Genomic DNA, 57671 nt, shown 5'->3' with positions numbered 1-57671 from the left:
GCCTCCTTCGTCCGGTGGGTCAGGGTGAGGAACGCGTCCTCCAGGCTGGGTTCGGTGACCGTCACTCCCGACACCGACGGGTCCCGACACAGCAGTTCGCGCAGCACCCGTTCCGGTTCGCTGACCAGGAGCACCAGCCGGCTGCCGTCCCGCTGGGCCTGGTGCACCCCGGGCCAGCCGGACGCCTGCTCTGCCCCGATGCCGGACTCGGCGGTGATTCGCCGCCCTGGCACGAGCGACTTGATCTGCGTCGGAGTGCCCTCGGCGACCACCCGTCCCTGATTCAGCACGACCACCCGATCGGCCAGCGCATCGGCCTCGTCCAAGTAGTGGGTCGTCAGCACCACACCACGACCCGTCGCGGCCAGATCTCGCAGCGTCGCCCACAGGACGCGTCGTACCTCGGTGTCCAGTCCGGTGGTCGGCTCGTCCACGAACACCAGCCGCGGGTTCCCGCACGACGCGATTCCGAACAGCACCCGACGCTGCTGGCCGCCGGACAAGGAGCCGAAGAGCCGATCCTCCAGACCGTGCAGCCCGGCCGCCTCCACCACCGACGCGAACGGCAGTGGGGTGCGGTAGTAGCCGCGGAACGCTGTCAGCAGCTCCCGCACACGCAGCGTGTCCGGAACCCCCGAGGACTGCAGCATCACACCCATCTGCTGGCGTGCCACCAGATCCCGCGGATCGCGTCCGAACAGCCGGGCGGTTCCACGGGTGGGGGTAGTCAGCCCGGTCAGCATGCCCAGCGCCGTGGTCTTGCCAGCACCGTTGGGGCCGAGCACTGCCAGCAGCTCCCCCGCCCGCACGGTCAGGTCGACATCCGTGACGGCGTGCACCGCCGTCCCACCGGTCAGGTACGTCTTCGAGGCGCCGAGAAGCTCGGCCAGGGCGGCACCCGGCGCCTCCTCGTCTGTCGGTCGCTTCGTCATGCCTCCACGCTCCCGCGCGGCTCACGCACCGCGTAGTGACCCCGAACACCGGATCCCCATGACAAAGGTCAGACCTGCTGGTCCGCCCTCGACGCGCCGGGCCATCTGCGGCGCGCGGGCGGCCCGGCCATCCCGGTCGGCGCAGGCGCGGATCAGTGGGCCACAAGCCAGTCGCCCGGTCCTCGCGCGGGGCGACCCCGAACGTCCGGAGGTACTTCCGACTGAATTGGGTCGAGCTCCGGTAGCCGACGTCGAACGCGGACTCGGTCACTGACCGACCCTCGTCCCTGATGCGGCGACGGGCCTCGAGCAGGCGCAGGCTCTCGTGGTACTGCAGCGGAGTGGTCGCCGTCACCTCCTTGAAGTGCTGGTGGAAGCTCGACGTGCTCGTCGCGGCGACCCGAGCCAGCTCGGAGATCTCATCCGCGAGGCTCCGAATCGTCCCGACGTCGAGGCGGACGACGGCGACAAGGTAGGGGCGCTCGGACGACGCCTCACCGAGCGTCCCGCCCTGGACGAGATGCTCGCCCAGCTGCGGCCCGGAGACACCGTGGTGATCTGGCGGCTGGACCGGTTGGGCCGCTCACTTCGGCACCTGCTCTACGTGTTGCCGACCTCAATGCCCGCGGCGTCGCAGTGAGGTCGCTGACGGAGTCGATCAACACCTCCACCCCGGTGGGCGGCTGGCGTTCCACGTGTTCGGGGCGCTGGCCGAGTTCGAGCGCGACCTCATCCGCGAGCGCACCATGGCGGACCTGGCAGCGGCGCGTGCCCGTGGCCGCAAGGGAGGCATGCCGACCGTATGGACAGCGGAGAAGCTGGCGACCGCGACGGCGATGCACAACTCAGGCGGGCACGACGTGTCCGCGATCGCCCGGGTGCTGGGCGTCAACCGGGCATCGGTCTACCAGGGTTTCTCGCACAGGACCGCAGCCAGGCCCAAGGAGGTGGACTGACCCGGGTGCTGTTCGCCATCCCGGCACAAGCGAGCCTCGGCGCGCTACGGCTTCAGTTCCCCGCGATGCGGCCCCGGTCCGGCCGGCCCCCAGTTGTCGGCTCCGGGGCCGCGTGACTTGTTGCTGCGCATACCCCAGGCACCGCCGAAGCCGTACCACGGCTGGGTCATGGCGTTGCGGATGGGCTCCTTCCAGGCCTGCCAGGTCTTGCCGCGCCCGGTGTAGTCGATGAAGCCCTTCCTCTCGGTGATACAGGAGTTGTGCATGTCCTGCCCATGGGAGTCCGACTGCGGGTAGCTCGCGTGCCCGCCGAGCGCAGTGAAGACCATGAAATGGCCCGCCTCAGCGTCCAGCGTCGTACCGCTGCCGGCGTCCATCTCCAGCCCGGAGAAGGCCCGGGTGTCCGGGGTGCAGTAGTGCTGGAAGTAGTCGACCTTCACCGCGGCGAGGTCGGAGCCGCGCAGGTGCACCGCCACCCGCTCCCAGTCACCCTCGTGGATCTCGCGCAGTGGTCCGTACTTCCAGTCGTTGTGCGGGTAGAACAGCCAATACACGATGTACGGGGTGCTCCCGCCGTGGAACTCCGCGTACATGGGCGCGGTGGTGCTGCCTCTGCGGGCCTTGGTCGAGTTGCTGTGGTCCAGCACGTACCCGTACGGCCGCTTAGACGTGATCTGCACCTTCGACGGGGCCTGGTTGACCGGCCCGAAGGTGCACGGCAACCCCAGTGGCGTCCTTGCGGGATGCGCCACGGTGTAGGCCCGCTTCCCCGCCGCCGTCCCCAGCCGCGACGCCTGGGGCTTGGACTCCATCAGCGTGGGGGTGCACTCGGCCGCCAGCCGCCCCGGAGAACCCTTGCGGGGCACCGCGTAGGTGCCCTCGAACCGCAACTTGGACTCGGAGATGAACTTCCCCGGATCACCCGCGAACAGCTTCTCCTTCGGGTGGAACCGTACGGTCGGGGCGTAGAAGTCCACCGGATCCACCAAGACCCGGTCGGGGCTGTCCGCACCGATGGAGCCACACTCCGGATGCCCGGGAACCGTCACGGCGACAGCGCCGCGCTGCCACCCAGGAGGGCCGCCATACGTCAACGTGGCCGAGTGGACCGCGCCCGACCCGGTCACCGCCTTCTGCGGCCCACCAGACCGACCGAACACCACCCGCACCGGCCACCCGGCACCATCCAACTTCGCGGTCCACCGCACATCACGCGCGAACTGATTCCCCGTCCCCGGCAGCCACTCACCCGACAACGTCACGGACTTCGGGCACTGGCCGACGGGCTCTCGGCGCAGGTCGTAGGTGACGGTGAACTCGTAGGCCGTGTAGGTGTACGGGGGGGAGGCGGTGGGGAAGTTTGCCAGGCCCCAACTGGTGGTCCCGACCAGGTGGGCTGGGTCCGGGTCGGTGTCAATGAGCGGGTCGATCGCCTGGCCCCCGAACCCGACGTAGAACGACAGTGTGTCGTTGCCCGCCGTCAGTTCCTGGGAGGAGAACGGGGGGCACGGCTGGTAGTGATCCGTCGTGTTGAACTGAACGAACTCCGGGGTCAGGTAGACCTGGTCGGCCTCGCGGTCCTCCAACCGGACCACGTAGCCGCCGATGTAGCCCGCGCCCCCGTCAGCTGAGTCCACGGCGCCCTCCGAAGAACCGCTGTACGTCCAGGAACTCGTGTCCGTCGCCGCACCACCGCCGTTCTCGCACGGCACGGTCACCTTGTCCGACATCTCCACGGTCACGTCGGCCCGGTACGTGTTGTCCCCTCCGGGCGAGTACGCGCCCGCAGCAGCCAGGTTGGAGTAAGTGCCCTTCCCCGTTCGTGTCGTGGTCGAGTTCGCGCGAGCGATCGTCTCCACGGAGGCGATCGACATCGACCCGTGCCACGGTCCCCACTGGGTCGCCGCCCGCGTCGTCGGCAGATCAGCGACCGCCGCAGTCGCCTGCGGCACCACCGCGACCACGGGCACCAGCGCCGCCGCCAACACCACCGCCAGCACGCGGGCCCCGACCATGCGCCGCTGAATCCCAGTCGACCGCATTACTCCCCCAGCCGTCCCCAGACTCTCCTCAGCGTCACACCGTAACGAGGAGACGTGGCCCGAAGGTGCCAGTCGGCATGGTCCGAACGACCGAATCTCCAGCCTGTGGGCAGAGGATTCCGGCGAGCCGGTGAAATGAATGCCCTGCCGTTTGCGGCCGTCCGAATGTGCGTGGTAGTTGTTCTGCCACAACGACTTATGGGACAATGGGAGGGCCAGGGAGCAGTAGTACCCCGGCATGGTGGTCCCAGGACCCGCCCCGTGGTGGCGGCGAGGGCCACCGTGGCACATCGAGGCGTCCCGATCCGGACTCGATCCGGGCGGGACGGTTCTCGCGTTCTGAACGACCGATTTCCCCGCTTCACCCTTCTGCACTTCGGCCCGTCGACCCCCTACTCCCCCGCGAGGGGCGCCACCGCGGCGAGCGTGCGCACCGTCGCCGGCAAGACCCACGCCGACGGGTTCGTACTCGTGATCCACACCGACGCCCCCGGCCACCTGCCACGTCGCGACGAGGTCGCCCGCTTGGTCGACGACCTCCGCAGCACCGACATGGTTGTGGCGGACACACTGCTGGTCCCGGGACGGCCGCTGGTGGTCCTACCTGTGTGACCTTGAGCCCGCCCGACCACCGGCACTCCCCGTCTGGCCGGAAGGACGACTGTGGAGGCGCAGCGGGTCCGCACGGGCGGGCCCGCCGGGGCGGGCAGCGGTCAGGCCCTAGTGCAGGAGTACCGGCCACGGCGCGACCTGGCGCCCTCGCCCGACGCGGTCGCCGCCGCCCAAGGCGTCCTGGCGCTGCCAGCGGCGGACCGGGCGCGGACCGCACTCGACGCCGTGACGGCACTGACCCACTGAAAAGGGGATCAGGCATGTGACCTACGAGAACACTGGCGCGCCCGAAGGGACTCGAACCCCTAACCTTCTGATCCGTAGTCAGATGCTCTATCCGTTGAGCTACGGGCGCAGGTCGTGTGACCGCTGGCGAGCATACCGTGGCCGCGAGCCCCCGGGAAAACCGCGCGCGCGTCGAACCCTGGCCAGATCCCGGCGCCGCACGCACACTGGACCGCATGTCCGGCGAGGACCCGGTCCCCACCCACGACGCCACGCTCAGCCGGCGAGCCCTCCTGGGCGGCGCAGCCGGCGCCTGTGCACTGCTGGCCGTGGGGCTGGGGGAGGCGCTCCTCGCCGACGATGCCGAGGCCGCCACCGGGGTCACCCGACTGCCCGACGGCCGGGTGCAGGTGCAGGTCGGCAAGGTCCGGGCGCTGCGCAAGGTCGGCGGCTCGGTGCTGCTCGGCACCGTGAAGGGCGTCCCCACCGCTGTCGTCCGGACCGCGAAGTTCCGCTATGCCGTCCTCGACCTGCGGTGCACGCACCAGGGGACGACGGTACGGCGCACCAGCAGCACCTGGACCTGCCCCAACCACGGGTCCCAGTTCGCCCTCAACGGCACCCTGCGCCGGGGACCGGCGGAGTCGGCACTGCGCAAGGTCCGGGCCCGCCTGGCCAACGGCGTCCTGACGGTCGGCTGATCCCCGCGAGACACCACAAGGGGCCCTCCGGAAGCCGCGGAACCCGACCCTTTCTGGAGTCTCGCGGCGATCATGAGGCGGGCCGTGGGGATCGCACCCGGACGCGCCGCGGCCCCGGGGCGGCCGGAGCCGTCCACCGGGGCCGGGGATCGGGGCGGAGGCGGCGGGATTTGAACCCGCGAGGGGATTTGAGTCCCCAACCCGCTTAGCAGGCGGGCGCCATAGACCGGACTAGGCGACGCCTCCCCGCCGGCCCCGGGATCGCCGGGACCGGCGGCGCAAGGGTACCCGGATCCGACCGCCGGCCCGAATCCGGCACCGGGCTAGGACGAGGGCATCCCGAACCACACGTACGCGGCCAGGGCCGTGCACAGGATGGCCAGCACCAGCGCCACCCACGGCACCCCGGCGCCGAAGACGACCGAGATCACCACCGAGGCCCAGAGCAGGACCATCGCGACGAGCGACATCCACTTGGACACGACGATCCGCGAGTCGTTCATGCGTGGCATCCTGCCCCGGCGCACGGCCGGGGGACCTCACCACCCCCCGACCGGGGCGAGCAGCCGCGGGAAGACGTCGAAGTTCGGCGCCCCCAGCCCCGAGGCCAGGTCGTACCCGGTCTTCGCCTTGCAGCAGCCCACGTCGTACACGTCGTTGGACGTCTTCACGATGTCGTACGCGGCGCCGCGGTCGCGCGCCACCACGTCGTACATGGCCGGCGCGATGTGCCCGTACGCGGGCCGGCCGGCCAGGCGCTCCATCGCCACCCAGGTCGCCAGCGCGGACGCGAACAGCGGCGTCGCGGCCGAGGTCCCGGCCACCGGCTGGAACCCGCCCTGTGCGTACACCGGCCAGCCCGGTCCGAACGAGGCGTGCATCGCCACGTCCGGCAGCGTGCGGGTCTGCTGGCGGATGCCGAAGCGGGCCTGCCACCACGGCTGCTCGTACAGCACGGAACGACCGCCGCCCCCACCTGCGTACACCGCCTGCGCAGGCTCCCCGGGAGGGGCGCCGTTCACATTCACCTGCCGCCAGGTGACCTCACGGGCCCGGGAGTTGTCCTTGTTCAGCACGATCCGAGAGCCCCCGATGGACGTCACGTAGGGGCTGGCGGAGGGGTAGTCCACGGTCGGCGCCCGCACCGTCCCGCGGGTGGCCTCCACGCAGTCAGAGGAGCCGTCGTCCCCGGAGGAGATGGCTACAGTCGAGCCGACCAGACCGAGACGCACCAGCACCGAGTCGAGCAGCGCGCGCCTCACCGCGGTCAGCCCCTGCTCCGCGAGCAGCGGCTCACACAACCCGTACGAGACGGAGACGACGTCGGGCTGCTCCGCAAGCCCGAACACGCTGGCGAACGTGAGGAACCAGGTGCTCGGTGACTCCGGTCCCTCCACCACGCTGACCTGGCTGCCCGGCGGCAGGATCGCCTGGGCGAGCTGGGTGTCGAGGTTCCCCTCCAACCCGGCGGTGAGTGCGCCCTTCATGCCGTCGGTCAGCACGTTCACGAAGCGACGTCCCTGCGCGTCGAAGCACTCCGCGGAGGCAGCCAGCGCCGACGGGGACCAGCCGACCCCGAGCTCCACGATGGCCAGCCTCGTGGCCCGGCCCACCGTCGCCGACCGGGAGAGCGCGTCGATGCCGTAGGCGGTCATGAGCTGCTGGTACGAGTAGGAGTTCGTGGCCTCGGCCGCGTCGCAGCCGTCGACCCAGGTGCCCTGGTTCGTCGGCAGCGGCCCAGGCAGCGGCGCGGCCCGGTCGGCCGACTTCCGGATCGTGATCCACTTGACGTACTCGCCGAGGAAGGTGCCGTTGGACGCCTTCATGACCCGGGCCGGAGGCTGACCGAAGGTCCGGTACAGCCGGACCTCCAGGGCGGTCTGATCGGTCAGGTTGCGCTCGAGCACCCTCATCAGGACGTCCTTGCCGGTCCAGCGCTTCCACTGCCGCGCGGTGCCGGTGATGCGCATGAACAGGCCGGTCTTGTCGAGGGTCGCCTTCATCCCCGCCGCGGCTGCCTGCCGCTGCACCGTCGCGACGTGCTGCGCCTTGGCGCCGTACGTCTGGACCACCTCCGCCCGACTGGGGAACCTCCGGTACTGGGACGACGTCGGGTCGCTGACCCGCTGGAACGCGGCGCGCGCAGCCTTCTCGTTGCGGCTCATCACCAGGTAGAAGGTGACCCGCGCATCCCGGGGGGCGGGTCCCCATCGCGACTCGAGGGCCCGGTCCTCCGCGGGCACCGACGACGCCGCGGTCGCCGGGGTCCCCGCGACCGCAGTACCGGACACGGGTGCGGCGGACTGGCCGGGGAGCGAAGCCCCGGCCGACGCCGGCATCGTCCCCAGCAGCGCTACGGACAGCGCTCCGGCGGTGACGGCGATCAGGGCCCTGCTCGATGTCGTGGTCCTCATGCGGGCCAGGCTGCACCCGTCAGCGGCCGTGATGCGCGCTGAACACCCGGGCCCCGCCGCTACTCGGCGGGACCCGGATGCTCGTGGCGCCGGTCGGCCCTCAGCCGATCAGCCCCCCGAAGGCGGTGACGAAGGGGGTTCCCCCGAAGTAGGAGCCACTCACCACGTACATCGTCTCGTCGATCAGCACCGGCTGGGTGGGGTAGTCCAGCCAGCCGTTCTGCGTCCGCGTGACGTGCACCGTGCCGCCGTCGACGACGGCGAGGGTGCCGCGGCCGGCGTTGACCGCCACCCAGATGCGTCCGGCCGGGTCGAGCGTGATGCCGTCCGCCTCCCGCAGCTTCGGGTCGGTCACGACCAGCTCGAGGGCGCCGTGATCACCGTTCGACTGGATCGGGATCCGGTAGATCGATCCGGTGTTCCAGTTCGTCACCAGCAGCCCGCCAGCGGAGACCACGATCCCGTTCGCTCCGATGGTCGGGTACCGCTTGTGCGGCGGCGCCGGTGCGAGCTCGTCGGCCATGAACCACAGCTCCGCGTCCGTTGTGAGTCCGGTCGTGGAGCCCTTCCAGACCGCCCCCCACAGGCTGTCGGTGGCGTAGATGTCGGTGCCGTCGACGACGAGCCCGTTGGGGAAGGCGTAGGCGGGCAGCGTCATGACGGGCACCGCAGTCCCGTGCTCCGGCACCCGGTACACGGCCGCCTGGTCCCCGCCATCGCCGGTGAAGGCCGCCGCCACGTAGACGCGGCCATCAGCGGCGACCGTGACGCCGCTCTGCATCCCGTACTTGCCGACGTCGATGTCTCCGAAGGGCTCGGTCTGCCCGGTCACCGGGTCGACCGCGACCAGGCGCCCCAGATTGGCGGTGCCTTCTCCGGCCATGTTGGTGTTCCAGTCCGTGACGCTGACCAGCAGCCTGCCGTCCGGCAACGCCGCCATGCTCTCGGCGAAGGCCCCGTATGTGCCGCTGCCGAGATCGGCCGTGACGATCGCGGCCGACGTCGGGTGCGGCCCGGAGGCCGGGTTGGGCTCTCCCACGGCCGAACCGACCGGGACGACCAGCGCGAGCGCTGCCGCGGCGGAGACAGCCACCAGGCGCCGCAGAATCCTCTGTGCGTGCATCTCGCATCCCCTCTCGTGTGCTCAGATCGACGGCGACTGGGACGCGATCAGCCGGTGACCGTGTCCTCCGGCCGGTTCTCCCAGCCGTTGGTCGGCAGCCGCAGCGAGCTGTACGCCGCGATCCCGGCCTCGCGCACGGCCGCCAGCGCGGCCTTGTCCGTGGCGATGGCGGTCGCGTCCGCGCCGGGCACGGTCTGCTCCAGCAGGTCGGCGACGGCGGTGGCCAGCGCGGCCACCGGCTCGACGGCCTGGGGCGCGCAGTCCGTGGCCAGCTGGGTCAGCTGGGCCATGGCCTCCTCGATGGCCGGGTAGTAGGTCGACGAGTCGTTGCTGGTCCCGACGTTGAGCGCGACGTAGTGGATCTTCGTCGTGAGCGTCGTGGACACCTTCGCCATGTCGTCGCAGGTCACCGGGGCGACGGGGGCCGCCGACTCAGCAGGCGACGACGGTGCCGACGACGGTGCCGACGACGACGGTGACGCGGGCGTCGACGAGGACGGGGCACTCGACGTGGACGAGCCGCACGCGGTCAGTAGGGCCACGAGTGCCACGGCCGCGGCGAGCCGGGTGGTACGCATCTCACACCTCTCCTCTGAGCGGTCGGTCACGCGGACTGACGCGGCAGGAAGAACTCCAGCGGGATCCCGTCGGGGTCCCGGAAGTTCAGGTGCCAGCCGAAGGGGGACTCGGCGATCTCGGACCGCTCGACCCCCTCCTGGACCAGCAGCTGCTCCCAGGCGTCGAGCTCGGCCCGGTCGGCGACGACGAAGCCGACGTGGTCGAGCCCGGCGTAGGTCTGGGTGAAGCGGTCCGGACCCACGTCGGGGTCCTCCCGCAGGTCGATGGCCTGCCCCTGCGGGGACATCAGCACCACCATCGGTGCCGGCTCCGTCATCTCGGCGACGACGGTCAGCCCGAACAGGCGCACGTACCAGTCGGTGCTCGTCTCGATGTCGCGGACGCTGAGGCCGACGTGGTGGATCACGGGACTGGGCATCGGGTCCTCCGATCGGTTGCTTCCTTCACCTCGAGCGTCGTCCGCCGCCGCCGTGCCCGGATCCGGGGGACCACCCAACTTCGGACCCCGGGCCCACCCCAGCGACCGGGACCTTCGGCCCTGTGCGGATCGGTGGGTGACGACGGACCGTCGAGCGTGTTGCTCGGTCGGGCGGGGGAGATCGGGCGCCTCGACGACCTCCTCGACGGGGCGACCCACGGCCACGGGGGCACCCTGCTGGTGGTGGGCGTACCCGGCATCGGCAAGACCGCGCTGCTGGACGCCGCAGCGCGCCGCGCCTCCCGCCGCCACGTCCGGGTGCTTCGCGCCCGAGCGGTCGAGGGTTCCGTGGACCTGCCCTTCTCACTCGTGGAGGACCTCCACGTCGCCGCGGGGCAACAGCGGCCCGCGGTGTCCGGAGTCGCCCAGCACGCCGACGCCCTGACCGACCTGCTGGCGTCCCTGTCCCGGTCCGGACCGCTGCTGGTGGCGGTCGACGACGCGCACAACGCCGATCGCGGATCGCTGGCGGTGCTGGCCCGGGCGCTGGGCCGGGTGTCGTCGCTCGGGGTGGCGGGCGTCGTCGCGGCGCGACCGCAGCCCGGCGTCGGGGACACCGTGGCCGCGTGGCCCCGGGTGGAGCTCCACCCGCTGTCCGACGATGCCGCGACCGCCGTCCTGCGCTCGGTCCTCGGCGCGGACATCGACCCCGGGGTCGCGCAGTCGCTTGCCGTTGCGCTGCAGGGGCTCCCGCTCGCGCTGCACGAGGCGACCCGGCTCCTGACCGCCGACCAGCTCGCCGGCCGGGCGCCGCTGCCGGACCCGCTGCCGATCGCCCCGGCGCTGATGTCCGCCTGGCTCGGAGTCGTGGAAAGGCTGCCCGACGCGAGCCGGCTGAGCCTGGTGGACCTCGCCGTCGCCGGTCCCCGACCGGACCTGGTCGCGGCACTGGCCGACCGGGGCGGCTGGGGCCCCGATGACCTGGACGCCGCGGTATCCGCCGCCCTCGTCACGCCGGGGACACCGCCCGAGTTCGTCCACCCCCTGGTGCGTGACGTGGTCCTCCGCGGCGCTCCGGCTGCGCTGCTGCGCGACCGCTACGCCGTCGCCGCCGAACAGGCCCGCGCGTTGGACATGCCGCCCGCACTCGTCGTCGGCTTCCTCGCGCGCAGCGTGGTGCTGGCCGACGGGCTGGTGGCGGACGCGGTCGCGGAGCAGGCGGAACGAGCCGAGTCGCTGGGGTACCTGGACGCGGCGTGCCGGGCCTGGGCGATCGCGGCGCGGCTGTCGGTGACGTCGGAGGAGCGGGTGGACCGGGCCCTGCGGGGGGTGCGGCTGGCCGCGCGCTTCGATCTCGGGGTCGAGGGCATGGTGCCGCTGCTGGACCTGCTGGCCGGGGTGCGGCTGGACCCCGAGGCGGCCGGGTGGGTCTCGTGGCTGCGGGCGGTGCAGCGGGCCGACGTCGACCCGGGCGCCTCACTCACGGCCCAGTGGGCCGCCATCGACGAGGCACGGCGCACGGCACCCGCCGTGCTTCCGGTCCTGTTCTGGGACGCCGCGATGGCGGCGTGGACGCTGGGGCGGCCTGATCTCGGCCTGCGCGCCGCCCGGGAGGCGGCCGAGCTCGATCCCGACCCCGGTCCGGCGGGCAGTGGCCGGCCGTCGCCACCGTGGACCGGACGGGCGCTGCTGGCCGCGGCGCTCATCCAGGCGGGTGAGGTCGCCGACGGCGTCGCGTTGCGCACCGCCGTGCTGGCCGAGGCCGCCGCCGTCGACCCCCAGGGGATGGACCGCGGCGCGCTGCTCGACGCCGTGTTCCTCGACGACCTGCTGCTCGACGACGGGGCTGCCGGCGCACACCGACTGGCGGTGGCGGAGGACCGGCTGGCGAACGCCCCCGAGCCGCTGTCCTGCCTGTGGGGGATCGAGGCCTGGCGGGCCCGCGCCGACGGGGAGTGGGAGGCGGCGAGGGCGCTGCTCGCCCGGGCCCGACCGCTCGCCGACTCCTCCGGTGCCTCCGGCGCCTCGCGGGGGTTGGCCGCGCTCGCCACCGAGCTCGCCGCGGCCTGCGCCGACACCGAGACTCTCCAGCGGGAGGCACAGGCCTTGCGCGTGCTCACCGACCGCTGGTGCGACCGGCGACGCCGCGCGACCCACGACCGTGCCCTCGGCCTGCGGGCGCTGCTGGACGGCCGGCTCGACGAGGCTGCGTCCCGGCTGACCGAGGCCGCCGACGTCGGGTTCCTGGGCCGGGGGCTGCGCGACGGCGTCATCCCGGCCCGGGTCGACCTGGTGGAAGCCCACGTCCGGCGCGGCGACCCCGGCCGCGCGGGCGAATGGCACGACCGGGTCCGGCCGCTGCTGCAGGCCTTCGGGGGGCCGCTCGCGACCGGCCTCGCATACCGGATCGACGCACTGGTCGCGCCGACCGTCGAGGACGCCGACGCGGCCTACCGCACCGCCCTCGCCGCGCACGCCGAGTCCCCCGAGGCCTTCGAGCACGCGCGGACCCTGCTGCTGCACGGCGAGCACCTACGTCGGACCCGTCGGCGGGGCGAGGCGCGTGCCGCCCTGGCGCAGTCCGCGCAGCTGTTCGCCCGGCTGGGTGCGTCCCCGTGGCGGGCGCGGGCGGAGGACGAGCGACGGGCCTGCGGAGGCGATCCGGGCACCACGTCCGCGGGCTCCCTCGACGACCTCACGCCGCAGGAGCGCGCGGTGGCGCTGGCTGTGTGCGCGGGCCGGACCAACCAGGAGGCGGCGGACTACCTGTCGCTGTCCCCACGGACCGTCGAGCACCACCTCAGCAACGCCTACCGCAAGCTCGGCGTACGGGGCCGGGCGAACCTCGCGCGGGCGCTGGGCCGGCAGGAGGCGCCCACCGCCTGACGCCGACGGGTGCGCTCCCGGTCCGGGCCCGCGTCTACTCGGTGCGGTCCGAGCCGAGCAGGACGAGCAGCCGGGTGGGGTCGTGCCGGAACGACCGGTCCGCCCAGCTCAGCCCGGCGACGGCGATCGCGAGGCTGACCGCCAGGCCCACGACGACCCCCAGCCAGTCCTGGCCGGTCAGGCTGCCCAGTGCCTCCCCCAGCACGCCGACCACCACCAGCACCACCACGATCGTGACGAACTGGGCCAGCGTGGCCATCAGGATCGCCGATCCCGAACGCTGCCGGCCCGCACCCAGTCGTACCGGGAACCGCACCGACAGGACCGCGGTCAGCCCGAGGACGGCCGGCACGGCCACGACCAGCAGCGCCAGGCTCAGCCACAGGTCGCCGTACTCGGGCTCCTGCAGCGACACCACAACGGCGAGCGCCACCGCGGCGGGGACAGCCACCGCGGCGTTCGCGAGGAACTGCCCGGTCAAGACCCGTGGCATGCGTGCGCCGGTGAGGACGTACTGGGGCAGCGAACCGCCGTCCACCCCGAACGCGTTGCCGTTGGTCTGCACCAGCGCCCAGGTCGCCACCAGCGGTGCGGCCAGCGGGGCCATGACGTCGGGGAAGAACCCGGTGCACAGCTGGTAGCCGAGGAACAGCGAGATGCCGATCGCGATGAGCAGCTCCTTCACGCTCTCGGGGGAGCGGAAGAACGCATAGCGCCACTGCTTCGCGGCCGACCCGCCGAGCGGGCCGGCGGGCACCAGCCACTCCAGCCACCGCGGGATCAGGTCGAACGAGCCTGCTCCCACGGCCACCGTCGACTCGCGGGCCGAGCGGCCGCCGCCTCGGACCACGCGTCGCCGCAGCACCCGGGCCCACAGCCAGAGCAGCACCGCGACCCACAGCGCCGCGTACGCCAGCAGGCCGAGGGACAGCAGCCAGGTCCCCTGGGTCGCCTCGATGGCCGCCTTGCCCGCGGCCCCCGGCGGGATGAGCGCCACCAGGTTCACGTCGGACTGGAAGGACTGCTGCGACGCCGTCCCCACCAGCGCCGCCGTGATCGGGCCCGCCGCGTACGCGAGGGCGACCACCGCTACGCCCGCGAGGATGGCCAGGTCGCGCCCGCGGCGCGAGTTTATGGCGGCCACGAGGGCCGCGGCGGCCATCCGGGACGTGGCCGCGCAGAGCATGACGAACACGACAGCGGCGACCACGATCAGCACGCCCGACAGAACGTTCACGCCCGGGCCGGCCAGCGGGGTGAGCCCGACCAGCAGCGTGCCGAGCGCGGCAGGCCCGACCATCGCCGCGGCGAGCAGGCCGCGCACCTGCTGGCCGTACGTCAGGGGGAGCAGCTCGAAGCGGGCCGGGTCGATCATCGGGTCGCCGCCGCCACCGGCCACCAGCGGACCCACGATCCAGAGCACCCAGACGGCCGGCAGCGCCACCAGGTAGAGGGTCATCACCTGCGCGACGTCGGACTCGGTCCCCTCGCGGGTGGCGATCCACGCCAGCACGGGGAGCAGGGACCCCAGGCCGAGGGACGCCAGCCAGCCCACGACGTACAGGACGGCCGCCCCCGGGGAACGGCGCAGCGCGTTGGCCTGCAGCTGCAGCTTCAGCCGGACGAAGACCCCAACCATCCCAGGCTCCCCTCGTCCAGGTCACGGCCGCCGACGAGGTCGAAGAACGCCTCCTGCAGGCGCTTGCCGCCGGCGACCTCGGCGACCGTGCCCTCCGCCCGCACCGCCCCGTGGTCGATGATCACGATGCGGTCGCACAGTCGCTCGACCACGTCCATCACGTGGGAGGAGAACACGACCGTGCCTCCGGCCGCCCGGTGCCGGTTGAGCATCTCCTCCATGACCTGGGTGTTGACCGGGTCCAGGGAGCCGAACGGCTCGTCGAGGATGAGCACCTTCGGCGCGTGCAGCACCGCCGACGCCAGGCCGATCCGCTTGGTCATCCCGAGGGAGTAGTCGGCGATGAGGGTCCCGGCATCCTTGTCCAGGTCGAGCACGTGCAGCAGGTCGGCCGCCCGGGTCCTCGTCGTCTGCTCGTCCATGCCGCGCAGCATCCCGACGTACTGCAACTGCTCGGGGCCGGTCAGCCGGTCGAAGAGCCTCGGGTTGTCGGGGACGAAGCCGAAGTGCCGCTTGACCTCGACCTCCTCCGCCCACACGTCGATGCCGTCGACGGCGACGGTGCCCGAGTCGGGCTTGAGCAGGCCGGTCGCCATCCGCAGCATGGTGGTCTTGCCGGCGCCGTTCGGGCCGCAGATGCCGAAGAACGAGCCGGCCGGGATGGTCAGCGACAGGTCGTCGACGGCCCGGTGACCCCCGAAGGACTTGGTCAGGCCCGAGCAGACCAGCGCGTCGCTCACCGCGTGCCCCGCGCCCGCCGGCCGGTCATCGCTACTTCTCCATCCACACGAGCACCGCGGCGACGGTGAGGAAGGCCGCGCCCACGACCTCCCACCAGCCGAGGCTGTCGGTGACGGCGGAGAAGACGACCGAGGCCCACATGATGATCACCGCGATGATCATCAGCCACTTCGCCCAGGCCGGTCGGTAGTGCGTCTCGGTCATGGCAGTCCCCGTTCCTCAGGGCGGGCGCTAGGCCCTCACGGCAGACGGTAGCGACCTACCGGTGCCGGATGCGCGCTACGGCCGCTCGAACGGCTCCTGCACCGGGGCGGTGGGCGCATTGAGGCGGGACCGCTCGAAGGAGTACGTGAAGTAGACGACCAGGCCCACCGCGAGCCAGGCGCCGAAGACCGCCCAGGTGATCGGGTCCAGCCCGGCCACGAGGAACAGGCAGAAGATGACGCCCAGAATCGGGGTCACGGGGAAGAACGGCGTCCGGAATGACCGCGGCAGGTCCGGCCGGGTCCGCCGCAGGGCGATGACGCCCACGTTGACGATGGCGAAGGCGACGAGGGTGCCGATGCTGGTGGCCTCGGCCAGCTGCCCCAGCGGGACGAACGCGGCGAGGATCGAGATGATGACCGTGACGATGATGGTGTTGGTGACCGGCGTCTGCGTGCGCGGGTTCACCCGGGTGAATGCCTTGGGCAGCAACCCGTCCCGGCCCATCGCGAACAGGATGCGAGTCTGTCCGTACATCACGACGAGCACGACGCTGAAGATCGACACAACGGCGCCGAGGGAGATGAGCGCCGGTGCCCAGGTGGACCCGGTGACGTCCTTGGTGATGGTGGCCAGCACGGCCTCACCGCCACTGCCCTCGAACTGCTCCCACGGCTTCGCGCCGATCGCGGCCACGGTGACGAGCAGGTAGAGGATCGTCACGATCACCAGCGAGCCGATGATGGCGATGGGCAGGTCGCGGCGGGGGTTCTTGGCCTCCTCACCGGCGGTCGAGGCGGCGTCGAAGCCGATGTAGGAGAAGAAGACCTGGCCCGCGGCCGCCGTGACGCCGGCGAAGCCGAGCGGCAGGAACGGGGTGAAGTTGGAGCCGTCGAAGGCGGTGAACGCCACCGCGCAGAAGAAGAGCAGGATGCCGATCTTCACCACGACCAGGATGGTGTTGGCGGTGGCGGACTCGCGGGCCCCGCGCAGCAGCAGCACCATGCACAGCACCACGACGAGGACCGCGGGGATGTTGAAGATCCCGCCGTCCTCCGGCGGGTTGGCCAGTTCGGCTGGGATCGACAGACCGAAGTAGGACAGGAACTCGTTGAGGTACTGGCCCCAGCCGACGGCGACCGCAGCGACGGAGACGCCGTACTCCAGCATCAGGCACCAGCCGACGATCCACGCGACGACCTCGCCGAGGGTGGCGTACGTGTAGGAGTACGACGAGCCCGACACCGGGATGGTGCCGGCGAGCTCGGCGTAGGACAGCGCCGAGAACGCGCAGGTGACGGCCGCCAGGACGAACGACAGGATGACCGCCGGACCGGCCTCGGGCACGGCGACGCCGAGGATCACGAAGATCCCGGTGCCGACGATGGACCCGACGCTGAACATCGTCAGCGCGAACAGGCCCATGCTGCGCTTGAGCTCGCCGTGCTCGGTACTGCTGACGATCTCGTCGGCCGGCTTCACGCGGAACAGCTGGCGCACGAGGGTGTCCTGGGCCATCGGATCCTCCTCGGCGGGCCGGAGGGCCCTCCTGCCGAAGCCGCCTCCCGCGACCCCGCGCGCGGCTACGGTAGCGGCGGCGAGGCGGGTGCGGAGGCGCATCCGAAGCAGTGCGCGCGTGTCACTCGAGCGTCGTCCGGGAGGCGGCCATGGAGCTCGTCGTCGGTGTGAACCCGGACGAGGCCGGGCGCGACGCGGTGGCGTTGGGCCTCTCGCTGGCCCGCTCCCTCCACCTGCAACCCGTGCTGGCGTACGTGCACCTGCCGACCATGGACTACCCGAGCATGGGCAACGTCGACGCCGAGTGGGAGCGGTACGTCACCGACGCGGCCGACGCGGTGCTGGCGGAGTGCGCGGCGTTCGCGGCCACCGCGGGTGCCCCGGAGGTACGGGTGCTGCGGGGCGGGCACCGGTCCAGCGGCCACGGGCTGGCCGAGATGGCCGAGTCGCTGGGGGCCCGCCTGATCGTGGTGGGCTCGGCGCCGGGCGGATCCGGCGGCCGGATCGTCCAGGGCTCCACGGCCAACCAGCTGCTGCACGGCTCCCCGGTCCCGGTCGCTCTCGCGCCGCACGGGTTCCGGCGGGTGGCGCCGGAGCGGTTCGGGCGGGTCGTGGTGGCGTACCAGGGAGCCCGCGGCTCGATCGCGGCGGTGCAGTCGGCGGCGGCGCTGGCCGCGGAGATGGGCGCGTCACTGCTGGTCGTCACCGTCGTGCTGCGGATGACCCGGCTGATCGGCTCCCGGCTGACCGGAGACCCCGAGCGTCAGGTGCTGGAGGTGCTGGTCGCGCAGGCGCGGTCGGCGCAGGAGGAGGCGCTGGCCGCGGTGACCGGGGGCGTGGACGCGTCGGCCGAGGTGGTGGTCGGGGACACCGCGCTGCAGGCGCTGGCCCGGATCGAGTGGCGCGACGACGACCTGCTGCTGCTGGGCTCGGCGGCCGGTGGCCCGGTGCGGCGGGTGTTCCTGGGCGACATGACGTACAAGCTGCTGCGCGCCGCCCCCGTACCCGTGCTGGTCCTGCCCCGCCACCCCTGACCTCGCCCCCCTCACCACCCCGCTGGTGGAACGTCTGACCAGCCTCCGCGGAGGTTCGGCTGGTCCAGCGTTCCACCAGTGCGCACGGGAGGGAGGGTCGGTTCCCCTGAGGTCTGCGGGGCTCCCGTGACCGCTGGCAGCACCGCGCTACGCGAGTGGGTGACGGCTGCTCCGAACGGGGTCACCCGGTCGGCGGACGCGCCATCACCACTGCGACGAGGCTGCCTCGGCGGACCGGTCACACTGCGTGCCAACGGGTTTCGGCGCTGGCGGATCCGGCAATCACCGGCGTGCCTCCCCGGATATCGGGGGATGAACGGGAGGCAGGGGCCGCGGCCCCGGGACCGGCGGAGGAGTCGGGACCAGGGTCGCGGCCCCGTCCCCGGGACGGGGATCCGCGCACATTCTGCGCGCGGTCCCGGCACCCTGCCGATCGGGGGACGACAGGGCGCACTAGGGGCCGCGGTGCCTCACCTCCTCGAGCCGCCGCGGCCCCTCCCGGACATCCCAGCGCCATCACTCACCCCTTCAGTCACCGCCAGTGGAACGCCGCGCCACCCTCGGGGCGGGTTTCCCTGGTCACGGGTTCCACCAGTGGGGTCAGCGGGGGTCGACGGCGTGGGGCGTGGCGACCCACAGCCGGGGGCGGGGCAGGGCCAGGGCCTGCTCGTGCTGCGAGACCAACCACGCACCCAGGCCCGGGCCCATGTCCGCCGCCACGATCTCGCGGACGACCAGTCCCACGGACTCCAGGCGATGACGACGGCGACGGTCCCGGTCCTGTTGACGGGGCTCGCGATGGCCCGCACCGTCATATTCGAACACCAGCCCGGCCGCCTCGTCCAGGAGATCCGGACGGGCCACGAAGCGACCGGCCCGATCCGTCACGTTCGGCTGAACCAGCAGTCGGGGCAGGCCGGCTGCGCGGGCCGCTAGGCGGACCCGGGTCTCCCCCGGTGACTCCGCGCCGGGGTGTGCCAGGAGCAGCGCCCGCCGTGCCTTCGCAACTCCCGGCCAGCGACTCCGGGCACGGACCATGACGGACAGTTCCCCGAGGTCCACGATGCCCCGGTGGGCCAGCACGTCGAGCGCGACCACTGCATCCGTCGGCGTCGACCGGCGTGCCAGGTCGAACGCCGTCCGCAGGCCGTTCGTGACCGGAATGCCGTCCACGCGGACCTGGTCCTCCGCGGGCATGGTGCCCCGGATGACCCGGACGCCCGCTCGGTGCCGGATCTTCACCGGCTTCGGCAGGTGCAGCTCCACCGGCAACTGCCGAAGCCCGTGACGCGTGAAGTCCAGCCCGTCGAACTCGTCGGCACCGAGCAGGTAGGCGGCGGCCCAACCCGCGACGGCACCGGCCGTCGGCAGCAGCACCGCTGCCTCGAGGATGCGAAGCCCGGGACCGGGGTCCTGGAGCGCCGCCCAGGTCCGAACACCGCGGTGAGGGACCCGGAAGAGTCGACCGCGCAGGTCCGACCGGGTCGCACCCAGCGCACGGAGCTCCGCCACGCGCCTGGGCCTGAGCGTCTCCGGACGATCCGGATCGGGCTGGGGCAACGGCATCCCCCGACCCTCAGGCCATCGGCCGAAGCAGGACCGGTGTCGCACGCCCGCTGTGGACGCGGCGGTGCGAGCGCGAGGACCTGGGGACGGCCGGGTGGCGCGACCCGCATGCCACGGGAGCCTCGTACGCCCCCGACCGCGCCACTGGTGGAACTCAGGACCGCCCGCAGGGCGGGGATGACTGGTCCAACGTGCCACCGGGGTGGGGGTGACCCCCGGATCCGCGGGGGCTGGGGGCGTCAGTGGTGGCGGGCGTACTCCTCGAGGAAGAGGGCCTGGGCCAGCGCCGCGTGCTCGAGCTCGTCGAGGTCCACGCTCTCGTTCGGCGCGTGGATGCGGGCCAGCGGGTCCTGCGCACCGAACAGCAGCACCTCGACGCCGGGCAGCGCCTCGGCCAGGTTGGCCACGAACGGGATGGACCCGCCTGCGCCGATCCGCTGGACGTCCCGCCCGTACGCCGCCTCCATCGCCGACGTCGCCGCGGCGTACGCGGGCCCATCGGTCGGGATCGACACGCCGGACGCGGGCCGCCCCGGGGTGAAGGACACCGCGATGCCGTACGGCGCCTGGGCCTGGAGGTACTCCTCCAGCGCCACCAGGCCGGCGTCGGGGTCCACCCCCGGCGGGATCCGCACGCTCACCTTCGCCCGGGCCACCGGCACCAGCGCGTTCGGCGCGGTGTCCACCGCCGGAGCGTCCAGGCCCACCACGTTGACCGACGGCATGGAGAACAGCCGGTCCGCCACGGACCCCGACCCCACCAGCGGTACGCCGTCCACGACACCCGCGGTCTCGCGGTACGCCGACTCGGGGAACTCCCCGCCGACCCACGGCGACCCGCCCATGCCGGGTACGGCGCAGTCGCCGCTGGCGGTCTGCAGGGAGTCGAGGATGCGGATCAGCACCATCAGCGCGTCCGGCGCAGGACCGCCGAACATGCCGGAGTGCACCGGCCCCTCCAGCGTGCGGACCTCGACCACCCCGTCGACGATTCCGCGCAGCGCGGTGGTGAACGTCGGCTCCCCGATCCGCAGGTTGCCCACGTCCGCGATGACCATCGCGGACACCCCCTCGAACGCCTCCGGCTTCTCGAACGGCCACTCCTCGAACGCGCCGCCGTACTCCTCCTCGCCCTCGAGGTAGATCCGCAGGTTCACCGGCGGCCGGCCCTCGAACGCGCGGATCGACGCCAGGTGCAGCGCCACCCCGGACTTGTCGTCGGCGGCACCGCGGCCGTACAACCGGCCGTCCCGCACCGTCGGCTCGAACGGGGGCGAGAGCCAGGCGGACTCGTCCCCGGCCGGCTGCACGTCGTAGTGGGCGTACAGCATCACCGTGGGCGCACCGGGAGGACCCGGGATCTCCGCGTGCACGGTCGGGATCCCGGTCCGCGACTCCACCAGGTCCACCGTCGGCGCCCCCGCGGCCCGCAGCAGCTCCACGCACATGTCGGCGCAGGCGCGCACGTCCGCAGTGTCGTACCCGGGGAAGTTGATCGAGGGGATCCGCACCAGCCGCTTGAGGTCGTCGACCAGGTCGGGCATCAGCCCGCGGACGCGTGCGGTGAGGGCATCGAGGCTGTCGGCGTCGGTCACGGTCGCCACGCTAGCCGCAGATCCCCGCCCCGCAAGGGCCATCGGATGGGCCCCGCGCGCACCTCCGGTGCGGCACAGTGGGCCGGTGACGTCCACGCTGGCCATCGACTGCGGCGGCGGCGGCATCAAGGCGTCGGTGCTCGACGAGACCGGCACGATGCGCGCCCACCCGGTCCGCGTCCCCACGCCGTACCCGTTCCCCACGGACCTGTTCGTGCGCACGCTGAAGGACCTCGCGGGCAAGTTCCCCAAGGCCGACCGGGCCACCGTCGGCATGCCCGGGATGATCCGGCACGGCGTCGTCGTGACCACCCCGCACTACGTGACCAAGTCGGGCCCGCGGTCGCGGGTCCTGCCCGAGCTGCAGGAGCAGTGGGACGGCTACGACGCGCGGACCGCGCTGACCGAGGCGCTCGGCATGCCGACGATCGTGCTGAACGACGCGGAGGTGCACGGCGCGGGGGTCATCGCCGGCCAGGGACTGGAACTCGTCCTCACCCTCGGCACCGGGCTGGGCTCGGCCCTGTTCGACGGCGGCCGGCTGGCCCCGCACCTGGAGCTGTCCCAGGCCCCGGTGCGCTGGGGACTGCCGTACGACTCCTACATCGGCGAGATCGAGCGCCGTCGGCTGGGGGACTCGCACTGGTCCCGCCGGGTGCTGCGTGTCGTGGACTCGCTGCGGCCGGTGTTCGTGTGGGACCGGCTCTACCTCGGGGGCGGCAACTCCCGGCACGTGCGGCCGGACCACCTCGAGCGCATGGGCGACGACGTCGTCGTCGTGCCCAACACCGCCGCGCTCGTCGGCGGCGCCCGGGTCTGGATCCTCCCCCACGATTACTGACCGGAAGGTCAGCAAGCCGAGCGCGCGGACGTCCCGGCTCAGCCGGCGCGCAGGACCGGCCGGGTCAGGCAGGTCGGTCCGCCCTCCCCCTTGTTGATCTCCGACGCGTCGTACGTGTGCACCGCGACGCCGCGCTCGTGCAGCAGCGCGGCGGTCGTGTCGTTGCCCGCCGCCAGCACGACCACGCCCGGCTCCACGGCGAGCACGTTGCAGCCCAGCGACAGGTATTCGTCGTCGGGCACGCACACCCAGTCGATGCCGCGCTCGGCCAGCGCCTGCAGCAGCGCGACCGGAGCGAGCCGCTCGTACACCACCGCCAGGTCCTCGCGCACCGGTGACACCAGCGACATCAGGTGCAGGCAGTACTCCGGGCCCTGGTCGTGCGGCACGTCGAACGTCTCGACCGTGATCCCATCCGGCTCCAGCAGCGCCCGCAACTGGCGGACCGCCTCGGCGTTGGTCCGGTACGAGCGGCCCACCGCCAGCGTGGTGTCGTCGAGCCAGAACATGTCCCCGCCGTCCGCGGTCGCATCGCCTTCCAGCCGCCCGACGACCGGGACCCCCAGGTCGTGCAGATCGCGCGCCAGCCGCTCCCCCTCGCCGACCCGCGCGAGCTTCGCCGCACGGAGCTCGATCGCGCCGGCCGGCACCACGAACACCGGGTCGTACGTGAAGCACGCGTCCGGCATCCCCTCCTGCGGGGCGAGCACCTCCACGCCGGCGCCGAGTCCGATGAGCAGCGACACGAACTCGTCGTGCTGGCGCACCAGCAGCTCGCGGTCCACCGGCTCCGCCCAGTGCGCCGCGGCGTAGTCGCCCGTGCGCGACGGCGTCCGTACGGCCACCCGCCTCAGCGGCGCGACCATCGAGCTGACTCCGTACGCGGACGACGTCATCACGGGCTCCCCTCAGTGGGTCGGGACCGGGCGAGGATGCGCTCGATCCGGACCCGGTTGTACCGCAGGATCACCAGGAACGGGACATTCGCCACCAGCAGCACGGCCAGGAACGCCAGCGACAGCCACCACGGGTTCCACCACGGCAGCGCCAGCCAGGACGTGATCGACAGCAGGTGCACCCACTCCGCGCGGCGGGCCTCGGCGGCGTACGCCTCCAGCGCCGCCCGGTCGCGGCCCGGCAGCGCGGACTTGGACTGCCCACCGAACCAGGTGCCCCCCTCGGGCAGGTGCCGGATCAGCCACGTGACCCCGAGCCGCCGGTAGTTCTCCGGGGTGTCCCACCGGGTCGGCGTCAGCGGCCACCGGTCCCGCCGCACCCACGAGGCCGGCCACCGCGGCGCCGACGCACCCACCGTGACCGACCAGACCACGATGACGGCGACGCACCCGGCGATGTGCCAGGCGAGCGTCGTCGCGGTCATCTTCGAGATTCTTCCGCCCCGGCTGTCGATTCCGACGCACCCTGTCCGACGAGGGGGTGACCACGCTCCTTCGGAGCACCGAGAGCACCTGCCGCACGGAAGGCCCACACCATGACCCGCTACATGTTCCTCATCTACGCCGACCCGTCCGAGGCCACCGAGATGACCCCGGAGCTCTGGGACCAGATGCTGCAGGCCCACAACGCCTGGGCGGCCTCGGTGGAGGAGGGTGGCTGCACCATCGTGTCCGGCGAGCCGCTGGCCGAGCCGTCCACAGCGACCTCGATCCGCCACAACGGGTCCGGCGAACCGCTGGTGACCGACGGGCCGTTCGCGGAGACCAAGGAGGTCCTCGGCGGCTACTACCTCGTCGACGCCCCGGACCTGGACGTGGCGCTGACGTACGCGCGCACGTTGCCGGCACGGTTCGTCGAGGTCCGCCCGACGATCCCGATCGGCTGAGCCGGTCGCGACCCGACGGGGCCATCTGCCGGTGGACCCGGTGCGACCCGAGGTCGACGCCGCGCTGGCCGAGGCGCACCGTCGCGAGTGGGGCTTCGTCCTCGCCGCGACGGCGCGCCTGGTCGGCGGCGACGTCGGCCTGGCGGAGGACGCGACGGCCGAGGCGTTCGCCGACGCGGTGGCGTCCTGGCCGCGCAACGGCGTCCCCCGCAACCCCGGTGCCTGGCTCACCACCGCCGCCCGTCGACGGGCCATCGACCTGGTCCGCCGCGACGCGACCCTGCGCCGCAAGCTCCCGCTGCTCGCCGGGCCCGAGGCGGCGGAGCCCCCCTACGCCGACGACGCGGAGGCCGACGTGATCCCCGACGACCGGCTCCGGCTGGTCTTCACCTGCTGCCACCCGGCGCTGGCGCCGGAGGCCCGCGTCGCGCTGACGCTGCGGCTGGTGTGCGGCCTGACGACCGCCGAGATCGCGCGGGCGTTCCTGGTGCCCGAGCCGACGATGGCCGCCCGGATCACCCGGGCCAAGAAGAAGATCGCGGCCGCCGGCATCCCGTACCGCGTGCCGTCCGACGCCGACCTGGCCCCGCGGCTGGACTCGGCTCTGACGGTGGTGCACCTGGTGTTCACGGCGGGGCACGCGCCGGCCGCCGGCGACGATCCCGTCCGCGCCGACCTGGTCGCCAGGGCGCTCGACCTGGGACGGGTGCTGGCCGTGCTCCTACCAGCCGAGCCGGAGGTGCTGGGCCTGCTGGCGCTGATGGAGCTGACCGACGCGCGGCGCACCGCGCGGACGGACGGTGCGGGTCGGCTGGTGCTGCTCGAGGACCAGGACCGGTCCCGCTGGGACGCCGACGAGATCGAGCGCGGGCTGTCCCACCTGGACCGGGCGCTCGCGCTGGTGCAGGGCGGACGGCCGGCCGGTCGCTTCGTGCTGCAGGCCGCGGTGGCCGGCGTGCACGCGGAGGCGGCGACGTTCGAGGACACCGACTGGGGTGCCGTGGTCGCGCTGTACGACCGGCTCGGCGAGGTCTGGCCGAACCCGGTCGTCGCGGTCAACCGGGCCGCGGCGCTGGCGTTCGCTCGCGGTGCGGGCGAGGGGTTGGCCGCCCTCGAGGCGCTCGCCGCCGACCCACGGCTGGTCGGCTACCACTACCTGCCGGCTGCTCGGGCCGACCTGCTGCGCCGGCTGGGCCGGGACGAGGAGGCCGCGACCGCCTACCGCGCGGCGCTGGCGCTGGACCCGGCGCCGGCCGAGCGCGACTTCCTGCTCGGCCGGCTCGCCGAGGTCACAGGGACGCCTCCGCCTCCTCGAGCGCCCGGCTGAAGATCTGGTCGATCTCGAGCTCGTCGTTCCTGCTGATGGCCCTCTCGCGCTGCACCTGCCACTCCCGCAGGATCTGCTGCCGGCGTGACAGCGGTGCGGGTGCGAAGTGGGCCCGGATGCGGGCGAACATGTCGGGGATCCTTCCCGTCGCGTGGACCTCTCCCGAGGTCCTCCCCTTCTCGGGGGACGCTTCGACGATCGGACCTCGTTGTTTCGCGGGGGTGAACGGGCGGGGTGACGCCGGCCACACCGCCCCGAATCCCTCGGGCGGTGTGACCGGCGCGACACGGACGGGCGTCAGCCCTGCACATCAGCCCGCGGAGGGCGTGGTGAGGTCGTACACGGTCACGCCGTCCACGGTCTGGGCGGCGAAGTTCGCCGACACCCAGGCGCTGATCTGCGACGTGGCGGACGATCCGCCGTTCTGGCCGCCGAAGCCGCCCGGTCCGCCGCCGCCGGGGCCGCCGCCGCCGGCGACGAAGTAGTGCACGTCGCCGTCGGCCACGTACTGCTGGAACTGCTCCAGGGTGGGTGCCGGGTCGGACCCGTTGAACCCGCCGAGGCTCATCACCGGCAGGCCGGTGGCCAGCTGATAGCCCGCGGCAGACTGGGAGCCCACGGCCGCGGCGACCCAGGTGTACGCGTCCGCGTCGGACTCCAGCAGCGCGACCAGGTCCTCGCCCGGGGTGCTGGCGTCGAGCAGCCCGCCCGCAGCACCGCCGCCACCGGGAGCCGTGCCGCCGGGGGCACCCGGAAGCTGGCCGCCCGGACCGCCGGGCAACTGCCCGCCCGGACCGCCGGGGAGCTGACCGCCGGGCCCGGCGGGGAACGCCGGTCCGGCCTGGCCGCCCGGGGCGCCGGGGAACCCGCCCGGGGCACCGCCCGGTCCGCCGCGCCCCCCGGGGCCGGTCGACGTGACGGTGGGGCCGGCCAGCGGCAGCGAACCCGTGTGCGGCGTGAGCGCGGTCTGCACGCTCGCGGCCGCCGGCCCTGCCAGCGCGACCACGACGGCGCCCGCCGCGATCCCCGCTGCGGCGCGGGTCGCGTACCGATGCGCGCCCAGCAGCAGCACGGCCACGGCCAGGCCACCCGCGAGCACGACCACCCGCAGCCATGGCAGCCAGTCGGGCGAGCGCGAGAGCAGGGCGTACGCCCACACAGCGGTCACGGCGACCGTCGCCGCGAGGGTGGCGCGGGCCGCCCAGGAGGACCGGCGCCGCCACAGCTCCACCCCGCCGGCACCGACCAGCGCACCGATGGCCGGTGCGAGCGCGACCGTGTAGTACTCGTGGATGATCCCCTGGCTGAACGAGATGACCGCGGCGGTCACCAGCAGCCAGCCGCCCCACAGCAGCGCGGACGCGCGCAGCCGGTCGGTGCGGGCGCCCCGGCCGGCGACCACCACGAGCGCGACCATCAGCACCAGCGCGGCAGGGATCAGCCACGCCGCCTGGCCGCCGTACGAGTCGCTGAACAGTCGGGTGATGCCGGTCTCGCCCCAGATGCTGCCGCCGGGACCGCCGCCGCCCGGCGTCACGGAGCCGACCTCCTCGCCGGTGAGCCGGCCCAGGCCGTTGTAGCCGAGGACGAGCTCGAGCACGCTGTTGGTCTGCGAGCCACCGATGTACGGCCGCGAGTCCGCCGGCCACAGCTCCACGATCGCGACCCACCAGCCGGCGGACAGCACGATCGCGACACCGCCGACCAGCAGGCCGACCACGCGCCGGCCGATGCCGGTGCGCGCGGCGACGAACCACACCAGCGCTAGCGCCGGTACGACCAGGAACGCCTGCAGCGACTTGGCGAGGAACGCGAAGCCGATGAGGACACCGGTGCCGGCGATCCAGCGCAGCGAGCCGCGGTCGACGGCACGGACCGTGGTGTACGCCGCTGCGGTCATCAGCAGGACCAGCAGCGCATCGGGGTTGTTGAACCGGAACATCAGCGCGGCCACGGGGGTCAGCGCCAGCGCCGCGCCGGCGATCAGCCCGGCCACGGCGCCGTGCCAGCGGCGCACGGTGGCGTACAGCAGCCACACCGAGGCCACGCCCATCAGCGCCTGCGGCACGAGGATGGACCACGCGTTGACGCCGAACACCCGCGCGGACAGCGCCATCGGCCACAGCGACGCCGGGGGCTTGTCGACGGTGATGAGGTTGGACGCGTCGAACGAGCCGAAGAAGAACGCCTTCCAGCTCTCACTCGCCGCCTGCACCGCCGCGGAGTAGTACGCGTTCGCCCAGCCCGAAGACCCGAGGTCCCACAGGTAGAGCAGCCCGGTCCCCACCAGCAGGACCACCAGCGCGATGCGGGTCCAGCGCGGGTCACGCCCGGGACCCTGCTCCGCGGGGGGCGCCGCCGGCTCCGGTGCCGGCGGCAGCGGCCCGGTCACGAACTCGGGGAACGCCTCGACGTACGAGACCGGCCCCGGGTCGGGGGCGGCCACGCGGGTCGCCGGGTCCGGCGGCGGTGCGGCCGGGAGCTCGGTCGCCGTGCGGACGTCGGACGTGGTCATCGGGCGGCCCTCCGTACGGGGAAGATCCAGGAGCGGAACAACAGGAAGCGGACGAGCGTGGCGAGCACGTTGGCGGCGACGAGGACGCCGACCTCGATCGCGCGGGAGGACGCGGGGGCCGCGGCGTGCAGCAGGGCGAGCGAGCCGCTGGTCAGGGCGAGGCCGACGCCGAACACCAGCAGCCCCTGGGCCTGGTGGCGGACCCGGCCGTCGGGCACCCGGATGCGGAAGGTGAACCGACGGTTGGCCGCGGTGTTGAGCACCGCCGTGGTGACCAGCGCGGTCGCGTTGGCCCACTGCGCCGACAAGCCCTGGCGCAGCAGCAGGTACAGGACGACGTACGCGATCGTGCTCGCGACGCCGACCGCGGCGAACCGGAGCAGCTGGCCGACGATGCCCGCGGGTGCGGGCGCGGCCGACTCGGTGGCGTGCGGGTCGCGCAGCAGGGTCAGCGGGATCCGGCCGGAGGACAGGCCGCGGGTCAGCCGCCAGATGCCGCGCAGGTCGGCCAACGCGGTGTCGAGGATGTCGACGCGGGAGTCCGGGTCGTCGGTCCAGTCCACCGGGACCTCGTGGATGCGCAGCCCGGAGCGCTCGGCCAGCACGAGCAGCTCGGTGTCGAAGAACCAGCCGGTGTCCTCCACGAGCGGCAGCAGGTCGCGGGCCCGGTCGGCACGGATCGCCTTGAACCCGCACTGCGCGTCGGAGAACCGGGCGCCGAGGGTGGCGCGCAGGATCGTGTTGTAGCCGCGCGAGATCAGCTCGCGCTTGGGCCCCCGGACCACCCGGGAGGTCCGCGACAGCCGGCTGCCGATCGCGACGTCGCTGTGCCCGCTCACCAGCGGCGCCACCAGCGGGAGGAACGCGGCCAGGTCGGTGGACAGGTCGACGTCCATGTACGCGAGCACCGCGGCGTCGGAGGCCTGCCAGACCTGGCGCAGTGCGTGGCCGCGTCCCTTCTGGTCCAGGTGCACCGCGGCGACGTGGTCGAGGTCCTGCTCCAGCCGCTGCGCCTCTCCCCAGGTGCCGTCGGTGCTGGCGTTGTCCGCGATCGTGATGCGGAACGGGTAGGGCAGGTGCGCGGCCAGGTAGGCGTGCAGCCGCCGGACGCTGGGCCCGAGGTCCGCGACCTCGTTGTAGACCGGCACCACCACGTCCACCACCGGCGCGCCACTGTCACCGAGACCGTCGTCACCCGTCGCTGCCCGGGCCGGGACGCGACGGTGTCGGTCAGGGGGGCGGGTGGCCGCGTCGGGAGGCGGGGCGACGGGCGCGAGCGGGTTCATGGCTCCACCGTGGCCGGGCCGGGTCGGAGCACCGCCGGAGCAGGGTTGGAACCAGGTGAGAACGCCGACCCGGGGCGGAACGAAGGACCGTCAGCCGGAGGTGGCCAGCACGCCGGCCAGGCTCGGCAGCAGGGCGGCCGCGATGGCCAGCTCGCCGGCGGCGTTGGGGTGGAACGGGTAGCGCTCCGACATGCCCTGGACCCACGGCTGCGCGGTGCACAAGGCGTGCCCGGCGAAGCTGGGGCTCACGGCGGCGTACCCGAAGGCCGTCGCACCCTCCTCGAGGACCGTGTTCATCTGGGTGAGCTCGGAGCGGAGCGGGTCGATCTTGGTGCGGATCTTCTCGTCCTGGTTGTCCTCCCCCGGATCGGCGGCGAATCCGTACCCGACCGGGGGCTGCGCCGGTGCGTTCGGGTCGCGCAGCGCCGGGCAGTCGAAGGTGTCGCCGAACGGGTCGTAGTAGAGGACGACGAACACCGCCGGGTGACTGGGCAGGTCGCTGAGCTGCTGTAGAAGCTGGGCGTAGCGGATCCGGAAGGTGTCCAGCCGGCTCTCGAACAGCCGCTCGCTGGCCTGGTCGTCGCACCGCTCGAGCCCGTAGCAGAGCCGGAGGAAGTCGGCCCAGCCGATGTCGTTGGCCCCGATGCTCACCACGACGGCGCGCAGCGACGTGATGCTCTTGAGCACGCCCACCTGCGGTGGAATGGTGACGTCGCCCTCCACCTGGGGCCCGAGCAGCCCGGCCTCCAGCGTGGCGGAGCTGCAGGCCAGGTTCAGCGTCGGCACCCGCAGCGCCGACCCGAGGACCACCGCGTAGGCGTCCTGGGACCGGCCGCAGGTCTCGTCGTACCCGGCGGGATCCGCCAGCGGGTCGTTGCCCACCCCCGCGGCGGTGGAGTCGCCGATCACCGCCAGTTCGATGTCCCCGCGGGCCGGTCCCACCGGCTCGGGCGTGGGCACCAGCGGCGCGGTGCCGGTGATGTCGGCGAGGGTCCGGACCGAGGCCAGCTGGTCGCGGGCCGAGGCCATCGTCACGCCGGCAGCGGTGGCCGTGACCAGCGCTGCCAGCACCATCGCCCCGACGACCGACAGCACCCCCGCACGTCGCGACGCCGGGCGCAGCAGCGACCCACGCAGGACCCTGGCCGCCCCCAGCAGCGCGAGCCGGACAGCGCCGGCCAGCACCGCGCTCATCGCGATCAGGCGCAGGAAGTACGCGGTCCACCCGGCGGCGAGGGCGCTGCCCAGCAGGTCGGTGCGGAACGAGGGGCCGCTGACGTCCGAGGTCTGGATGAAGTCGGCAGCCGCCCGGTTGCGGTCGAAACGCTGCCACACGATCCGGGGCCGGATCGGCCCGTCGAACTGCAGCGCCGTCTGCACCGGGCCCTCTCCGAACAGGTCCGCCTGCCCGGGGCCGCTGACCCCGCGGATCTCCAGCGGCGACACCGCGCCCAGGCGCAGGTCCTGGCCGAACACCGTGACCGTCACCGGCGGGGTGACGATGAGGGCCAGGACGAGCCCGGCCGCCGCGGCGAGCACCGCGAGGACGACGGCGCTGATCACCCGGGGCCCCGTCGACGCCATGCCTCTGGTCTACGCCGCTTCGCCGCCGCCGACAATGCACCCGCCGCCACAGGAGCCGGTCAGCACCCGCAGAAGTGAGCCCAGCGGTCGTGACCCGGCCCTGCGTGCCCGGGGTAGCAACCAGTCGGCTCACTTCTGCGCAGGGACGCGCTGCGCCTCGCCGGCGCCGCTGTCGCGGCGCGAGCGGAGGGCGAGGGACCCGTCGCCCCGTACCGGGGCTCCTCCCGAATGCCTGCGCCTCGCCGGCGCGGCTTCGCCGCGCGATGCGGAGGGCGAGGGATTCGAACCCCCGGAGACGGGATCACCGCCTCAGCGGTTTTCAAGACCGCCGCAATCGGCCGCTCTGCCAGCCCTCCCGAGTGCCGCCCCAGTCTGACGGATGGGCTCGCCCCCGGTGGCCGAGGGCGCCGACACCACCCGGGATGACCCCATCCCCCGACCGGGGTCACCCGTTCGGCCCGCAGGCCCGTCCGTTCGGGTGGCATGACTGGAGTACGCGTTGGGACCATGCCGATGTGGTGGCCTCGCCGGACGAGCCGGGGACGGACCTCGCCGCGCGCCGGGACGAGCCGGAGCACGCGGCCCGACGACCGGGCGCCGCGAGGGCGTGGGACGTCCTCGCGCACGGCCTGCCGCTGGCCGCCCTGCTGGTCGGCCCGGACGGGCGGATCGCCCTGACCAACCGCTACGGCGCGCTCGTCCTCGGTCGGGTGCTGACACCGGGCCGGGAGAACTTCCTGGCCGGCGGCTACGACGAGCAACCGCCGTGGCTCACCGACCTGCTGGCCCGGGTCGCCGACGACGACGTCCGCGACCGGCCGCACCCGGTGTCCCTGGAGACGATCGAGGGCCCGCGCAGGTACGAGGCCTACGTCGACCGCGTCGCCCTTCCGGAACACGGACCGGAGGCCTCCGGCTACGCCCTGGCCCTGCTGGAGGTCACCACGAGGCGTGCTGACGAGCTGGCGCTGCGGCGCGCGTCGACGGTGTTCGCCAACACCACGAACGCGATCGTGGTCACCGACGGGCACGGACGCATCGTGCAGGTCAATCCGGCATTCACCGCCACGTTCGGGTGGCGGGAGCTCGACGTCATCGGTCACCTCGCGGACGAGGTCCTCAGGACGTCGGTGTGGACGGACGTGGCGGGTGAGGACGGCGAGGTCGGACGCACCGGACGGTGGAACGGCGAGGCGACGCTGGAGACGGCGCGGGCCGGACGGGTCAGCGGGTGGCTGACGCTGTCCGACGTGCGGGACGGTGATCAGGGGCGCGACGTGATCGCCGTGTTCACCGACATCACGCCGCTGAAGGACAGCGAGGCGCGGTTGGACCACCTGGCCCGGCACGACCCCCTGACCGGGCTGGTCAACCGGGTCGTGGCGATGGAACGCCTGCAACTGGCGCTGCACCTGGCGGCACGGAGCGACGGCGGAGTGGCGGTGCTGTTCCTCGACCTCGACCGGTTCAAGGAGGTGAACGACGGACTCGGGCACGCGGCGGGGGACCGCGCGCTGCGGGAGGTGGCCTCGCGGCTGGCCGGACGGCTGCGGGCCCACGACGTCCTGGCCCGGCTCGGCGGCGACGAGTTCCTCGTCGTGGCCGACGGCCTCGCCAGTGCCGCCCAGGCCCAGGTCATCGCGGACAAGCTGCTGGCGGAGCTCCGCCAGCCCGTCACGGTGGACGGCCGCGATGTCGTCCTCACCGCGAGCGTCGGGATCAGCGTCTACCCGCGCGACGCCGCGGACGCCGACACCCTGGTGCGCAACGCCGACGCGGCGATGTACGAGGCGAAGGAGACTGGCCGGAACCGGGCCCGCTTCTACACCCCCGAGCTCACCGAGCGTGCGTCCGAGCGCTTGCTGATGGAGACCGAACTGCGGCGCACCGTGGCAGCGCAGGGATTGAGCCTGCACTACCAGCCCATCGTCACCGTGTCCCCGACGCGCCTGGTCCGGCTGGAGGCGCTGCTGCGCTGGACCAACGAGCGCGTCGGCCCGATCCCCCCGTCCGACTTCATCCCGTTGGCCGAGGACATCGGCCTGATGCCCGAGCTCGGCGCCTGGGTGCTGGACGAGGCGCTGCGGCAGCTGGCCGAGTGGCGCGCGGCGGGGGTGGACGTTCCCGGGGTGGCGGTCAACGCGTCGCCGACCCAGATCGAGACCCCCGGGTTCGTGGAGACCGTGGTCGACCGGCTCGAGCAGCACGGCATCGCACCGGGGGACCTGGAGGTCGAAGTCACCGAGGGGACGCTGTTCCGGGCCCAGTCGCAGGGAGCGCTGGTGCTGCACCGGCTCGCCGATGCCGGGGTGCGGATCGCCATCGACGACTTCGGTTCCGGCTACTCGTCGCTGGCCCGGCTGGAGGAGCTGCCGGTCGATGTCCTCAAGATCGACCGTGCCTTCGTGTCGGGGCTGGGGCCGTCCGCGGAGGGGCAGCACCGGCGCGCGGTGGTCACGGCCCTCATCGACCTGGCCCACGCCCACCGGCTGCGCGTGACGGCGGAGGGCATCGAGCGCCCCGACGAGCTGGCCGCCCTGGCCGAGGCCGGGTGCGAGTTCGCCCAGGGCTACCTCATCTCCCGACCCGTCCCCGCGGACGACGTGCCCGACCTGGTCGGACGGCTGCGCGGGACGAGCGCGGCGGACTGACTCACCCGCCGACGGGCTCTGGTGACGTCCGGCCCGTGCGTGGCGGCACGGCACCGCGGCACGATGGACCTGTCAGGACGGTAGCGACGCCGGGAGGTGACGCACCCATGACGGGCACTGGGGACGGGTCGGGCGCCGTGGTGGTCCTCACCTACAAGCAGGCACGGGTCTTCGACTCCGACCGGGTCGGCACGCCCGAGCGTGACATCGCCTCGCAGGACCTGATCGACGCGCGACTGAACATGCACCACCGCGCCGGCGGCACCACCGGCTACTACCAGGAGCTGCCGGACGAGTACTGGCAGCAGGTCGCCGACGCCGTTCGCGCCGCCCCCCGGGTGCTGCTGGTCGGGCACGGCACGGGGAAGTCCAACGCGGTGCTGCAGTTCTGCCGGTACCTCGCTCGGACCGACCCTTCGCTGCTCGATCGCGTGGTCGGCGGCGTGGACACCGACGTGGAGGACCTCACCGGTCCGCAGGTGCTGGAGCTGGCCCGGGACTTCTACGGCGAGCCCGCCCGCCGCCGCCTGCCCCGCACCGGGTAGTCGCCTACCGCGGTCCCGCGGGCGGACCGGTCCGCGCGAACGACGGTGCCAGCGTGCCCGCGAACCGGCGCGGGATCATCGGGAAGGCGTCGGTCAGGACGTAGTAGTAGATCCCCCTCGGGTACTCCGGGGTGACCCCGTACCGCCCGTTGGCCTTGTCCAGGTCACCGCGTCCGCGCACGAAGCGCCAGTCCTGCACGTAGGTGCCGTCGTAGTCACCACCAGGGCCGCCGGCACGTGTCCCGCGCCGCAGCGCGTATGACGGCGTCAGGGCGACCACACCGCTGGACGGGTCCGTGGCCTTGCGGTACCCGCGGGCCAGGTAGATCGGGAAGCCGTCACCGGCCCACCCGACGAGAGGTCCGTGCCGGCGACTCGGCAGCGACGACGCCAGGCCGGTGGGGACACCGTGGTAGTGGTAGGCCCCGGTGGGCTGGACGTGGGCGTTGCTGGTGTCCAGCCCGAGGTCGATGCCGCCGCCGAGCGCGTCGTACTGCCAGCCGCTAGCGCGGTCGCCCCGCCAGAACTCGTTGGCGAGCGGGTCGAACAGGACCCCGTTGACCGCGATCCCGAACGGCTGCGGGAGGTCGTACGGCGTGAACACGTCCGCACGCTCGGGCCGTACCGGCAGCGAGAAGTCGTACGACTGCGCCGAGATGGTGTTGGGGTTGTACGCGTTGGGGAACCGGCCGGTGCCGTGGTTGGGCAGCCCGTTGGCCCGGATCCGGCGGACGCCGTTGCGGACGGTGACGACGACCTCGGTCCCGGTGGTCGCGTCCACGAGCGAGTAGTCGCCGGTGACGTCGACCAGCACCCGGTCGGCCGCCCAGCTGGGGCGGGCCTGCGCGAGCACGGCCGTGGTCCCCGCGGCCGTGACGCCCAGGGCCCCGGCCAGGCCGGCGAGCAGGAAGCCACGTCGGCTGAGGGTGGGGGGCTCGAGGGGGTTCGGGTCGGTGTCCATGCCGGCACCGTTCCGCTCGGGCCCTAGAGCAGCACCGCGGGACGGTGAGAGTCGGGCAAGAGTCGGGGCGGTCAGGACACCAGCACCGGCATCCCGGTCACGGTGAGGGTCGCGCCGGCGGGAGAGGTGGTGCCGGTCAGCGTGGTCACCGTGGTCAGCCCGGCGGGGGTGCCGACCTCAGCCGGGGCGCTGTTGTCGGTGTAGAGCACGTGGAACGGGGCGCCGTCGCGGGTGAAGGAGCAGTCCACGACCTGGCCGGTCGCCTCGCAGCCGAGGTAGGAGGACCCGACCAACCAGTCCACCGTGGCCTGGTAGGCCTGCGCGGCAGCGGTGGCGTGCCACATCTGGATGCCGAGCAGGTGGTACTGCGCGGTCCACGCGTACCAGTACGAGCGGGCGATCCCGAACCGCAGCGAGTCCAGGTAGGTCTTGGCGACGTACTCGCGGGCCAGGTCGCCGTCGACGACGCGGGCGGTCTGGCCGAGGCCCGGGTTGGTGACGCCGTAGTTGATCTCGGTCTCCCAGATCGGCTTGTCCGGCGCGTCCGCGTTGTCCAGCGCGGTCTGCAGCATCCCCAGCAGGTACGTCCGGTCGACGGGGGTGCCGTCGGACATCGGGTACAGGTGCGCCGAGTAGACGTCGATCGGCCAGTTCCGCGCCGCCAGCGCCTTGAGGTAGTCCGGGTAGAACTGCGCGAAGCCCCAGACCCAGCGGGACCCGGTCGACGCGGCCACGACGATCGCGTTCGGCTGCGCGGACTTGATGATGCTGTACGCGCGGGCGGTCAGGTCGGCCATCTGGTCGGCGGTGCCGTTCCAGAAGCCCTCGATGTTCGCCTCGTTCCAGATCTGGTACGCGGCGATCCGCGATCCGTAGCGGTTCACGACGGCGCGGACGAACTCCTCGAAGTACGCGGGGTCCGCGGGGACGGCGGTAGATCCCGGGCCTGCGTACTCGGTGGAGTAGCGGGGCGAGCCACCCGCCCACAGCGGGGTACCGCCGAGGACGTAGAGCACGTCCTGCCCGGCGGCCTCGGCCGCCGCCACCTTCGCGTCGAGCGCCGTCCAGTGGTAGACCCCGCGCGCCGGCTCGATCGAGCCCCAGGTGGTGCCGGTGTCCCACAGCCGGACGCTGCCGGCCGCGGGCGGAGTGCCGCCGACGGGGTGCGAGCCGAACAGGCTCGCGGTGACGGGGACGCCGGTGTTGACGGGCTCGAGCGGCTTCGGCGGGACGGGGGCGTACTGGATCGGGATGACCGCGACGACCTGGTAGCTGGTGACGCGGGCCTTCCAGTAGCGGAAGGTCGGGACGTTGACGCGGACGGACCAGGCGCCTTCGGTGGACGGCACGGTGAGCGTGGTGGCGGCCTTGCCGTACTTGTCGGTCTTGAGCGAGGCCGCGGTGACCCAGGTCTGCTTGTCGGTGGACACCTCGACCAGGACCGGCCGGTACGCGATCCCGCTGGCGCCCTTCACCGTGCCGGCCTTGAGGCTGAGCGTGACGGTCACGGGGGTGGAGACCTCGGTCTTCTTGGTGCTCAGCGACATCGCGGCGGACGTCCAGACGGTGCCCGGCTTCGGCTTCGGCTTGGCCTTGGCGGCGGGGGCAGCGGCGGCGGGTGCGGCCGCGGTGGTGGCGGCGGTCGCGGGGGCGGCGCCGGCCAGCCCGACCAGGCCGGACGCGACCAGCCCCAGGACCGCGGCGGCGACCGCGGTGCCCCGGCCGGTACGGGCGGCGGTGGTCCGGATGCGCATCGGGGTCGCTCCCTCGGCTCGACTGCCCCCTGACACCTCGAACATCGGCCGTTCGGCGGAGCGTCTTGACCTCGGATCGAGTTCACGTCACCCACACGCGCCTCGTGCGTTGCCGATCGTCGCAGGATACGACGCGTGGGATGTGATGCTCGTCACTGCCACGGGGATGGGCAGGCGGACCACAGGCCGCGGCCCGCGGCGCGGGCCGCGGCCTGCTCGGCGAGGAACTCCGCCCGCCACGCGTACGGCCGGTCGTAGGTGTACTCCCGCGCGACCCCGGCCCCGAGCGCGGCCACCTGGTACATCCGCTCCGGGCGGCCGTCCGGCCCCACGGTCCACAGGTACGCCAACGTGCGCCCGTACCGGTCCTCTCGGCCCTGCGACTCGTCGTACTCCAGCACGACGGCGCGGTCGGCGAGCTCCGCCTGCGCGAACGCGGAGGCCTGCGGGCCGTAGCAGCCCACCGGCTCGCCCGGGTCCACCGTCTCGGGGGTGTCGATGCCGATCAGCCGGACCTTGACCCGGGTACCGGCCCGGGACACCCAGACGGTGTCGCCGTCCACCACCCGAGACACCCGCCAGCCGGTGTTCACCGGACCGCGGGGAGCGGCGGCCGGCACGGCCGCGGGACCGCCGGTGCCGAGCGGGCCAATGGCGCGTCCCGGTCCGTCCACGTCCGATCCGCCGACCCCAGATCCGCCACAGCCGGCCAGCACGACCACGGCGGCGAGCGCCAGCGCGCGGCCGACGAGCGCCGCGGGACGACGTACTGCACCAGACCGGCGCACGGCACCAGCAGTACCACCGCGCCCCGACACGAGGGCGGTCGACGGGGTCAGGGCGCGATGAGCGACGAGTAGTCCGCCGCGGTGACCGGCGCGGACGCGAGCAGCCCGTCGGGCAGCGGTACGGCCAGCGGCGCACCGAGGGAGTCGGTGAACACCACCGACGGGTAGCCGGACGCGGACATCGTCAGCACGACCTGGCCGAGGACGATCACCTGCTCGTTCGGCGGCAGCTGGCGGAACGCGTCCTCGACCTGGATGGCCAGCGGGGGCGGCTCACCCGACGTCGCCGACGGGTCGGGTTCGGGCTGGGTGGGCGCGACCACGACCAGCTGCCCGCCTCCCACCGGGTCGGTGACCGCGGTGCGCAGTCCGAGCGCCGCCTCCTCGGGCGTGGGCTCGGCGGCGAGCTGCTCCAGCAGCGCCTCCGGCCCGTAGTCCAGCGGCAGCTCGCGCTCGACCGGAACCAGGCCCGCCTCTGAGGCCAGCCACACCTCGGCGGCCTCGGCCGTGGGCACCGTGCTCTGGCTCTCGGTCGGCGTGGCGGACGCCGTCGGGGACGCGGAGGCGGTGCCCTGCAACGGGATCGCTCCGTCGGGCAGGGCACGTGCCTCGCTCTCCAACGGGACTCCGCACCCGGCGAGCAGTCCGGCGGCGACCGCCGCGGCAAGCCCTGCCAGCACCGGGCGACGACGCGTCACGGCCGGTCCTCGGGGATCTCGACGACGAAGCGCGCACCGCCCGCCGGAGCCTGCTCGACCCGGACGGTGGCACCGAGCAGGCGGGCCTGCTCGCGGACCAGGGCCAGCCCCAGGCCGGCGCCCTCGGCGCCGACCGCGGTGGACCCGCGGGTGAAGGGCTCGAACACCTGCGCCGCCTCCTCCGGCGGGATCCCGGGCCCGCCGTCGTCGACACACAGACGGACGACGGTGCCGTCCCGTTCCACCGTGACCCCCACCAGGCCGCCGCCGTGCCGGTCGGCGTTGTCCACCAGGTTGGCCACGATCCGCTCGACCCGGCGGGCGTCGGTGCGCACGTACTGCTCGTCGCCGTGCAGCAGGTCCAGGGACTGGCCGCGGTCCCGCATCACCTCGGCGACCAGCCCGGTGACGTCCGCCGTCTCCAGCTGGACCGGCACCTGCTGGCTGATCCGGGCGATCTCCAGCAGGTCCAGCACGGTCCGCGACAGCCGGCGGACCTGGCTGGCCAGGAGCGTGACGAGCTCGCCGTCGCGCTCGGGCAGCCGGTCCTTGCGCCGCTCGAGGATCTCCGCCGTCCCGACGATGGTCGTCAGTGGGGAGCGCAGCTCGTGGCTGACGTTGGCGGCGAACCGGGTCTCGCGAGCGATCCGGGACTGGACCGCGCCGGCCATGTCGTTGAACGCGGTCGAGATCGGGTCCAGGTCCGGGTCCCCGCTCGGCTTGATCCGCGCGTCCAGGTCGCCGTCCGCCAGCCGGGTCGCCCCCTCGCCGAGCTCGCGCAGCGGCCGCAGCAGCCGGGCCCCGGCGTACTGGCCCAACAGCGTCCCCACCCCGAAGGCGAGGATCGCCGCGGCGACCAGCAGCCAGCCGATCACCACCAGCGCCCCGTTGAGGTCGGACAGCGAGAAGACCTCGACGTACACCGTGTCGGCGTCGGCGAGGGGCACGGCGACGACGAAGTACGGGGAGCCGCCCACCGCGAACCGCTGGCTGGCGCCGCCCTGCTCGGCCGCGAGCGCGAGCAGCCCCGCCGGCAGGTCGTCCGGCGACACCGTGACGCCGCGGGTGTACCAGACCCCGTCGACCCGGACCAGCGGCTGCGACGTCTCCACCGACGGCAGCTGCTCCAGTGCGGCGCCCGGGTCGCCCTCCGCCTCGCCGCTGGCCAGCGTCGCGTCGAGGGCTCGGGCGTCCAGCAGCGCGCGGGTCAGCGCCGTCGACTCCCGTTGCGCCACCAGGTAGTAGCGGGCGAACGCGTAGAAGGTCCCGCTGACGACGACGGCGACGGCGAGGCTGAGCAGGCCGAACGACAGCGCGACCCGCGCCCGCAGCCCCAGCCGCACCGGTCAGCCCCGTCCCGGGTCGCCCGCTGCGGTCACGGCTTGAGTCGGTAGCCGAAGCCGCGGACGGTCACCAGGTGCACCGGGTCCGCGGGGTCCTCCTCGATCTTGCTGCGCAGCCGGTAGATGAGGTTGTCCACCACCCGACCGTCGCCGGCGTTGCCATATCCCCAGACCCGGCGCAGCAGGTCGTCCCGGCTGAGCACGCGCCCGCGGGCGAGGACGAGCTCCTGCAGCACGCGGAACTCCGTACGCGACAACGTCAACGGCTCGCCGCTGCGCAGCGCCTCCGCCGTGTCGGGACGCACCTCGATCTCGCCGCACACGAGGGCGGCCTCGTCCTGCGACTCCGCAGGGGCGGTCCGCCGCAGCTGCGCCCGGATCCGGGCGGACAGCTCCTTGGCGACGAACGGCTTGGTGACGTAGTCGTCCGCGCCCGCCTCGAGGCCCGCCACGACGTCGTGGCTGTCCGCCTGGGCGGTCACGATGACGATCGGCACGCTGCTGGTCGCCCGTAGCGAGCGGACGACGTCCAGGCCGTGGATCCCGGGCAGCCGCAGGTCGACGAGCACGACATCGGCCGGCTCGTCGAGCGCGAGGGCGAGCGCCTCCTCGCCGGTCGTCGCCTCGAGGACGCGATAGCCCTCCTCCTCGAGGAAGGTGCGCAGGACCAGCCGGATGCCGGCGTCGTCCTCGACGATCATGACGGTCTTGGACACGTGGCTATTCAACACTCCCGAGAGCGCGGCCGGGGTCGACGCTCCCGGCTCGCGACGCAGCTGCGACACGGTGTCGTCAGTGCGACACCGCGTCGACGGCGGAACGGACGCGGCCGCCGCCCCGGTTCCCCGGGCGCGGCGGCGGCGTGGACGGGCTCAGGCGGCGCGGCGCTGCTGGATCATGTACGCGGCGCCCCCGAGGAGGGCGAGCCCGATCAGGATGAGGAGAACCTTCTTCACAGCGCACCCCTAGAGGACGTCGGGACCGACGAACTCACCCTAGGACGGAGGGCCGCCGCGTTGCAGGGTGTCCATGGAATCCCATCCCGTCCGCACGAGGGTGGCGACCCGGCCCGGGTCGACGTGCTGGTCGTGGCCGGCGGCGGATCCACCCGCATGCGGGCCGACGACTCCGCCGGCCCGGACAAGCTGGACCTCCGGCGGGGGTCCGCCACCGTCCTGGAAGCGTCGGTCGCCGGAGTCCTGGGTGCGCTGGGACCGCGGTTGGGGGCGCTGGTGGTGGTGGGGCCGCGGCGCGTGCTCGGCGGACCGGCCGCAGGCGTCACGGTGGAGTGGGCGCGGGAGCACCCGCCCGGCGGGGGTCCGGCGGCGGGCGTGTGCGCCGGGCTGGCGCACGGATCCGCATCGCTGGTCGCAGTGCTCGCCGGGGACGCCCCGTACGCCGCTCGCGCGCTGCCCGCCCTGCTGGCCGCGCTGGAAGGTGGGGCGGGCGGGCGGGCCGGGTCACCCGTCGACGCCGCGGTCCTGGTGGACGCGACCGGGCGCCGGGTCTGGCTGTGCGCAGCGGCCCGGCGTGGCGCGATGGAGGCGGCCGCCGTACGGCTGGCGGGTGGCACCGGGGCGCCGGCGCGGCGGCTGTTCGACGGGCTCGCCGTGGTCGAGGTGCCGGACTCCTGGGATGCCGCCGCGGACCTCGATACCCCGGCCGACGCCGCGCGCCTCGGCTGGTCCTGACCGCGGGTCCCCCCTGCACCCCGCTGCCGCGAGTCCCCGCCCACCCCTCCGCGACGGGTCCCGCCCCCTCCCTCTGCGACGGAATGAGTGGTGGCGTCGCTTACGAAGCCGAATTCGGCCTCCAAGCAACGTGGGGACTCATTCGGCCGAGGAGGGGCGGACGGGCTGGGGTGGGGATTGTGGCGTTCAGGCGGGCGGGGGCGGGGCCCAGGCGGGCGGGCGCTTGGTGAGGAAGGCGGTCATCCCCTCCCGGGCCTCCTCCGACGTGAACAGCGCCGCGGACAGCTCCGCGGTCCAGGCGAAGGCCTCGGCCCGGTCCATCGACGGCACCCGGCGCAGCAGTTCCTTGGTCCGGGTCAGTGCCTGCGGGCCGCCGAGCAGCAGCGCGTCGACGTACGCCTGCACGGTCGCGTCGAGCGCCTCGGTCTCCGCGACCCGGGCGACCAGACCGGCCTGCCGGACCCGCTCGGCGTCGACCCGCTCGCCGGTCAGCAGCAACTCGTACCCGTCGGACAGGTGCATCCGGCGCAGGCACACCACCGAGATCACGGCCGGGGCCACGCCGACCCGCACCTCGCTGAAGGCGAAGCGGGCGCCCGCGTCGGCCACCGCGATGTCGCACGCGGCGACCAGGCCGTTGCCACCTCCGGCGACGTGGCCCTGGACCCGGCCCACGATCGGCTTGGGGTGGTCGAGCATCGCCTCCAGCACCGCGACCAGTGCCTGCGGACCGGACCCGGTGAAGGCGTCCGCGTCTGCGGCGACCGCTGACGACAGGTCCGCGCCGGCGCAGAACGTCGAGCCGGTGCCGGTCAGGACCACGACGCGTACGGACTCGTCCGCAGCCGCCGCCTGCAGGTGGGCCAGCAGGGCGGCCATGCCGGCCGCGTCGAGGCGGTTCTTCTGCTCCGGCCGGTCCAGGGTGATGGTCGCGACGCCGCCGCTGACCGAGTACCTGACCGGAGAGTCAGCAGTCACGTCGCTCACCGCTTCCCCATCCCCTCCATCATCGTGATGATGCGCAGCATGACCTCGTCCGCGCCGCCCCCGATCGACACCAGGCGGGCGTCCCGGAAGTACCGCGCCACCCACATCTCCTCGGCGTAGCCCATACCGCCGTGGTACTGCACGCAGGCGTCGGCCACGTCGCGGATCAGGCGGCCGGACTTGAGCTTGGCGATGGTGGCCTGCCGGCTGACGTCCTCCCCCGCGACGTAGCGCTCGGCGGTGTGCCGCAGGTAGTCCCGCAGGACGTCGACGTCGGCGACGAGCTCGGCGAGGCGGTACTGGATCGCCTGGTTCGCCAGCAGCGGCTTGCCGAAGGCGACCCGGTCGCGCAGGTAGTCCATCGTGCGGTCCAGTGCCCGCCGCGCACCGGCGACGGCCATGTACGCGCCGATCAGGCGCTCGTCCTGGAACTGTGCCATCTGCTGCTGGAACCCTCGGCCGGGCTCGCCGATCGCGTTCCCGACCGGGACCCGCACGTCGTCCAGGACCAGCTCCGCGGTGTCGCTGGAGCGGTTGCCCATCTTCTCGATCTTGCGGCCGACGGAGAACCCGGGCGTGTCCGTGGGGACGACGATCATCGACATGCCCTGGTAGCCGCCCTCGTCGGAGGTGCGGGCCAGCAGGCACAGCCAGTCGGCCTGGGTCCCGTTGGTGATCCACATCTTCCGGCCGTTGATGACCCACTCGTCCCCGTCGCGGACGGCCCGGGTCCGGATGCCTGCGACGTCGGACCCGGCGTCCGGCTCGGACACCGCGATCGAGCAGACCTGCTCCCCCCGCAGCGCCGGCGCGAGGTAGCGCTGCTTCAGCTCGTCGCTGCCGAAGCGCGCGAGCGCCGGTGTCGCCATCGACGTCTGCACCGCGATCGCCATGGGAACGCCGGCGCAATCGGCCCGGCCGAGTTCCTCTGCCAGCACGAGGGTGAACGAGTGGTCCGCACCCTGTCCGCCGTACTCCGGGTCGTACTCCAGTCCCAGCGCCCCGACCTTCGCCAGCTTCGGGAACAGTTCGTGGGCCGGGAACGTCCCGGCCTCCTCCCACTCGTCGACGTACGGGTTGATCTCGGTCTCGACGAGGTCGCGCACGACCGCGCGGAACTGGTCGTGCTCGGGCGTGAAGTCCATCAGGGTCCCTCCGTGGGCGTTGCGGTCGGCTCGGGCAGCTGCAGGGCGCGAGCCCACAGCCGGGTCAGGGTGTCGGTGGCGGCCACCTCGTCGTACGTCTCGCCGCGGCCGAACCAGTTGCGCGCGAAGCCCTCGACCATCGAGCACAGCGCAGCGGCGGCGAGCTCAGGGTCCAGGTCGGCGGAGGCGACGCCGTCGCGCTGCATCCGGCGCACGGTCGCGGCCACCCGCGCAACGTGCGTGGAGCGCAGGTCGGCGAGTACCGCGCGGAACCGCGGGTCGGTGGTCGCCACCTGTTCCACGATCTCGAGCAGGCGGGCGTTGGCGCGGTAGGCGTCCAGGTACGACCGGTTCGCCATCGCGATGCGCTGCACCGGGTCGGCGTCGTCGCGGACCCGCAGCGCGTCGTACAGCTCGGCCACGATGCCGTCCACGACGCCCGCGAGCAGGTCCTCCTTGGTGTCGAACCAGGTGTAGACCGTGCCGTGGCTGACGCCGGCCGCCTCGGCGATGTCGCCCATGCGGGTCGCGCTGAACCCGCGTGCCTCGAAGACCCCGCGCGCCGCGGTCAGCAGCCCGTCGCGGGTGCGGCGGCCGCGCTCGGTCAACGGGGCGCGCCCGCTCTCGCCGGTCACGGCGACGCTCACGCGTGCCCCTCCGCCGCGTCCGCGTCCTCGCCGTCGGCCGGCGGCAGCAGCACCGTCGGTACGTCCACGAGCCGCGCCCGCAGGTGCTCCCCGAGTCCCTTCGCCTGCGGGTCCAACCGGGTCGACTCGGCGACTCCGCGGCCGAGCAGTCCGCGGATGACGACGTTGACCGCGCGCAGGTTCGGCAGCGGGTACACGTCGACGTCGAGGTTCCGGGCCTCGGGCAGCAGTCGGCGGACGCCGTCCGGGGTCAGCGTGTGCACCAGCCAGTCGAAGGTCGCGTCGGCGCGGATGACCAGACCGGGGTCCGGCACGAGTGGGGAGTCCTCGGCCCAGACCGCAGCGGTGTCGTGCTCGGCGTCGACGCCGAGCGCGACGAGCGTGTCGGTCTCCCCCCACGCCAACGCCACCGCCTCGGGCTCGGTCGGGTCGGGGGCCCAGACCCCGACGTTCGCGTCCCCGCCCTTGTCGCCGGACCGCGCGCCGGCGACCGCGCCCAGCGGGAGCCGCCGGGTGGGACCGGGCGGGACCGGGACCGAGGGCCCGTGCGCGTCTGCGTCGTGCCGCGACGGCTCGCGGTGCTGCCGCTGGGTGCCATGCGCGCAGCCGCCGCCCGGCACCGTGCCGACCTCGTGGCCGTCGAGCGTCACCGTCTGGACCACCGCGTCTGCGGCCACCGACGTCGGCCAGTAGACGCCGTACGGAGTCCCGTCCGCGGGCGGCGCGGTGGGGAACATTCCCGGGTACGACCCGAGTGCCGCCTCCACCACCGCGGTGGTGAAGGGCTTGCCGACCTTCTTCGGGTCCGCGTCCTTCACGGTGAGGCGCAGGTGGGCCTGCGCCTCGGCGGTCGTCGCCGGGTCGTCGCCCTGGTCGCGCTGCAGCTCGACCGCGAGCTCGCGCACACCGAGGCCCGAGCGGGGACCGAGCCGGCGCGGGTCGGGGTCGGCCGCCACGTCGTCGAGGGTGAGGCCGGTGACGGTGCGCAGCGCCAGGTCGGCCTTCGCGTCGGCGTCGAGCCCGGTGAGCACGAGCGACATCGTGTTGCGGAAGCCGCCGAGGTAGTTGAGCGACACCTTCAGCCGGGCTGGCGGCAGCTCGCCCCGCACGCCCGAGATGCGCACCCGGTCCCGGCCCACCTGGCGCAGGTGGATGGTGTCGAAGCGGGCCGTGACGTCCGGGTTGGCGTACTCCGGGCCCCCCACCTCGTACAGCAGCTGGGCGGTGACGGTGCCCACGCTGACCAGGCCGCCGGTCCCCTCATGCTTGGTGATCACCGACGCCCCGTCGGCGGCGACCTCGGCGATCGGGAAGCCGACGTGCTCCAGTCCCGGGACGTCGGTGAAGAACGCGTAGTTGCCGCCCGTCGCCTGCGCGCCGCACTCGATCACATGCCCGGCGACGACGGCACCGGCGAGGGCGTCGAGCGCGTCCTGGTCCCCGGTCACGGCGTCGTCGTACGACCACCCGTGCCACCACGCCGCGGGTCCGACCGCGAGGGCGGCGTCGGTGACCCGGCCGGTGATGACGACGTCGGCCCCGGCGTCCAGAGCGGCGGTGATGCCGCGGCCGCCGAGGTAGGCGTTGGCCGTGAGCGCGGGGACGCCGAGGGAGGCGAACTCCTCGCCGGTGTCCATGTTGACCAGCGCCTCGCCCTGCGCCCGCAGGTCGTCGAGCCGTGTCACGAGGTCGTCCCCGGTGACCACGCCGATGCGGACGGCGCCGAGGCCCAGCTCGTCGGCCTTGGCGCGCAACGCATCCGCCAGCCCCTGTGGGTCCAGGCCGCCGGCATTGGTGACGACCCGGACGCCGCGGTCCAGGCAGGTGCCCAGGACCTGCTCCATCTGGGTCAGGAACGTGCGCGCGTAGCCCGCGCCGGCACCGTGCTTCATCCGCTGCCGCGCCAGGATGAGCATCGTCAGCTCGGCCAGCCAGTCGCCGGTGAGCACGTCGACCGGGCCGCCGTCGACCATCTCGCGGGCCGCCGCGATGCGGTCCCCGAAGAAGCCGCTGCAGTTGGCGATGCGGACCGGCCGGCGGGGTGCGTCGCTCATGCGGACGCTCCGTCGTCGGTCCCGGTGACGGTCTCGTCCGTCTCGTCGAGGACGACGACGACCTGGTGCGCGTCGACCGCCTGCCCCGGCTCCACCAGCACGTCGGTGACGACGGCGTCGGAGTCCGCCACGATCCGGTGCTCCATCTTCATGGCCTCCAGGACGACCAGGGTCTGTCCCTCACGCACCCGGTCGCCGACGGCGACCTGGACGAGGGTGACCGTTCCGGGCACGGGGGTGGACGGTCCGCGGGCGCCGGCCTCGTGGGTCGCGTCACCGAACCTCGACCGTGGCCGCCAGGCCGTGGAGTGCAGGCCGTCGTCGACGCAGACGAGGTCCGCGTAGCGGGTGACGGTGACGCGCGCGCCGACACCGTCGGTGTCGACGTCGAGGACCACCACGTCGGCGGCGTCCGCGGCGTCCCGGCCGATGCTGCGCACGAGGACGGTCGGGTCCGGCACCGTCCGGCCCGGATCGGTGAACGGGTCCTGGTCGCCGCCGACCAGGCTCACGCGCGGCGCCGGGTCCGCGGTGACCGCGCCGGCGGTGCGGTAGGCAACCGTGACGTCCTCCTCACCGGAGCCGCCGGACGCGGGGTGCCACGAGCGGGCCTGCAGGGTGGCGGGGACGTTGCGCCATCCGGCCGGCGCCAGGTCGCGATCGGGCGCCGCGGCCCGCTGCAGCGCCGACTCCGCGAAGGTCGCGGCCACCAGGTGCCGGTCCCGCACCTCCTCCGGGAGGGCGGGTGCGAGCACCTCGGGGTGCTCCTCCAGGAACGCTGTGGTCGTGTCGCCGGCGCGGTAGGCCGGGGAGTCGAGCACAGCGACGAGGGAGTCCCGGTTGGTCGTGAGTCCGTGGATGCGCATGCGCCGCAGGTGCCCGGCCAGGCGGGCCGACGCGACGGCACGCGTGGGGCCATGGGCGATGACCTTCGCCAGCATCGGGTCGTAGTGCGCGGACACCTCACTGCCGGACTCGACCCCGGAGTCAACGCGAACGTTCGGCTCGCCGACGGTGTCGACGACGTGCAGTCGCCCGGTGTTGGGCAGGTAGCCGCGGGTCGGATCCTCGGCGTAGAGCCGGACCTCGACCGCGTGGCCGTGTCGACGGATCTCGCTCTGCAGCAACGGGATCGGTTCGCCCTGGGCGATCCGGAGCTGCCACTCGACCAGGTCCAGCCCGGTCACCGCCTCGGTGACCGGGTGCTCCACCTGCAGCCGGGTGTTCATCTCCAGGAAGTAGAACTCCTGGTCCGAGCCCTCGCCGGAGACGATGAACTCGACGGTCCCTGCCCCGACGTACCCGATCTCGCGCGTCAGCGCGACGGCCGCCTCGAACATCGCCTCGCGCGTCGCGTCGGTGGCGCCGGGCGACGGGGACTCCTCGACGATCTTCTGGTGCCGGCGCTGGATGCTGCACTCCCGCTCGAACAGGTGGACCGCCCCGCCGTGCGCGTCCCCGAACACCTGGACCTCGACGTGCCGGGCCCGGGTCACGTAGCGCTCCAGGAACACCGTGGGGTCGCCGAACGCGGAGGCCGCCTCGCGCTGGGCGGCGGCGACCGCGTCGGCCAGGTCCTCGGCGCGCTCCACGACGCGCATGCCCTTGCCACCGCCACCCGCTGACGCCTTGACCAGCAACGGGTATCCGACGCCGTCTCCCGCGGAGCGCAGCTCGTCGGCGTCGGCGGCCGCGGACAGCTCGGCACCGGGCACCAGCGGCACCCCTGCCTTCGCAGCCAGTCGCTTGGCCTCGACCTTCAGCGCCATCGCCCGGATGGCCGTCGGCGGGGGGCCCACCCAGGTGAGCCCGGCCGCCTCGACGGCCTCCGCGAAGTCGGGGTTCTCGGACAGGAAGCCGTAGCCGGGATGGACTGCGTCGGCACCGGCTCGGGTCGCCGCCGCGATCACCGCCGCGGCGTCGAGGTAGGTCTCCGCGCTGGTCGTCCCCGGCAGCGCCACCGCCAGGTCGGCCTCGGCGACGAACGGCGCGTCCCGATCCGGGTCTGAGTGCACGGCGACGGTCTGGATGCCCAGCGACCGCGCGGTGCGGAAGACCCGGCGGGCGATCTCCCCCCGGTTGGCGACGAGCAGTCGGGTGATGGTCATCGCGGCCCTCACATCCGGAAGACGCCGAAGCCGTCGGCGCCGCGCACCGGCGCGGAGTGCACGGCGGACAGCGCGAGGGACAGGACCGTACGGCTGTCACGAGGGTCGACGATTCCGTCGTCCCACAGCCGGCCGGTGGCGAACAGCGCGGTGGACTCCTTCTCCACCTGCTGCTCGAACGCGTCGCGCAGCGGGGCGAAGGCGTTCTCGTCGAACGCGTCTCCCGCCTTCTGCCTCGCCACGATCGTGAGGACGCCGGCGAGCTGCTTGGACCCCATCACCGCGATCCGGTGGTTGGGCCAGGTGAAGACGAACCGCGGGTCGTAGGCGCGGCCGGACATGCCGTAGTTCCCCGCGCCGTACGACGCACCCATCATCAGTGTCAGGTGCGGCACGGTGGAGTTGCTCACCGCGTTGATGAGCTTGGCGCCGTCCTTGATGATGCCGCCCTGCTCGTAGCGCGTGCCGACCATGAAGCCGGTGATGTTCTGCGCGAACACGATCGGGACGTCCATCCGGTTGCACAGCTGGATGAACTGGGCGCCCTTCTGCGCCTCCTCGGAGAACAGGATCCCGTTGTTGGCGAGGATGCCGACCGGGTAGCCGGCGACGTGCCCCCAGCCGGTCACCAGCGTGGTGCCGTACAGCGGCTTGAACTCCTCGAACTCGCTGCCGTCGAGGATGCGGGCGAGGACCTCGCGGGCCTCGAACGGGACGCGCACGTCGGCCGAGGCGATGCCGAGCAGCTCGTCCGGGTCGTACGCGGGCAGGGTGGCGGCGCGGTCGGGGCCCGGGCCCTGCTTGCGCCACCGCAGGTGGGCGACGATGTCCCGGCCGATGCGCAGGGCGTCCGGCTCGTCGAGCGCGAGGTAGTCGCCCAGGCCGCTGACGCGGGAGTGCATCTCGGCCCCGCCGAGCTCCTCCTCGTCCGCGTCCTCGTCGATCGCCATCTTCACCAGCGGCGGGCCGCCGAGGTAGACGCGGGCCGCCTCCTTCTGCAGCACGACGTAGTCGCTCATGCCAGGCACGTAGGCGCCGCCCGCCGTGCTGCTGCCGAAGACGAGGGTGACCGTGGGGATCCCCGCGGCGGACAGCTGGGTGAGGTTCTTGAACGAGGCCCCGCCGGGAACGAAGATCTCCGACTGCTTCGGCAGGTCGGCACCACCGGACTCGGTGAGGCTCAGCAGCGGCAGGCGGTTGTCGCGGGCGACCTCCATCGCGCGCAGGCCCTTGCGGACCGCGGTCGGCCCCTGGCTGCCGCCCTTGACCGTGGGGTCGTTGGCGACGACGACGCACTCGGTGCCGCTGACCCGGCCCACGCCGGTGACGACGCCGGCGCCGAGCGGGTCGTCGGTGCCCCAGCCGGCCAGCGGGGAGAGCTCCAGGAAGGGGCTGTCGGGGTCCAGCAGCAGCTCGATCCGCTCGCGCGGGAGCAGCTTGCCCCGGGACCGGTGCCGGGCCACCGTGCGGGCGTTCTTCTCCGCGTCGGTGGAGCCGCCGCCGGCGACCACCCGCTCCTGCAGCTCCCGGACCTCCGCCAGCGCCGCGAGCATCGCCGCGCGGTTGTCCGCGTACGCCTCCGACCGGGTGTCCACCCGGCTGCGCAGCACCGGTGCCATGACACTTGACGCTAGTGTCAAGTTGACGCAGGCGTCAAGACCCGCCCTGCCCATCACCCCGCGCTTCGGGCACACGATCCGCTACCCGGATCGTGTTGCCAGCTTGCGCGGCGTGTCGGCCGGGTTGTTGACCACACGATCCGCTTAGCGGATCGTGTGGCCGCGTGAGCACTGAGGAGAACAACGTCCTGCGGTGGACCGCGGCGCTGGCCAAGGAGCTCGGCGTCGACGCCGAGGTCGACGTGAAGCTGCTGCTCGAAGTGGCGCGGGACGCCGCCCACTCCGTGGACCGGCCAGCCGCCCCGATCAGCACCTTCCTGGTGGGCTACGCGGCCGCCAAGGCCGGCGGGTCCGCGGACGACGTCCGTGCCGCGGCCCATACGACGCAGCAACTCGCCGGCCGATGGGACATCGGCATCCAGTCCTGACCCCCGGTCCAGCCGCGCCCCCGGTCCAGCCGCGCCCCCGGTCCAGCCGCGCCCCCGGTCCAGCCGCGCCCCCGGTCCAGCCGCGCCCCCGGTCCAGCCGCGCCCCCGGTCCAGCCGCGCCCCCGGTCCAGCCGCGCCCCCGTCCACCCGGGCCCCGACCCGGACCGCGGGATGCACCGCGCCCCCACCTCGCGACGGAATGAGTCTCCACGTCGCTTGGGGGCCCTTCTGGGCCTCATAAGCGACGCCCAGACTCATTCGGCCGCGGAAGGGGGCCGGGCAAGGGAGTCGCGCGGGACGGGCCGAGGCCCGCGGTGACAGGATCGGCGGCGTGAGCACCGCGAGCGTGTCCGGCGTCCTGCCCTGGACCCAGGCCCGGCTGGTGGCCCGGACGGCGGCCGAGCCGCTGCCGGTGGTCACCGCCCGGCTCGACGAGGCGGTCGGCTCGGTGCTGGCCGAGCCGCTGCACGCGCTGACCGACCTCCCCCCGTTCGACTCCGCCGCCATGGACGGCTGGGCGGTCGCCGGACGCGGCCCCTGGCACGCCGACACCTCGCCCGACGCCGCGTCCGTCCTCGCCGGCGCGGACCGCACCGCGCTCCCCGACGGCCACGCCGTCCCGATCGCCACCGGGGCCGTCCTGCCCGAGGGTGCGACAGCGGTACTGCGCCGCGAGCAGGCGGTCCTGGAGCAGGCCCGCGACGGCGCCCGCCTGCTCGCGCTGGACCCGCTGACCGGGATCCCCGGCGACGGCTCGTCGCTGGCGGCGGGCACGGACGTGCGTGCCCGCGGCGAGGAGTGCGGCGACGGCGACTTCCTCGTCCCCGCGGGCGTCGTCGTGACGCCGGCCGTCCTCGGGCTGGCGGCCGCCGCCGGGTACGACGGCCTGCCCGTGGTGCGCACCCCGGTCGTGGGCGTCCTCGTCCTCGGGGACGAGTTGCTGGAGCGCGGGCTGCCGCGCGCGGGCAAGGTGCGCGACGCGCTCGGCCCGCTGGTCCCGGCGTGGATGGCCGGCCTGGGTGCCCGCGGCAACCCGCCGGTACGGGTCCCCGACAGCCGCCAGGCGCTGCTGGAGGAGATCGAGGACGCCAACGTGGATGTTCTCGTCACCACCGGGTCCACCGCCCGCGGACCGGTGGACCACCTGCACGACGTGCTCACGCACCTGCGGGCCCGGTGGATCGTCGACGGGGTGTCCGTGCGCCCGGGTCACCCGATGCTGCTGGCCCGGCTGCCGGACGGCCGGTTCGTCCTGGGGCTGCCGGGCAACCCGCTCGCCGCGGTGTCCGGGCTGGCGACGCTGGCCGGGCCCCTGGTTGCAGGGCTGCGGGGCGACCCCGATGCCGAGCAGCGCGGGATCGTGGACGCCGTCCTGACCGAGGACGTCCCCGCGCACCCGCACGACACCCGGCTGGTACCGGTCCAGCTCGACCCGGGCGACGTTACGACGCTGGCCGCCCCGCTGCGCTTCACCGGTCCGGCGATGCTGCGCGGCCTCGCCCTCGGCGACGGGCTGGCCGTCGTCCCGCCAGGGACCGGCCAGCGCGGCTCGCGGGTCGAGGTGCTCCCCGTCCCGGCGGCCGGCTGACCGGTCCCGGCGTTGGCGCGCGCCCACGGGCGCGCGCCGGTCAGGTCACGACGGCTTCGGCGCCCCCGGACGCGCGTACCGCATCCACGCCACGACCACGCCGACCGCCGCGAGCGCGGCCCACATGAAGAAGAACAGCTGCGGGGCGATGGCCGCGAGCAGCATCCCGAAGAAGAACGGGCCGTATGCGGCGATGGCCGACGTCCAGCCGATCACCCCGCCCGCCTGCCGCGGCTCGAAGATCATCGGCATCTGCTTGAACGTGCTCGCGTTGCCCACTCCCGCGAAGAAGAAGATCGCCAGCATCCCCCACAGGAACGCGGGGAACTGGTCCACGGACGTCGGGTGCAGCTGGAAGGCCGTGAAGACCGACGCCGCCGCGATACCGGCCGCAGCGACCAGTGTGATGCGCGCCCCGCCCAGGCGGTCTGCGAACGGGCCGGCAATGACGCGGGCCGCTGACCCGACCAGTGCGCCGAGGAACGCGTACTTCAGCGGGTCGATGCCGTCCGCCCCGAAGACGTCACTGCCGTAGAGGTTCTTGATGAGCAGGCCGAACGCCGCGGCGAAGCCGGAGAACGTGCCGAAGGTGATGACGTACAGCAGCGTCATCAGCCAGGTGTCGGTGTTCCTGAAGATGTCGAACTGGTCGCGCAGGCCGCGGGCCTGCACCGGGACCGACTTCAGCAGCAGCCACGCGAGGATGGTGCCGACGATCACGAAGGGGACCCAGACGTAGCCGGCGTTCTGGTACCAGACCGCCTTGTCGATGCCCTTGTCCGCGTCGACGAACTGCTGCGAAGCGCCGAGCGCGCCGCCGAGCAGGGCGAAGCCGACGATCCACGGCGTCACGAACTGCACGATCGAGACACCGAAGTTGCCGATGCCCGCCTGCAGGCCGAGCGCGGTGCCCTGCTTGGCCTTGGGGAAGAAGTACGACGTGCTCGGCATGAAGCCGGAGAACGCGCCGCCACCGATGCCGGCCAGGATGCCGAGGAACAGCAGGACGGCATACGGGGTCTGCGGGTTCTGCACCGCCAGGCCCCAGCCGACCAGCGGCAGCAGCAGCAGCGCGGAGGTGATCGTGACCAGTTTGCGGGTGCCCATGATCGGCGGCAGGAACGTCCAGATCAGCCGCAGCGTGCCGCCCGCCAGACCGGGCATCGCGGTCAGCCAGTACAGCTGCTCCTTGCTCAGGGTGAAGCCGATGTTGTTGAGCTTGGGCGCGAGCGCGGACACCAGGAACCACGCGATGAACGCGAGGGTCAGGTTGAACGTCGTGATCCACAGCGTGCGCCAGGCCAGCGAGCTGTTCCACGCGTCCTTGTCCTCCGGAGTCCACGACTCCAGCCAGTCGCCGCCGGAGCGCTTGGGCTTCGGAGCGGTATCGGTCGACATCGGGGTCCTTCCCTACTTCGTGGTGACGTCGACGCGATCCGCGTCGGCGGGGGTGGCCGGCGCGTCGGGACCCGTCGCGTCGTCGTGGTGCTCGAACTGGTTCCGCGTCTCCGGAGCCCGCTGGTGCATGATCTTGAGGACGGTCAGGTGCATCCACACCGCGCCGATGAGCGTGACGAGGAACAGCACGCCGAACGTGGACTGCGGCGCTCCGCTGAACGCGTGGGTGTACGCGAAGGCGAGCGGCAGGAAGAACCCGCCGAGGGCGCCGAGCGCGCCCACGAGACCGCCGACCGCGCCGACGTCCTTGGGGAAGTACTCGGGGATGTGCTTGTAGACCGCGGCCTTCCCGATGCCCATGGCGCAGGCGATGAGGAACACCAGGATGGTGAAGATGACGACGCCGGGGGTCCACTCCAGGACGCTGCGGCTGTCCTCGCCCTCGACGCCGGTCGGCCCGTAGAGCACGACGTGGCCGTACGGCATCATCAGGATCCCGCTGGCCACCAGGATGATCCCGAACGTCAGGTACATGACTCGGCGGGCGCCGAAGTGGTCCGAGAGCGAGCCGCCCAAGGGTCGCAGCAGCGACGCCGGGAAGATGAAGAGGGCCGTCAGCAGCGCCGCGGTCTGCAGCGGCAGGTCGTACACGTCGACGTAGTACTTCGGCAGCCACGCGGACAACGCCACGTACGCGCCGAAGACGATGACGTAGTAAAGGCTGAACCGCCACACCCGCATCTGCTTCAGCGGTCGGAGCATCTCGCTGAGCGGGCGCCCGGCGCCCGGCTTGCGGTCGACCTTCGGGGTGCCGAACCAGGTCAGGCCGGCCATCAGGACGAGCAGCACCGCGTACAGGAACGGGACGAACCGCCAGCCACCGGGGATGAGCCCGCCGAGGTAGCCGGCGGCCGGGACCAGGGCGATCAGGGCGGGGCCGATGAACTTGGTCACCGAGGCCCCGACGTTGCCGGCCCCGAAGACACCGAGCGCGAAACCCTGGTGCTGCCGCGGGTACCACGCGGAGACCCAGGCGATCCCGACGGTGAAGAGATTGCCCGCGAAACCGACCAGGAACGCATAGAACAGCAGCGCCGGGTAGCTGCCCGCGGTGGAGACGAGGTAGGCCGGGATCGCGGTCATCAGCAGCATCACGACCGTGACGACCTTGCCGCCGAACTTGTCCGCGAGGATGCCGGTGGCCAGCCGCCAGATCGACCCGTTGAGGATCGCCACCGACACCAGCCAGGACAGCTGCACGTCGCTGAGGCCGAACTCGTCGCGGATCGGGATGCCCAGGACGCCGAACATCAGCCAGACCGCGAACATCAGGGTGAACGCGGCGGTCGACCAGGTGAGGACGTGCCGGCGCTGGCGGTGCTCGACCGGGTCATGGTCCTCACGGATCTCCGCCGCGGTGGGCGGTGCCCCGGGCTCGAACGCGAGCGGGTCGCTGCTGGTGGTCATGCGGCCACGTTGACACGGGGTCTTTCGTGTCAATCCTGACGCGAGACCCGATGCCCCGGGACCTACGACACGAAGAAACCCCGGCTTGCCGCCGGCCCGGAGCCCCGACCGCAGGGTGCCCGCGAGTGGAGGGTTGTGGTGGAAGTCGATCGATCGACTTCCACCACAACCCTCCACTCGCCCCGTCCCCAGCGGACCCGATCGGGAGCGGGTCATCCCCAGACCGGCTCCCCGGCCTCGCGGAACACGTCCCGCGACCCCCACGGTCCTCGGATGGCCTACGACCCGCGGTGGGACGACCGCGACGACCCCTTCACCGTCGGTGCCCGGGGGCGCGACGGCGTCGGTCGAGGCGCCTTCCGGGCAGCCCGGTTCCGAACCCCCACCCGAGGCGTTCGGGTCAGGGTCGATGCGCCGGACGACCTGATCGGGCAGGTCAGGGCGCTTTCGCTCGTTGCCCCGGAAGGCACCGCCGCATTCGGCCTGACCGCGGCCCGCCTGCACCGGCTCCCACTTCCCGCCTGGGCCACCCGGGACCCGCAACCGGTCCACCTGACCGCGCGGGTCCGCGCCCGGCCACCGAAGCCGGACGGTCGGTCGTACGGATCGGGAGCCGCGAAGATGCAGCGGCCGCAGGCACGCTGGCACCGGGTTGAGCTACGTGACGACGACTACCTGGTTCACGACGGGGTCCTGGTCACGACTCCGGCCCGGACCTTCGTCGACCTCGCAGCGATACTGCGCCTGCCCGACCTCGTGGCCGTGGCGGACGCCGTCGTGCGCGACGGCCAAGCGACGAGGGACGAGCTTCGCGCCATGGTGCGAAGACACCGGGGGCGGCGTGGGGTGCGGGTGGCCCGCCGGGCGCTGGAGTTGCTCGACCCGCGATCGGAGTCCCCGCAGGAGTCCCGGCTGCGCGTTGTCCTGATCGAGTCCGGTCTGCCCGTCCCGATTCCGCAACTGGTCGTCCGCGCCCCCGCCGGCGGCTTCATCGCCCGAGTCGACCTCGGCTACCCCAGGTGGCGGATCGCGGTCGAGTACGACGGGGCCTATCACGCGGACCCGCGGCAGCGGGAGCGGGACGCCAGCCGGCGGACCCTGCTGCGCGAGCACGGCTGGTACGTCGTCGAGGTCACCGCCCGTGACCTGCGCGACCCGTATCTGGCCACCGCCAAGGTGCGGGGGGCGCTGCGCTCCCGCGGCGCCCTGCGCTGAGTCAACCGGACCGCGCCACCCCCATGGACCCGCATCCGCGAGTGGAGGGTTGTGGTGGGGGTCGATCGATCGACTTCCACCACAACCCTCCACTCGGCACAGAAGATCGGTCAGCGGGAGGCGTAGCCCGAGGGCTGCGGCTGCGGGTCGCGGGTGCGGTACACCACGTACGGGCGCACCAGGTAACCCACCGGGGCCGACAGCACGTGCACCAGCCGCGTGAACGGCCAGATGGCGACCAGCAGGAACGCCATCACCGCGTGCGCCTGGAACGACCACGGCGCGAGCGCCAGCTCGTCGCCCTCCGGCCGGAACCAGAAGATGCTGCGGAACCACACCGCCACCGTGTCGCGGTAGTCGAAGCCGCCGCCGAGCAGCTGCACGCCGATCGTGTTGACCATCCCCAGCAGGATCACGGCGCCGAGGACGAGGTACATCACCTTGTCGTTGACCGTAGTCGCGCGGAACACCGACCGCGTCAGCCGGCGCCGGGACACCAGCGCCACCAGCCCCACGACGGTCATGACGCCGAAGATTCCGCCGGCGACCATCGCCACCAGATGGTAGGCGTCCTCGGACACCCCGATGCTCTCGGTCCAGGTCGCCGGGATCACCAGGCCGATGAAGTGCCCCGCGAGCACCCCCAGGATCCCGAAGTGGAACATCGGGCTGGCCCAGCGCAGCGTCCGGCTCTCGTACCACTGCGACGAGCGCGAGGTCCAGCCGAACTTGTCGTAGCGGTACCGCCACACCAGCCCGACGACGAACGACGTCAGCGCGACGTACGGGAACACCTCGAAGAGGAAGAACTGCCAGCCGCTCATGCCCGCGCTCCCGCCACTCGCTCCAGCCCGTCCGCCCCCTCTGCGTCGACCACACCGAACGGTGCCATCGGCGCGACACCCACCAGCTCCGCCGGTGGACCCTCGGCCGCCAGCCGCAGCGCGGCCGCCAGCTCCTCCTCACCCATCTCGGGCAGCACCCGGCACAGCGCGTCGAGCGCGCCGGCGTACGGGGAGTGCAGCGACCGCAGCGCCTGCCGCAGCACCTCCAGGCCCTCCCGGTGCTCCACCAGCAGTCCCAGCCCGGTGATTCCGTCGCCGACGACCGCGTACTCCAGCAGCACCGGAAGGAAGTCCGGCAGCTCGCCGGACTCGAGCCGGAGACCGGTGCGCCGGTACGTCTCGGCGAACCGCCACAGCGCCATCCCCCGGCGACGGGTGTCGCCGTTGAGGTAGTACGTCAGGTACAGGCAGCACCGGCGCTTGAGGTCGAACGTCGACACGTACGACCGCTGCAGCTCCAGCAGCGGCGTGACCTCCAGGTGGCCCACCAGGCCCAGCAGCGGGTCCCCGACCGACCGGGGCAGGTCGGCGACCGTCCGCCGCAGCACCGGCAGGTCCTCGACCAACTCCTCGTCCGGGTAGCGCAGCAGCCGTGACACCGCGGCGAACACGGTCCGCCTCGTGAGCTCGTCCCTCGCGTCCCTGCTCATCGGATCCCCTCGGTGAGGTCGCGGTGCTTGTCCGCCTCGAGGCGCTGCTTCGTCGCGTGGAACGACTCGATAGACACCGGCACCGGCCGCGACTCGCCCACCGCCGTCCCCCCGACACCGGTCAGCGAATAGTCCAGGTCGCAGCCCGGCAGCTCGTCCAGCGCGAGCGCCACCTCGCGGTGCGCGGTTGGGATCACGTACCGGTCCTCGTACTTCGCGATGGCCAGCAGCCGGTACATCGCCAGCATCTGCTCGCCGGTCATCCCGACCGACTGCGGAATAGACTCGTCCGGCTCCTGGCCCAGGTTGATGTCACGCAGGTACGCGCGCATCGCGGCGAGCGTCCGCAGCACCCGGTCCACCGGCGCCACGTCGCCAGCGGTGAACAGCTCGGCCAGGTACTCGATCGGGATGCGCAACGCCTCGATCGCACCGAACAGGTTGCCCGCGTCCTCGCCGTCGTGGCCGGTCGACGTCAGTGCGCTGACCACCGGCGACAGTGGCGGGA

Annotated in this window: 51 protein-coding genes and 3 tRNA genes (2 of these 54 cut by a window edge); 15 read left to right on the top strand and 39 right to left on the bottom strand. The window is 73.1% G+C overall.

Features of this window, described 5'->3' with window-relative positions:
* Window positions 1-932: the 5' portion of an ABC transporter ATP-binding protein gene (locus R2737_18430; protein MEZ5118236.1), read on the bottom strand. 7 nt of this gene lie to the left of the window's left edge; only the first 932 of its 939 coding nucleotides appear in the window; it begins with the start codon at window positions 930-932; its stop codon lies beyond the left edge, outside the window.
* A 325-nt stretch (window positions 933-1257) separates the two neighbouring features.
* Here R2737_18430 and R2737_18425 point away from each other — a divergent pair, with 325 nt between their 5' ends.
* Together R2737_18425 and R2737_18420 are read left to right on the top strand one after the other, a co-directional pair.
* The gene (locus R2737_18425) at window positions 1258-1572 is read left to right on the top strand and encodes a recombinase family protein (protein ID MEZ5118235.1); all 315 of its coding nucleotides are present in this window, start codon (window positions 1258-1260) and stop codon (window positions 1570-1572) included.
* 55 nt (window positions 1573-1627) lie between these two features.
* The gene (locus R2737_18420) at window positions 1628-1888 is read left to right on the top strand and encodes a recombinase family protein (GenBank protein MEZ5118234.1); all 261 of its coding nucleotides are present in this window, start codon (window positions 1628-1630) and stop codon (window positions 1886-1888) included.
* Window positions 1889-1932: 44 nt separating this feature from the next.
* Here R2737_18420 and R2737_18415 read toward each other — a convergent pair whose 3' ends face one another.
* Window positions 1933-3903: a hypothetical protein gene (locus R2737_18415; GenBank protein ID MEZ5118233.1), complete on the bottom strand. Its 1971-nt coding sequence runs from the start codon at window positions 3901-3903 to the stop codon at window positions 1933-1935.
* Window positions 3904-4356: 453 nt separating this feature from the next.
* Here R2737_18415 and R2737_18410 point away from each other — a divergent pair, with 453 nt between their 5' ends.
* Window positions 4357-4542, top strand: coding sequence for a hypothetical protein (locus R2737_18410; GenBank protein ID MEZ5118232.1), 186 nt, complete (start codon window positions 4357-4359; stop codon window positions 4540-4542).
* A gap of 279 nt (window positions 4543-4821) precedes the next feature.
* Here the strand turns inward: R2737_18410 and R2737_18405 are convergent.
* A tRNA-Arg gene (locus tag R2737_18405) sits at window positions 4822-4897 on the bottom strand.
* Between the two features lie 106 nt (window positions 4898-5003).
* Here R2737_18405 and R2737_18400 point away from each other — a divergent pair.
* Window positions 5004-5468 (top strand): Rieske (2Fe-2S) protein, encoded by a 465-nt coding sequence (locus tag R2737_18400; protein MEZ5118231.1) that lies wholly within the window; start codon window positions 5004-5006, stop codon window positions 5466-5468.
* Between the two features lie 155 nt (window positions 5469-5623).
* Here the strand turns inward: R2737_18400 and R2737_18395 are convergent.
* The 6 genes from R2737_18395 to R2737_18370 all read right to left on the bottom strand — a co-directional run bounded on the left by R2737_18395 (window position 5624) and on the right by R2737_18370 (window position 10002).
* Window positions 5624-5714: transfer RNA gene (locus R2737_18395), tRNA-Ser, on the bottom strand.
* 77 nt (window positions 5715-5791) lie between these two features.
* Window positions 5792-5971, bottom strand: a complete 180-nt coding sequence (locus tag R2737_18390) for a hypothetical protein (protein MEZ5118230.1) — start codon at window positions 5969-5971, stop codon at window positions 5792-5794.
* A 36-nt stretch (window positions 5972-6007) separates the two neighbouring features.
* Window positions 6008-7882: a S53 family peptidase gene (locus R2737_18385; GenBank protein ID MEZ5118229.1), complete on the bottom strand. Its 1875-nt coding sequence runs from the start codon at window positions 7880-7882 to the stop codon at window positions 6008-6010.
* A gap of 100 nt (window positions 7883-7982) precedes the next feature.
* Complete coding sequence (locus R2737_18380) at window positions 7983-8975, bottom strand: hypothetical protein (protein ID MEZ5118228.1); 993 nt, start codon at window positions 8973-8975, stop codon at window positions 7983-7985.
* A gap of 77 nt (window positions 8976-9052) precedes the next feature.
* Window positions 9053-9415: a hypothetical protein gene (locus R2737_18375; GenBank protein MEZ5118227.1), complete on the bottom strand. Its 363-nt coding sequence runs from the start codon at window positions 9413-9415 to the stop codon at window positions 9053-9055.
* A 194-nt stretch (window positions 9416-9609) separates the two neighbouring features.
* Window positions 9610-10002: a VOC family protein gene (locus R2737_18370; GenBank protein MEZ5118226.1), complete on the bottom strand. Its 393-nt coding sequence runs from the start codon at window positions 10000-10002 to the stop codon at window positions 9610-9612.
* 156 nt (window positions 10003-10158) lie between these two features.
* On the opposite strand from R2737_18370, the gene R2737_18365 reads away from it, so the two are divergent.
* Complete coding sequence (locus R2737_18365) at window positions 10159-12888, top strand: LuxR family transcriptional regulator (GenBank protein MEZ5118225.1); 2730 nt, start codon at window positions 10159-10161, stop codon at window positions 12886-12888.
* A gap of 34 nt (window positions 12889-12922) precedes the next feature.
* Here R2737_18365 and R2737_18360 read toward each other — a convergent pair whose 3' ends face one another.
* From R2737_18360 to R2737_18345, 4 genes are all read right to left on the bottom strand, one after another.
* Window positions 12923-14527 (bottom strand): hypothetical protein, encoded by a 1605-nt coding sequence (locus R2737_18360; GenBank protein ID MEZ5118224.1) that lies wholly within the window; start codon window positions 14525-14527, stop codon window positions 12923-12925.
* Window positions 14503-15267 carry an ABC transporter ATP-binding protein gene (locus R2737_18355; GenBank protein MEZ5118223.1) on the bottom strand — a complete coding sequence of 255 codons (765 nt, stop codon included), beginning with the start codon at window positions 15265-15267 and terminating at the stop codon, window positions 14503-14505. Before R2737_18355 ends, R2737_18360 begins: the two co-directional genes overlap by 25 nt.
* Before the next feature lie 31 nt (window positions 15268-15298).
* The gene (locus R2737_18350) at window positions 15299-15472 is read right to left on the bottom strand and encodes a hypothetical protein (GenBank protein ID MEZ5118222.1); all 174 of its coding nucleotides are present in this window, start codon (window positions 15470-15472) and stop codon (window positions 15299-15301) included.
* 75 nt (window positions 15473-15547) lie between these two features.
* Window positions 15548-16990, bottom strand: a complete 1443-nt coding sequence (locus R2737_18345; GenBank protein ID MEZ5118221.1) for an amino acid permease — start codon at window positions 16988-16990, stop codon at window positions 15548-15550.
* A gap of 149 nt (window positions 16991-17139) precedes the next feature.
* Here R2737_18345 and R2737_18340 point away from each other — a divergent pair, with 149 nt between their 5' ends.
* Complete coding sequence (locus tag R2737_18340; protein ID MEZ5118220.1) at window positions 17140-18024, top strand: universal stress protein; 885 nt, start codon at window positions 17140-17142, stop codon at window positions 18022-18024.
* A gap of 600 nt (window positions 18025-18624) precedes the next feature.
* On the opposite strand, the gene R2737_18335 is transcribed toward R2737_18340, so the two are convergent.
* Complete coding sequence (locus tag R2737_18335) at window positions 18625-19536, bottom strand: hypothetical protein (GenBank protein MEZ5118219.1); 912 nt, start codon at window positions 19534-19536, stop codon at window positions 18625-18627.
* A 293-nt stretch (window positions 19537-19829) separates the two neighbouring features.
* Window positions 19830-21185: a M20/M25/M40 family metallo-hydrolase gene (locus tag R2737_18330; protein ID MEZ5118218.1), complete on the bottom strand. Its 1356-nt coding sequence runs from the start codon at window positions 21183-21185 to the stop codon at window positions 19830-19832.
* 85 nt (window positions 21186-21270) lie between these two features.
* Between R2737_18330 and R2737_18325 the strand changes: the two genes are divergently transcribed.
* Window positions 21271-22026: an ROK family protein gene (locus R2737_18325; protein ID MEZ5118217.1), complete on the top strand. Its 756-nt coding sequence runs from the start codon at window positions 21271-21273 to the stop codon at window positions 22024-22026.
* 38 nt (window positions 22027-22064) lie between these two features.
* Here R2737_18325 and R2737_18320 read toward each other — a convergent pair whose 3' ends face one another.
* Window positions 22065-22922 carry an arginine deiminase family protein gene (locus tag R2737_18320; GenBank protein ID MEZ5118216.1) on the bottom strand — a complete coding sequence of 286 codons (858 nt, stop codon included), beginning with the start codon at window positions 22920-22922 and terminating at the stop codon, window positions 22065-22067.
* Window positions 22922-23407 carry a hypothetical protein gene (locus tag R2737_18315; protein ID MEZ5118215.1) on the bottom strand — a complete coding sequence of 162 codons (486 nt, stop codon included), beginning with the start codon at window positions 23405-23407 and terminating at the stop codon, window positions 22922-22924. Before R2737_18315 ends, R2737_18320 begins: the two co-directional genes overlap by 1 nt.
* Before the next feature lie 111 nt (window positions 23408-23518).
* On the opposite strand from R2737_18315, the gene R2737_18310 reads away from it, so the two are divergent.
* Entirely contained in the window at window positions 23519-23869 is a 351-nt protein-coding gene (locus R2737_18310) for a YciI family protein (protein MEZ5118214.1), read from the top strand.
* 31 nt (window positions 23870-23900) lie between these two features.
* Complete coding sequence (locus R2737_18305; GenBank protein ID MEZ5118213.1) at window positions 23901-25196, top strand: DUF6596 domain-containing protein; 1296 nt, start codon at window positions 23901-23903, stop codon at window positions 25194-25196.
* On the opposite strand, the gene R2737_18300 is transcribed toward R2737_18305, so the two are convergent.
* The 5 genes from R2737_18300 to R2737_18280 all read right to left on the bottom strand — a co-directional run bounded on the left by R2737_18300 (window position 25159) and on the right by R2737_18280 (window position 30937).
* Window positions 25159-25326, bottom strand: coding sequence for a hypothetical protein (locus R2737_18300; GenBank protein MEZ5118212.1), 168 nt, complete (start codon window positions 25324-25326; stop codon window positions 25159-25161). The two genes, R2737_18305 and R2737_18300, sit on opposite strands and share 38 nt — an antisense overlap.
* A gap of 180 nt (window positions 25327-25506) precedes the next feature.
* Window positions 25507-27711 (bottom strand): glycosyltransferase family 39 protein, encoded by a 2205-nt coding sequence (locus R2737_18295; protein MEZ5118211.1) that lies wholly within the window; start codon window positions 27709-27711, stop codon window positions 25507-25509.
* The gene (locus R2737_18290; protein ID MEZ5118210.1) at window positions 27708-28874 is read right to left on the bottom strand and encodes a bifunctional glycosyltransferase family 2/GtrA family protein; all 1167 of its coding nucleotides are present in this window, start codon (window positions 28872-28874) and stop codon (window positions 27708-27710) included. Before R2737_18290 ends, R2737_18295 begins: the two co-directional genes overlap by 4 nt.
* Window positions 28875-29087: 213 nt before the next feature.
* Window positions 29088-30581: a GDSL-type esterase/lipase family protein gene (locus R2737_18285; protein ID MEZ5118209.1), complete on the bottom strand. Its 1494-nt coding sequence runs from the start codon at window positions 30579-30581 to the stop codon at window positions 29088-29090.
* A gap of 266 nt (window positions 30582-30847) precedes the next feature.
* Window positions 30848-30937: transfer RNA gene (locus R2737_18280), tRNA-Ser, on the bottom strand.
* 159 nt (window positions 30938-31096) lie between these two features.
* Here R2737_18280 and R2737_18275 point away from each other — a divergent pair.
* On the top strand, window positions 31097-33232 hold the full coding sequence (locus R2737_18275; GenBank protein ID MEZ5118208.1) for an EAL domain-containing protein: 2136 nt from the start codon (window positions 31097-31099) through the stop codon (window positions 33230-33232).
* Between the two features lie 107 nt (window positions 33233-33339).
* Window positions 33340-33777, top strand: a complete 438-nt coding sequence (locus R2737_18270) for a hypothetical protein (protein MEZ5118207.1) — start codon at window positions 33340-33342, stop codon at window positions 33775-33777.
* Window positions 33778-33781: 4 nt separating this feature from the next.
* Here R2737_18270 and R2737_18265 read toward each other — a convergent pair whose 3' ends face one another.
* The 6 genes from R2737_18265 to R2737_18240 all read right to left on the bottom strand — a co-directional run bounded on the left by R2737_18265 (window position 33782) and on the right by R2737_18240 (window position 40037).
* On the bottom strand, window positions 33782-34738 hold the full coding sequence (locus R2737_18265; GenBank protein MEZ5118206.1) for a YHYH protein: 957 nt from the start codon (window positions 34736-34738) through the stop codon (window positions 33782-33784).
* A 71-nt stretch (window positions 34739-34809) separates the two neighbouring features.
* Window positions 34810-36492 (bottom strand): hypothetical protein, encoded by a 1683-nt coding sequence (locus R2737_18260; GenBank protein MEZ5118205.1) that lies wholly within the window; start codon window positions 36490-36492, stop codon window positions 34810-34812.
* A gap of 152 nt (window positions 36493-36644) precedes the next feature.
* Window positions 36645-37166, bottom strand: a complete 522-nt coding sequence (locus R2737_18255) for a thermonuclease family protein (GenBank protein ID MEZ5118204.1) — start codon at window positions 37164-37166, stop codon at window positions 36645-36647.
* 161 nt (window positions 37167-37327) lie between these two features.
* Entirely contained in the window at window positions 37328-37978 is a 651-nt protein-coding gene (locus tag R2737_18250; protein MEZ5118203.1) for a hypothetical protein, read from the bottom strand.
* Window positions 37975-39321, bottom strand: a complete 1347-nt coding sequence (locus R2737_18245; protein MEZ5118202.1) for a HAMP domain-containing sensor histidine kinase — start codon at window positions 39319-39321, stop codon at window positions 37975-37977. The genes R2737_18250 and R2737_18245 overlap by 4 nt, the downstream gene beginning before the upstream one ends.
* Before the next feature lie 32 nt (window positions 39322-39353).
* Entirely contained in the window at window positions 39354-40037 is a 684-nt protein-coding gene (locus R2737_18240; protein MEZ5118201.1) for a response regulator transcription factor, read from the bottom strand.
* Here R2737_18240 and R2737_18235 point away from each other — a divergent pair, their 5' ends adjacent.
* The gene (locus R2737_18235; GenBank protein ID MEZ5118200.1) at window positions 40038-41012 is read left to right on the top strand and encodes an NTP transferase domain-containing protein; all 975 of its coding nucleotides are present in this window, start codon (window positions 40038-40040) and stop codon (window positions 41010-41012) included.
* A 186-nt stretch (window positions 41013-41198) separates the two neighbouring features.
* On the opposite strand, the gene R2737_18230 is transcribed toward R2737_18235, so the two are convergent.
* From R2737_18230 to R2737_18205, 6 genes are read right to left on the bottom strand one after another with little or no spacing between them, the layout of a single operon-like run.
* Window positions 41199-41990: an enoyl-CoA hydratase-related protein gene (locus R2737_18230; GenBank protein MEZ5118199.1), complete on the bottom strand. Its 792-nt coding sequence runs from the start codon at window positions 41988-41990 to the stop codon at window positions 41199-41201.
* A 5-nt stretch (window positions 41991-41995) separates the two neighbouring features.
* Window positions 41996-43144: an acyl-CoA dehydrogenase family protein gene (locus R2737_18225; GenBank protein MEZ5118198.1), complete on the bottom strand. Its 1149-nt coding sequence runs from the start codon at window positions 43142-43144 to the stop codon at window positions 41996-41998.
* Window positions 43144-43791 carry a TetR/AcrR family transcriptional regulator gene (locus R2737_18220; protein ID MEZ5118197.1) on the bottom strand — a complete coding sequence of 216 codons (648 nt, stop codon included), beginning with the start codon at window positions 43789-43791 and terminating at the stop codon, window positions 43144-43146. Before R2737_18220 ends, R2737_18225 begins: the two co-directional genes overlap by 1 nt.
* A complete protein-coding gene (locus R2737_18215) occupies window positions 43788-45845 on the bottom strand; it encodes an acyclic terpene utilization AtuA family protein (protein ID MEZ5118196.1) in 2058 nt (685 codons plus the stop codon). The genes R2737_18220 and R2737_18215 overlap by 4 nt, the downstream gene beginning before the upstream one ends.
* Window positions 45842-47953 carry a biotin carboxylase N-terminal domain-containing protein gene (locus tag R2737_18210; protein ID MEZ5118195.1) on the bottom strand — a complete coding sequence of 704 codons (2112 nt, stop codon included), beginning with the start codon at window positions 47951-47953 and terminating at the stop codon, window positions 45842-45844. Before R2737_18210 ends, R2737_18215 begins: the two co-directional genes overlap by 4 nt.
* Window positions 47954-47961: 8 nt before the next feature.
* Window positions 47962-49572, bottom strand: coding sequence for a carboxyl transferase domain-containing protein (locus tag R2737_18205; protein MEZ5118194.1), 1611 nt, complete (start codon window positions 49570-49572; stop codon window positions 47962-47964).
* Between the two features lie 164 nt (window positions 49573-49736).
* Here R2737_18205 and R2737_18200 point away from each other — a divergent pair, with 164 nt between their 5' ends.
* Together R2737_18200 and R2737_18195 are read left to right on the top strand one after the other, a co-directional pair.
* On the top strand, window positions 49737-50000 hold the full coding sequence (locus tag R2737_18200; GenBank protein MEZ5118193.1) for a DUF6457 domain-containing protein: 264 nt from the start codon (window positions 49737-49739) through the stop codon (window positions 49998-50000).
* A gap of 331 nt (window positions 50001-50331) precedes the next feature.
* Window positions 50332-51588 carry a molybdopterin molybdotransferase MoeA gene (locus tag R2737_18195; GenBank protein MEZ5118192.1) on the top strand — a complete coding sequence of 419 codons (1257 nt, stop codon included), beginning with the start codon at window positions 50332-50334 and terminating at the stop codon, window positions 51586-51588.
* A 45-nt stretch (window positions 51589-51633) separates the two neighbouring features.
* Here R2737_18195 and R2737_18190 read toward each other — a convergent pair whose 3' ends face one another.
* Together R2737_18190 and R2737_18185 are read right to left on the bottom strand one after the other, a co-directional pair.
* A complete protein-coding gene (locus R2737_18190) occupies window positions 51634-52986 on the bottom strand; it encodes an MFS transporter (protein MEZ5118191.1) in 1353 nt (450 codons plus the stop codon).
* 12 nt (window positions 52987-52998) lie between these two features.
* Window positions 52999-54453 (bottom strand): nitrate/nitrite transporter, encoded by a 1455-nt coding sequence (locus R2737_18185; GenBank protein ID MEZ5118190.1) that lies wholly within the window; start codon window positions 54451-54453, stop codon window positions 52999-53001.
* A gap of 273 nt (window positions 54454-54726) precedes the next feature.
* Here R2737_18185 and R2737_18180 point away from each other — a divergent pair, with 273 nt between their 5' ends.
* Complete coding sequence (locus R2737_18180; protein MEZ5118189.1) at window positions 54727-55668, top strand: hypothetical protein; 942 nt, start codon at window positions 54727-54729, stop codon at window positions 55666-55668.
* Between the two features lie 110 nt (window positions 55669-55778).
* Here R2737_18180 and narI read toward each other — a convergent pair whose 3' ends face one another.
* The 3 genes in view from narI to narH are tightly spaced (each overlapping or abutting the next) and all read right to left on the bottom strand, a layout consistent with a single transcriptional unit that may run on beyond the window.
* The gene (gene narI, locus R2737_18175) at window positions 55779-56492 is read right to left on the bottom strand and encodes a respiratory nitrate reductase subunit gamma (GenBank protein MEZ5118188.1); all 714 of its coding nucleotides are present in this window, start codon (window positions 56490-56492) and stop codon (window positions 55779-55781) included.
* Complete coding sequence (narJ, locus tag R2737_18170) at window positions 56489-57163, bottom strand: nitrate reductase molybdenum cofactor assembly chaperone (protein MEZ5118187.1); 675 nt, start codon at window positions 57161-57163, stop codon at window positions 56489-56491. The genes narI and narJ overlap by 4 nt, the downstream gene beginning before the upstream one ends.
* Window positions 57160-57671: the final stretch of a nitrate reductase subunit beta gene (narH, locus tag R2737_18165; protein MEZ5118186.1), read on the bottom strand. 1060 nt of this gene lie beyond the right edge of the window; 512 of the gene's 1572 nt are visible here — the last part of the coding sequence; its start codon lies beyond the right edge, outside the window; it ends in the stop codon at window positions 57160-57162. Before narH ends, narJ begins: the two co-directional genes overlap by 4 nt.

It is taken from the genome of Candidatus Nanopelagicales bacterium, from assembly GCA_041393815.1.
In the GTDB taxonomy this organism is placed as follows: Bacteria; Actinomycetota; Actinomycetes; order S36-B12; family JAWKJK01; genus JAWKJK01.
Note: the sequence above shows the minus strand (reverse complement) of the source record. Positions and strands in the feature narration are given on the sequence as shown.

Bases quoted from the DNA above. Each gene is read 5' to 3' on its own strand.
- R2737_18300 (MEZ5118212.1), bottom strand. From the start codon at position 25,326: ATGTTCGCCCGCATCCGGGCCCACTTCGCACCCGCACCGCTGTCACGC.
- R2737_18260 (MEZ5118205.1), bottom strand. From the start codon at position 36,492: ATGCGCATCCGGACCACCGCCGCCCGTACCGGCCGGGGCACCGCGGTC.
- R2737_18265 (MEZ5118206.1), bottom strand. From the start codon at position 34,738: ATGGACACCGACCCGAACCCCCTCGAGCCCCCCACCCTCAGCCGACGT.
- R2737_18340 (MEZ5118220.1), top strand. From the start codon at position 17,140: ATGGAGCTCGTCGTCGGTGTGAACCCGGACGAGGCCGGGCGCGACGCG.
- R2737_18285 (MEZ5118209.1), bottom strand. From the start codon at position 30,581: ATGGCGTCGACGGGGCCCCGGGTGATCAGCGCCGTCGTCCTCGCGGTG.
- R2737_18270 (MEZ5118207.1), top strand. From the start codon at position 33,340: ATGACGGGCACTGGGGACGGGTCGGGCGCCGTGGTGGTCCTCACCTAC.
- R2737_18210 (MEZ5118195.1), bottom strand. From the start codon at position 47,953: ATGACCATCACCCGACTGCTCGTCGCCAACCGGGGGGAGATCGCCCGC.
- R2737_18415 (MEZ5118233.1), bottom strand. From the start codon at position 3,903: ATGGTCGGGGCCCGCGTGCTGGCGGTGGTGTTGGCGGCGGCGCTGGTG.
- R2737_18205 (MEZ5118194.1), bottom strand. From the start codon at position 49,572: ATGGCACCGGTGCTGCGCAGCCGGGTGGACACCCGGTCGGAGGCGTAC.
- R2737_18350 (MEZ5118222.1), bottom strand. From the start codon at position 15,472: ATGACCGAGACGCACTACCGACCGGCCTGGGCGAAGTGGCTGATGATC.
- R2737_18180 (MEZ5118189.1), top strand. From the start codon at position 54,727: ATGGCCTACGACCCGCGGTGGGACGACCGCGACGACCCCTTCACCGTC.
- narI (MEZ5118188.1), bottom strand. From the start codon at position 56,492: ATGAGCGGCTGGCAGTTCTTCCTCTTCGAGGTGTTCCCGTACGTCGCG.
- R2737_18400 (MEZ5118231.1), top strand. From the start codon at position 5,004: ATGTCCGGCGAGGACCCGGTCCCCACCCACGACGCCACGCTCAGCCGG.
- R2737_18310 (MEZ5118214.1), top strand. From the start codon at position 23,519: ATGACCCGCTACATGTTCCTCATCTACGCCGACCCGTCCGAGGCCACC.
- R2737_18360 (MEZ5118224.1), bottom strand. From the start codon at position 14,527: ATGGTTGGGGTCTTCGTCCGGCTGAAGCTGCAGCTGCAGGCCAACGCG.
- R2737_18370 (MEZ5118226.1), bottom strand. From the start codon at position 10,002: ATGCCCAGTCCCGTGATCCACCACGTCGGCCTCAGCGTCCGCGACATC.
- R2737_18345 (MEZ5118221.1), bottom strand. From the start codon at position 16,990: ATGGCCCAGGACACCCTCGTGCGCCAGCTGTTCCGCGTGAAGCCGGCC.
- R2737_18390 (MEZ5118230.1), bottom strand. From the start codon at position 5,971: ATGAACGACTCGCGGATCGTCGTGTCCAAGTGGATGTCGCTCGTCGCG.
- R2737_18185 (MEZ5118190.1), bottom strand. From the start codon at position 54,453: ATGACCACCAGCAGCGACCCGCTCGCGTTCGAGCCCGGGGCACCGCCC.
- R2737_18225 (MEZ5118198.1), bottom strand. From the start codon at position 43,144: ATGGACTTCACGCCCGAGCACGACCAGTTCCGCGCGGTCGTGCGCGAC.
- R2737_18320 (MEZ5118216.1), bottom strand. From the start codon at position 22,922: ATGACGTCGTCCGCGTACGGAGTCAGCTCGATGGTCGCGCCGCTGAGG.
- narJ (MEZ5118187.1), bottom strand. From the start codon at position 57,163: ATGAGCAGGGACGCGAGGGACGAGCTCACGAGGCGGACCGTGTTCGCC.
- R2737_18385 (MEZ5118229.1), bottom strand. From the start codon at position 7,882: ATGAGGACCACGACATCGAGCAGGGCCCTGATCGCCGTCACCGCCGGA.
- R2737_18215 (MEZ5118196.1), bottom strand. From the start codon at position 45,845: ATGAGCGACGCACCCCGCCGGCCGGTCCGCATCGCCAACTGCAGCGGC.
- R2737_18315 (MEZ5118215.1), bottom strand. From the start codon at position 23,407: ATGACCGCGACGACGCTCGCCTGGCACATCGCCGGGTGCGTCGCCGTC.
- R2737_18295 (MEZ5118211.1), bottom strand. From the start codon at position 27,711: ATGACCACGTCCGACGTCCGCACGGCGACCGAGCTCCCGGCCGCACCG.
- R2737_18190 (MEZ5118191.1), bottom strand. From the start codon at position 52,986: ATGTCGACCGATACCGCTCCGAAGCCCAAGCGCTCCGGCGGCGACTGG.